The sequence below is a fragment of the Ruminiclostridium josui JCM 17888 genome, assembly GCF_000526495.1.
GTDB classification, from domain to species: domain Bacteria; phylum Bacillota; class Clostridia; order Acetivibrionales; family DSM-1351; genus Ruminiclostridium; species Ruminiclostridium josui.
Genome location: NZ_JAGE01000001.1, coordinates 3227672 through 3284052, shown reverse-complemented (window position 1 = coordinate 3284052; position 56381 = coordinate 3227672). Strand labels below are relative to the sequence as shown.

Annotated in this window: 75 protein-coding genes and 1 pseudogene (2 of these 76 running past the window's edge); 7 read left to right on the top strand and 69 right to left on the bottom strand. The window is 33.8% G+C overall.

The window, feature by feature from the left end:
* The 29 genes from K412_RS0114840 to K412_RS0114695 all read right to left on the bottom strand — a co-directional run.
* A protein-coding gene (locus tag K412_RS0114840) for a tape measure protein (protein ID WP_024833836.1) crosses the window boundary here: on the bottom strand, nt 1–1345 show its 5' portion. The gene continues 791 nt to the left of window position 1, outside the view; the window shows 1345 of its 2136 coding nt (coding positions 1–1345); its start codon is at nt 1343–1345; its stop codon lies off the left edge, out of view.
* A gap of 76 nt (nt 1346–1421) precedes the next feature.
* Nucleotides 1422–1604 (bottom strand): hypothetical protein, encoded by a 183-nt coding sequence (locus K412_RS0114835; RefSeq protein WP_024833835.1) that lies wholly within the window; start codon nt 1602–1604, stop codon nt 1422–1424.
* 203 nt (nt 1605–1807) lie between these two features.
* A complete protein-coding gene (locus K412_RS0114830; protein ID WP_024833834.1) occupies nt 1808–2176 on the bottom strand; it encodes a phage tail assembly chaperone in 369 nt (122 codons plus the stop codon).
* A gap of 1 nt (nt 2177) precedes the next feature.
* Nucleotides 2178–2603, bottom strand: coding sequence for a phage tail tube protein (locus K412_RS0114825; RefSeq protein ID WP_024833833.1), 426 nt, complete (start codon nt 2601–2603; stop codon nt 2178–2180).
* A 13-nt stretch (nt 2604–2616) separates the two neighbouring features.
* Nucleotides 2617–3690: a phage tail sheath subtilisin-like domain-containing protein gene (locus K412_RS0114820; protein ID WP_024833832.1), complete on the bottom strand. Its 1074-nt coding sequence runs from the start codon at nt 3688–3690 to the stop codon at nt 2617–2619.
* 1 nt (nt 3691) lies between these two features.
* On the bottom strand, nt 3692–4141 hold the full coding sequence (locus tag K412_RS0114815; protein WP_024833831.1) for a phage tail terminator family protein: 450 nt from the start codon (nt 4139–4141) through the stop codon (nt 3692–3694).
* A gap of 1 nt (nt 4142) precedes the next feature.
* Nucleotides 4143–4604, bottom strand: coding sequence for a hypothetical protein (locus tag K412_RS0114810; protein ID WP_024833830.1), 462 nt, complete (start codon nt 4602–4604; stop codon nt 4143–4145).
* Nucleotides 4604–5197 carry a hypothetical protein gene (locus tag K412_RS20900; RefSeq protein ID WP_024833829.1) on the bottom strand — a complete coding sequence of 198 codons (594 nt, stop codon included), beginning with the start codon at nt 5195–5197 and terminating at the stop codon, nt 4604–4606. Before K412_RS20900 ends, K412_RS0114810 begins: the two co-directional genes overlap by 1 nt.
* Nucleotides 5194–5481, bottom strand: coding sequence for a head-tail connector protein (locus K412_RS0114800; protein WP_024833828.1), 288 nt, complete (start codon nt 5479–5481; stop codon nt 5194–5196). Before K412_RS0114800 ends, K412_RS20900 begins: the two co-directional genes overlap by 4 nt.
* 67 nt (nt 5482–5548) lie before the next feature.
* Nucleotides 5549–6766, bottom strand: coding sequence for a phage major capsid protein (locus tag K412_RS0114795; protein WP_024833827.1), 1218 nt, complete (start codon nt 6764–6766; stop codon nt 5549–5551).
* 70 nt (nt 6767–6836) lie between these two features.
* Nucleotides 6837–7565: a head maturation protease, ClpP-related gene (locus K412_RS0114790; protein WP_024833826.1), complete on the bottom strand. Its 729-nt coding sequence runs from the start codon at nt 7563–7565 to the stop codon at nt 6837–6839.
* Nucleotides 7558–8820, bottom strand: a complete 1263-nt coding sequence (locus K412_RS0114785) for a phage portal protein (protein ID WP_024833825.1) — start codon at nt 8818–8820, stop codon at nt 7558–7560. Before K412_RS0114785 ends, K412_RS0114790 begins: the two co-directional genes overlap by 8 nt.
* A 193-nt stretch (nt 8821–9013) precedes the next feature.
* On the bottom strand, nt 9014–10726 hold the full coding sequence (locus K412_RS0114775) for a terminase large subunit (protein ID WP_024833823.1): 1713 nt from the start codon (nt 10724–10726) through the stop codon (nt 9014–9016).
* Complete coding sequence (locus K412_RS0114770; protein WP_024833822.1) at nt 10723–11190, bottom strand: phage terminase small subunit P27 family; 468 nt, start codon at nt 11188–11190, stop codon at nt 10723–10725. Before K412_RS0114770 ends, K412_RS0114775 begins: the two co-directional genes overlap by 4 nt.
* Nucleotides 11191–11306: 116 nt before the next feature.
* Nucleotides 11307–11519 (bottom strand): hypothetical protein, encoded by a 213-nt coding sequence (locus K412_RS22345; protein WP_157833833.1) that lies wholly within the window; start codon nt 11517–11519, stop codon nt 11307–11309.
* 215 nt (nt 11520–11734) lie between these two features.
* Nucleotides 11735–12229, bottom strand: a complete 495-nt coding sequence (locus K412_RS0114760; protein WP_014312791.1) for a hypothetical protein — start codon at nt 12227–12229, stop codon at nt 11735–11737.
* Nucleotides 12230–12460: 231 nt separating this feature from the next.
* Nucleotides 12461–13099 (bottom strand): tyrosine-type recombinase/integrase, encoded by a 639-nt coding sequence (locus tag K412_RS0114755; RefSeq protein WP_024833821.1) that lies wholly within the window; start codon nt 13097–13099, stop codon nt 12461–12463.
* Nucleotides 13100–13354: 255 nt separating this feature from the next.
* Nucleotides 13355–13783 (bottom strand): hypothetical protein, encoded by a 429-nt coding sequence (locus K412_RS0114745; RefSeq protein ID WP_024833820.1) that lies wholly within the window; start codon nt 13781–13783, stop codon nt 13355–13357.
* Between the two features lie 47 nt (nt 13784–13830).
* A complete protein-coding gene (locus K412_RS0114740) occupies nt 13831–14619 on the bottom strand; it encodes a phosphoadenosine phosphosulfate reductase family protein (RefSeq protein ID WP_024833819.1) in 789 nt (262 codons plus the stop codon).
* 83 nt (nt 14620–14702) lie between these two features.
* The gene (locus K412_RS0114735) at nt 14703–15140 is read right to left on the bottom strand and encodes a hypothetical protein (RefSeq protein ID WP_024833818.1); all 438 of its coding nucleotides are present in this window, start codon (nt 15138–15140) and stop codon (nt 14703–14705) included.
* Between the two features lie 45 nt (nt 15141–15185).
* Entirely contained in the window at nt 15186–15842 is a 657-nt protein-coding gene (locus tag K412_RS21425) for a YopX family protein (protein ID WP_024833817.1), read from the bottom strand.
* Nucleotides 15829–16269 (bottom strand): YopX family protein, encoded by a 441-nt coding sequence (locus K412_RS0114725; protein WP_024833816.1) that lies wholly within the window; start codon nt 16267–16269, stop codon nt 15829–15831. Before K412_RS0114725 ends, K412_RS21425 begins: the two co-directional genes overlap by 14 nt.
* 18 nt (nt 16270–16287) lie before the next feature.
* Nucleotides 16288–16449 carry a hypothetical protein gene (locus tag K412_RS22550; protein WP_173585614.1) on the bottom strand — a complete coding sequence of 54 codons (162 nt, stop codon included), beginning with the start codon at nt 16447–16449 and terminating at the stop codon, nt 16288–16290.
* 41 nt (nt 16450–16490) lie between these two features.
* Nucleotides 16491–16637 (bottom strand): hypothetical protein, encoded by a 147-nt coding sequence (locus K412_RS22340; protein WP_157833832.1) that lies wholly within the window; start codon nt 16635–16637, stop codon nt 16491–16493.
* A complete protein-coding gene (locus K412_RS0114710) occupies nt 16634–17506 on the bottom strand; it encodes a phosphoadenosine phosphosulfate reductase family protein (RefSeq protein ID WP_024833815.1) in 873 nt (290 codons plus the stop codon). The genes K412_RS22340 and K412_RS0114710 overlap by 4 nt, the downstream gene beginning before the upstream one ends.
* Before the next feature lie 14 nt (nt 17507–17520).
* A complete protein-coding gene (locus tag K412_RS0114705) occupies nt 17521–18135 on the bottom strand; it encodes a hypothetical protein (RefSeq protein ID WP_024833814.1) in 615 nt (204 codons plus the stop codon).
* A gap of 90 nt (nt 18136–18225) precedes the next feature.
* The gene (locus tag K412_RS23065) at nt 18226–18438 is read right to left on the bottom strand and encodes a DUF1281 family ferredoxin-like fold protein (protein WP_157833841.1); all 213 of its coding nucleotides are present in this window, start codon (nt 18436–18438) and stop codon (nt 18226–18228) included.
* On the bottom strand, nt 18439–18807 hold the full coding sequence (locus K412_RS21420) for a hypothetical protein (protein WP_024833813.1): 369 nt from the start codon (nt 18805–18807) through the stop codon (nt 18439–18441).
* Between the two features lie 51 nt (nt 18808–18858).
* Nucleotides 18859–19203, bottom strand: coding sequence for a hypothetical protein (locus tag K412_RS0114695; protein WP_024833812.1), 345 nt, complete (start codon nt 19201–19203; stop codon nt 18859–18861).
* Between the two features lie 122 nt (nt 19204–19325).
* Here K412_RS0114695 and K412_RS0114690 point away from each other — a divergent pair, with 122 nt between their 5' ends.
* Nucleotides 19326–19457 carry a zinc ribbon-containing protein gene (locus tag K412_RS0114690; RefSeq protein WP_024833811.1) on the top strand — a complete coding sequence of 44 codons (132 nt, stop codon included), beginning with the start codon at nt 19326–19328 and terminating at the stop codon, nt 19455–19457.
* Nucleotides 19458–19459: 2 nt separating this feature from the next.
* Here K412_RS0114690 and K412_RS0114685 read toward each other — a convergent pair whose 3' ends face one another.
* The 8 genes from K412_RS0114685 to K412_RS0114650 are packed head-to-tail and all read right to left on the bottom strand — an operon-like array spanning nt 19460 to nt 22957.
* Complete coding sequence (locus K412_RS0114685) at nt 19460–19771, bottom strand: hypothetical protein (protein ID WP_024833810.1); 312 nt, start codon at nt 19769–19771, stop codon at nt 19460–19462.
* Nucleotides 19772–20719, bottom strand: coding sequence for a DUF4373 domain-containing protein (locus tag K412_RS21415; RefSeq protein ID WP_024833809.1), 948 nt, complete (start codon nt 20717–20719; stop codon nt 19772–19774).
* An 8-nt stretch (nt 20720–20727) separates the two neighbouring features.
* A complete protein-coding gene (locus K412_RS0114675) occupies nt 20728–21450 on the bottom strand; it encodes a hypothetical protein (RefSeq protein ID WP_024833808.1) in 723 nt (240 codons plus the stop codon).
* Nucleotides 21437–21835: a hypothetical protein gene (locus K412_RS0114670; RefSeq protein ID WP_024833807.1), complete on the bottom strand. Its 399-nt coding sequence runs from the start codon at nt 21833–21835 to the stop codon at nt 21437–21439. The genes K412_RS0114675 and K412_RS0114670 overlap by 14 nt, the downstream gene beginning before the upstream one ends.
* Nucleotides 21822–22205 carry a zinc-ribbon domain-containing protein gene (locus K412_RS0114665; protein WP_024833806.1) on the bottom strand — a complete coding sequence of 128 codons (384 nt, stop codon included), beginning with the start codon at nt 22203–22205 and terminating at the stop codon, nt 21822–21824. Before K412_RS0114665 ends, K412_RS0114670 begins: the two co-directional genes overlap by 14 nt.
* Before the next feature lie 37 nt (nt 22206–22242).
* Nucleotides 22243–22488, bottom strand: a complete 246-nt coding sequence (locus tag K412_RS0114660) for an AbrB/MazE/SpoVT family DNA-binding domain-containing protein (protein ID WP_024833805.1) — start codon at nt 22486–22488, stop codon at nt 22243–22245.
* Between the two features lie 27 nt (nt 22489–22515).
* A complete protein-coding gene (locus K412_RS22330) occupies nt 22516–22683 on the bottom strand; it encodes a hypothetical protein (protein ID WP_157833831.1) in 168 nt (55 codons plus the stop codon).
* 55 nt (nt 22684–22738) lie between these two features.
* Nucleotides 22739–22957, bottom strand: a complete 219-nt coding sequence (locus tag K412_RS0114650) for a helix-turn-helix transcriptional regulator (protein ID WP_024833804.1) — start codon at nt 22955–22957, stop codon at nt 22739–22741.
* Nucleotides 22958–23165: 208 nt separating this feature from the next.
* Here K412_RS0114650 and K412_RS0114645 point away from each other — a divergent pair, with 208 nt between their 5' ends.
* The 4 genes from K412_RS0114645 (at nt 23166) to K412_RS21915 (ending at nt 25933) form a co-directional block, all read left to right on the top strand.
* Complete coding sequence (locus tag K412_RS0114645; RefSeq protein WP_024833803.1) at nt 23166–23732, top strand: helix-turn-helix domain-containing protein; 567 nt, start codon at nt 23166–23168, stop codon at nt 23730–23732.
* A gap of 98 nt (nt 23733–23830) precedes the next feature.
* Nucleotides 23831–24975, top strand: a protein-coding gene (locus K412_RS0114635; RefSeq protein ID WP_117385202.1) for an IS3 family transposase whose coding sequence is annotated in 2 segments (ribosomal slippage) — nt 23831–24074 and nt 24074–24975 — 1146 coding nt in all. Because the reading frame shifts where the segments join, the coding sequence is not laid out codon by codon here.
* A gap of 84 nt (nt 24976–25059) precedes the next feature.
* Nucleotides 25060–25803, top strand: a complete 744-nt coding sequence (locus K412_RS0114630) for a hypothetical protein (protein WP_024833801.1) — start codon at nt 25060–25062, stop codon at nt 25801–25803.
* Complete coding sequence (locus K412_RS21915) at nt 25796–25933, top strand: cyclic lactone autoinducer peptide (RefSeq protein WP_081741782.1); 138 nt, start codon at nt 25796–25798, stop codon at nt 25931–25933. Before K412_RS0114630 ends, K412_RS21915 begins: the two co-directional genes overlap by 8 nt.
* Nucleotides 25934–26017: 84 nt before the next feature.
* Here the strand turns inward: K412_RS21915 and K412_RS0114620 are convergent, their stop codons facing one another.
* Nucleotides 26018–26617, bottom strand: a complete 600-nt coding sequence (locus tag K412_RS0114620; RefSeq protein ID WP_024833800.1) for an accessory gene regulator ArgB-like protein — start codon at nt 26615–26617, stop codon at nt 26018–26020.
* Nucleotides 26618–26718: 101 nt separating this feature from the next.
* Between K412_RS0114620 and K412_RS0114615 the strand changes: the two genes are divergently transcribed.
* Both K412_RS0114615 and K412_RS0114610 read left to right on the top strand, forming a co-directional pair.
* On the top strand, nt 26719–28293 hold the full coding sequence (locus K412_RS0114615) for a recombinase family protein (RefSeq protein ID WP_024833799.1): 1575 nt from the start codon (nt 26719–26721) through the stop codon (nt 28291–28293).
* Between the two features lie 25 nt (nt 28294–28318).
* Nucleotides 28319–28741: pseudogene (locus K412_RS0114610) on the top strand (manganese catalase family protein); the annotation flags it as partial.
* A gap of 68 nt (nt 28742–28809) precedes the next feature.
* Here the strand turns inward: K412_RS0114610 and K412_RS0114605 are convergent.
* The 31 genes from K412_RS0114605 to K412_RS20875 form a co-directional block, all read right to left on the bottom strand.
* Entirely contained in the window at nt 28810–30429 is a 1620-nt protein-coding gene (locus K412_RS0114605) for a PEP/pyruvate-binding domain-containing protein (RefSeq protein ID WP_024833797.1), read from the bottom strand.
* Between the two features lie 21 nt (nt 30430–30450).
* Entirely contained in the window at nt 30451–30888 is a 438-nt protein-coding gene (gene fabZ, locus K412_RS0114600) for a 3-hydroxyacyl-ACP dehydratase FabZ (RefSeq protein ID WP_024833796.1), read from the bottom strand.
* A gap of 48 nt (nt 30889–30936) precedes the next feature.
* The gene (locus tag K412_RS0114595; RefSeq protein ID WP_024833795.1) at nt 30937–31587 is read right to left on the bottom strand and encodes a hypothetical protein; all 651 of its coding nucleotides are present in this window, start codon (nt 31585–31587) and stop codon (nt 30937–30939) included.
* 82 nt (nt 31588–31669) lie between these two features.
* Complete coding sequence (locus tag K412_RS0114590; protein ID WP_024833794.1) at nt 31670–32329, bottom strand: class I SAM-dependent methyltransferase; 660 nt, start codon at nt 32327–32329, stop codon at nt 31670–31672.
* A gap of 6 nt (nt 32330–32335) precedes the next feature.
* Entirely contained in the window at nt 32336–33328 is a 993-nt protein-coding gene (locus K412_RS0114585) for an electron transfer flavoprotein subunit alpha/FixB family protein (RefSeq protein WP_024833793.1), read from the bottom strand.
* Complete coding sequence (locus K412_RS0114580) at nt 33321–34082, bottom strand: electron transfer flavoprotein subunit beta/FixA family protein (protein WP_024833792.1); 762 nt, start codon at nt 34080–34082, stop codon at nt 33321–33323. Before K412_RS0114580 ends, K412_RS0114585 begins: the two co-directional genes overlap by 8 nt.
* Nucleotides 34083–34089: 7 nt before the next feature.
* Nucleotides 34090–35529 (bottom strand): AMP-binding protein, encoded by a 1440-nt coding sequence (locus tag K412_RS0114575; RefSeq protein ID WP_024833791.1) that lies wholly within the window; start codon nt 35527–35529, stop codon nt 34090–34092.
* 12 nt (nt 35530–35541) lie between these two features.
* Nucleotides 35542–36660 carry an acyl-CoA dehydrogenase family protein gene (locus tag K412_RS0114570; RefSeq protein WP_024833790.1) on the bottom strand — a complete coding sequence of 373 codons (1119 nt, stop codon included), beginning with the start codon at nt 36658–36660 and terminating at the stop codon, nt 35542–35544.
* Between the two features lie 20 nt (nt 36661–36680).
* A complete protein-coding gene (locus K412_RS0114565) occupies nt 36681–37652 on the bottom strand; it encodes a U32 family peptidase (RefSeq protein ID WP_024833789.1) in 972 nt (323 codons plus the stop codon).
* A gap of 14 nt (nt 37653–37666) precedes the next feature.
* On the bottom strand, nt 37667–38779 hold the full coding sequence (locus K412_RS0114560; RefSeq protein ID WP_024833788.1) for a hypothetical protein: 1113 nt from the start codon (nt 38777–38779) through the stop codon (nt 37667–37669).
* 37 nt (nt 38780–38816) lie between these two features.
* Nucleotides 38817–39770 carry a hypothetical protein gene (locus tag K412_RS0114555; RefSeq protein ID WP_024833787.1) on the bottom strand — a complete coding sequence of 318 codons (954 nt, stop codon included), beginning with the start codon at nt 39768–39770 and terminating at the stop codon, nt 38817–38819.
* Nucleotides 39754–40077: a PEP-utilizing enzyme gene (locus K412_RS0114550; protein ID WP_024833786.1), complete on the bottom strand. Its 324-nt coding sequence runs from the start codon at nt 40075–40077 to the stop codon at nt 39754–39756. The genes K412_RS0114555 and K412_RS0114550 overlap by 17 nt, the downstream gene beginning before the upstream one ends.
* Nucleotides 40078–40103: 26 nt before the next feature.
* Complete coding sequence (locus K412_RS0114545; protein WP_024833785.1) at nt 40104–40943, bottom strand: PHP domain-containing protein; 840 nt, start codon at nt 40941–40943, stop codon at nt 40104–40106.
* Between the two features lie 15 nt (nt 40944–40958).
* Complete coding sequence (locus K412_RS21410) at nt 40959–41741, bottom strand: class I SAM-dependent methyltransferase (protein ID WP_024833784.1); 783 nt, start codon at nt 41739–41741, stop codon at nt 40959–40961.
* A complete protein-coding gene (locus K412_RS0114535; protein ID WP_024833783.1) occupies nt 41738–42007 on the bottom strand; it encodes an acyl carrier protein in 270 nt (89 codons plus the stop codon). Before K412_RS0114535 ends, K412_RS21410 begins: the two co-directional genes overlap by 4 nt.
* Nucleotides 42000–43316 (bottom strand): coproporphyrinogen-III oxidase family protein, encoded by a 1317-nt coding sequence (locus K412_RS0114530; RefSeq protein WP_024833782.1) that lies wholly within the window; start codon nt 43314–43316, stop codon nt 42000–42002. Before K412_RS0114530 ends, K412_RS0114535 begins: the two co-directional genes overlap by 8 nt.
* Nucleotide 43317: 1 nt before the next feature.
* The gene (locus K412_RS0114525; protein ID WP_024833781.1) at nt 43318–43560 is read right to left on the bottom strand and encodes an acyl carrier protein; all 243 of its coding nucleotides are present in this window, start codon (nt 43558–43560) and stop codon (nt 43318–43320) included.
* 8 nt (nt 43561–43568) lie between these two features.
* A complete protein-coding gene (locus tag K412_RS0114520; protein ID WP_024833780.1) occupies nt 43569–44888 on the bottom strand; it encodes an aspartate aminotransferase family protein in 1320 nt (439 codons plus the stop codon).
* Nucleotides 44889–44911: 23 nt separating this feature from the next.
* A complete protein-coding gene (locus tag K412_RS0114515) occupies nt 44912–45643 on the bottom strand; it encodes an SDR family NAD(P)-dependent oxidoreductase (RefSeq protein ID WP_024833779.1) in 732 nt (243 codons plus the stop codon).
* A gap of 36 nt (nt 45644–45679) precedes the next feature.
* Nucleotides 45680–46873 (bottom strand): beta-ketoacyl synthase N-terminal-like domain-containing protein, encoded by a 1194-nt coding sequence (locus tag K412_RS0114510; protein ID WP_024833778.1) that lies wholly within the window; start codon nt 46871–46873, stop codon nt 45680–45682.
* A gap of 83 nt (nt 46874–46956) precedes the next feature.
* On the bottom strand, nt 46957–48141 hold the full coding sequence (locus K412_RS0114505; protein ID WP_024833777.1) for a U32 family peptidase: 1185 nt from the start codon (nt 48139–48141) through the stop codon (nt 46957–46959).
* Nucleotides 48142–48212: 71 nt separating this feature from the next.
* The gene (locus K412_RS0114500) at nt 48213–49118 is read right to left on the bottom strand and encodes a hypothetical protein (RefSeq protein ID WP_024833776.1); all 906 of its coding nucleotides are present in this window, start codon (nt 49116–49118) and stop codon (nt 48213–48215) included.
* A gap of 5 nt (nt 49119–49123) precedes the next feature.
* Complete coding sequence (locus K412_RS0114495) at nt 49124–49357, bottom strand: acyl carrier protein (RefSeq protein WP_051461031.1); 234 nt, start codon at nt 49355–49357, stop codon at nt 49124–49126.
* Complete coding sequence (locus K412_RS0114490) at nt 49357–50313, bottom strand: hypothetical protein (protein WP_024833774.1); 957 nt, start codon at nt 50311–50313, stop codon at nt 49357–49359. The genes K412_RS0114495 and K412_RS0114490 overlap by 1 nt, the downstream gene beginning before the upstream one ends.
* Nucleotides 50310–50561 carry an acyl carrier protein gene (locus K412_RS0114485; RefSeq protein WP_024833773.1) on the bottom strand — a complete coding sequence of 84 codons (252 nt, stop codon included), beginning with the start codon at nt 50559–50561 and terminating at the stop codon, nt 50310–50312. Before K412_RS0114485 ends, K412_RS0114490 begins: the two co-directional genes overlap by 4 nt.
* 69 nt (nt 50562–50630) lie before the next feature.
* Nucleotides 50631–51740 carry a hypothetical protein gene (locus K412_RS0114480; protein ID WP_024833772.1) on the bottom strand — a complete coding sequence of 370 codons (1110 nt, stop codon included), beginning with the start codon at nt 51738–51740 and terminating at the stop codon, nt 50631–50633.
* A 250-nt stretch (nt 51741–51990) separates the two neighbouring features.
* Nucleotides 51991–53022: a hypothetical protein gene (locus K412_RS0114475; RefSeq protein ID WP_024833771.1), complete on the bottom strand. Its 1032-nt coding sequence runs from the start codon at nt 53020–53022 to the stop codon at nt 51991–51993.
* A 37-nt stretch (nt 53023–53059) separates the two neighbouring features.
* Nucleotides 53060–53767, bottom strand: a complete 708-nt coding sequence (locus K412_RS0114470; RefSeq protein WP_024833770.1) for a flavodoxin family protein — start codon at nt 53765–53767, stop codon at nt 53060–53062.
* A 57-nt stretch (nt 53768–53824) separates the two neighbouring features.
* Complete coding sequence (locus K412_RS0114465) at nt 53825–55147, bottom strand: sensor histidine kinase (RefSeq protein WP_024833769.1); 1323 nt, start codon at nt 55145–55147, stop codon at nt 53825–53827.
* Nucleotides 55123–55881: a LytR/AlgR family response regulator transcription factor gene (locus tag K412_RS0114460; protein ID WP_081741776.1), complete on the bottom strand. Its 759-nt coding sequence runs from the start codon at nt 55879–55881 to the stop codon at nt 55123–55125. Before K412_RS0114460 ends, K412_RS0114465 begins: the two co-directional genes overlap by 25 nt.
* A 41-nt stretch (nt 55882–55922) precedes the next feature.
* Nucleotides 55923–56381, bottom strand: partial view of a type I polyketide synthase gene (locus K412_RS20875; RefSeq protein ID WP_024833767.1) — the final stretch only. 2454 nt of this gene lie beyond the right edge of the window; only the last 459 of its 2913 coding nucleotides appear in the window; its start codon lies off the right edge, out of view; the stop codon is at nt 55923–55925.

Here is a 56381-nt window from a genome sequence, read left to right as displayed (position 1 = left end):
CTCCACTGAGATAGCTTATTTGGCTTTGTATTCCTTTTTTACGTTCTTCGTTATATCCTTCCCCCATTGCGTTGTTTATCTGGTTTTGAGCATCTTCCAAGGTGCTTACGAGCCCTGAATAGGTTTGAGCCTGTTTTTTCATATTACCAGCAAAATCGTACCCCATATAATCAGCGATTGCTTGGGCTGCCTTTTCTCCTGGTATAAGTCCTTTGCTTACCATTTCCTGAACTTGTTTGTTAGTTTTACCTGATGCTTTAGCTAAATAATCCCATACCGGTATACCACGTTCTAATAGCGGATTAAGATATTCAAGGGATGTTTTCCCTGTGCTTTTCATACGACCAAGGGCGGTAGATACCCATGTCATATCATCTGTGGACATTCCAAGAGCAGACCCGGCATCACCCACCTTTGTAAGCAGTGGAATGATTTCATTTTGCTTGTATCTGTATGCCAAAAGTGTTTTACTTATTTTTGTTAGATCGTCATACTCAAATGGTGTGTCGCTTGCAAACTTAGTGATATCTTTTAGGTATGATGTAGCGTTTTTATCACCGCCAAGTAATGTAGAAAATGATATTTTGTTTTGCTCTCTTGACGATGCAATTCCTGATCCAGAAGAAAGTGAATTGTTCTGTTCTTCTATTACTGATTTAAACTGATCTTGGTAGTATTGTTTGAAAGAATCATCTTTCTTTTCAAATACTTGCGCATTGCCCTGTATTACACCTATAATTCCACCTAAAGCCGCTCCAACCGCCGTACCAATTCCCGGTGCTATTGCGGTACCAATTGCCGCTCCCATTCCGGCTGTTGACAATGCACTGTTAAATATAGTACTTGCTTCAGAACCATAAGCGCTGCTTACATATGTACTTGTTATTCCACCTATTGTATCACCAATAAGTGAGGCGGCACCAGAGGCGGCAATAGTACCTAAAACACTACCCATAGTACTTTGATTTCTTGAAGCAGAGGCCCTATTTTCATTTTTACTCACTGCATTTGTTAGACTTCGTATGTCCTTTTCAGCTTGTTTAGCATTATCGGAAACTAGGGACAGGTTTCTGCGAGCATTTTCATATTTAGCATTAGCAAGTTCAAGATTCAGCTTGTCGGCGGCCTCCCCAGTTTTAGCAAATTGCTTTTCTGCTTCACTAAGTTCTTTTTTAGCTTTGCTGACATCTACTTTTAAGGTTATTTTATTTTTGTTCAAGGCATCTAATTTTGAGTTTAATCCTGTTAAATCTTTATTAAATGCCTGATTAGCATTTTTCATTGTTGTTATTGCTTGTGTATAATTGTCTTTTGCATTTATCGCTATACTGATATCTCTTCCCAAACTTCCCTGTCACCTCCTGCTTTTGCAGATAAAAAAACCCCGCCGGATTCGGCGAGGTTTAAACCATTGTTTTATATTAAAATATCATAAATGAAGATAGTAATGCTATTATAAAGCTGATGAACATTCCAATTACACAATTTCGGACTTTAATACGTGCCACTTCTTCCGTTTCACCTGATCGGTTAATCAGAACAATTCTTATCAAAAATGAAAGTCCGACAATCATTCCAACGCAGAGTATTGTCAAATATACCATACCGTTACCTCCCTGATTGTTCTAAATACAGAATAGCAATTTCTGGTAATTTGTCAAGTTTTACTTTTTCCTATACTGCATTTCGGTTTCGAAAAATGCTCTAATTACTAATTTCTCTCCGGCAGGTAGGTTATAGTAATAACCTGGCATAATATTTTTTTCACGGAAAAGGAAATACATCAACTGTGTTTCAGGATCTTTATCTATTTTTTTTTAATCTCTTCAATTGTATCAATGCGATATCCTGAAAGTCTTTCAATGGCCCTTGAAATATCTGTGATTTCTCCCGGGAGCAACATCTTTTTTATCATTTCGGCTGGTGTTACTGTGCTGTATTTTGCAAGCAATTCAGGTGACCTTAAATTAGGTTCTACCACGCCTGCAAGCAGTATGTGTACTTCCATATCTTCCTTCTGTGCTCGTGATATGTCATTGGCTTGGTTGTACGGAAGTGCCCTTAATTTAAATATTACAGGACTTCCGCATAATCCGCTAAGTCTTTTTACCTTGTATTCCTTCTCCGGTAAATCGGAAACATTCATATTAAGTAATAAATCAAGTGTATTATCCATTTTAGACCCCCACTTTATCTAAAAATTCATAGTCAGTATAGGTGAATGGAGCTTCAACTGTTCCATTCTTTGCAACTTCCCAATCAGCCAGTGTCAGATCATCGAAAGAAACATTACGAAGTACAATACGTTCTGCGCCGTATGCATCGGGATCATCCAACTTTGATATAACCGTAAATCTTATATCTTTACCTTTTTTAATATTGTCACCTATTGCAATAGCCATTCTGCTGTTAGCTTTATATAATTTTAGTGAACCGGTACATGAAATTGAGGTTATTTTCTTATCTGTAGCCATTTGCCTACAAATTGGAACATCCTCTTTATTAAACGATGCCTTTGCCTGTAAACCATAGCATTCAGATACATATTCGCCATTCATCCAAACCTCACCCCAAGTTCCAGACATTACTCTGTTAGCTTGCATTTAACATACCTCCCTATATTGTTATACTGAGCTCAATATCCTCAATAGCATCAAGAATTGAAATTTGCGATGTAAGGAATACCTGATCTCCTGTGGCTACTGTTCTTATTTCCTGCTCTGTCATATCCGCCGTATCGGTACCTTTGCTTTGTAGATATTGTTCTTGTGCAATTGTATCTATATCTACGGTACTAGTACCCATTTCAAGTATTCCGTCATTTTCAAGGCCTTTGAAATAGCCTTTAATTGCTGATATAAGCAAACATTTGTTATCATAATTATTTGAGTATTTTCCAATATAGCTGTCTTCGGCGGTTTTACTGATGTCACTTCTTATCATGTCAACCGCTTCAACAATCTTTATTTTCTTGAAAACCTCTCCTTTGGTTTCAGTGGTAGTCTGCAACGAATTAACTCCACGACCTACCTTTACCTTTTCACCGTCTGAGAATATGACAAATTTACCTGCATCTATGGCGGTGTCAATGTCCTCCTTTGACAGCTTATCAACCATACTGACTTCGGGTAAAGGAGCATAAGTGCAAGAGATTGTCATTGGTGTTCCGGCAATTAATCCTGCTATACGAGAGCAATACTCAGCAGTTGTATGTACAATACCGTCAACTTTAATACCTGTAGTAGTAAAATTGATTATCCCTTCACTGTCAGCCGCCATATTTGGTAAAACAGCTTTAGGGGTATACCCTTCTGCCCTTTGTGCTTTTATCCAAGTAGATATCTCAGTTGCTTCTGTGGTATCACAGTCAGGCGGGCCAACAAGATAATCAAACTGGACATTTTCAAAGTATTGCAGAGCTTCTGACAAATTCTCATCTGTGGTAGCCAGAACATATACAATTACTTTCTTTGGAGTGTTCACGTAACCAACAAAGGCCCTTTCAACGTATTTTTGGTTGTTTGCTCCGATTGTTCCAAGTTGCGAAGCTATCTGAGTTGATTTTGTTAGCGTATATGCTCCCGTGCCGTTAGCATCTTTCAAAATTATTGCTACGATACCATTTTTGGAGCGTTCAAGGGCTGTAGCAGCCGCAGTGCTAAAATTGATATTTATATTTGGTAATCCCATTTTAAACCTCCTCCAGATTTGTGTTAACTGATGCTACTAGTGGAGTGGTGTCCACTGCATCAGTACGGTTGTCAAAATATGTACATTGCAAATCAACAAATGCCATATTTTCTTCAAAACCACCGGTGCTGCTTTGCATTTTTATTGCTCTGTCATTAACGGTTATGTGTCTTTCAGTAAATGCTTGCATTATCTTTTCCTGTATCTCTGCAAGTTCATCAGTATCAGACCTATAATATTCATCTTTCTCCACGAAGCAGGTAATTGTCAGGTAAACTGTTTTTTCTACTATAGATTTATTCATATCTCTTCTACTAGTCCTGACATATTGGATTAAAAATGATGGCCTTTTAAAATCCTTCGGGCACCTTTGGAGATACACTTTATATTCAGGTGCAATTTCAACCAGTACAGTATTTACACCAGTCATTATTTCAATTGCAGTTACCATTTTAACCCTCCAGTTTTTGCCTAAACTCTTCTACGAATTTTTCTGCTTCTGATATAGCTTTTGCCTCTGCTGATGTTTGTGCTGATTGATAAAAATGATATCCATCAACATAAGGCTTTTTTATGCGTGGTCTATATGTTTTTGAATTTCCACCCGGTTCACGTATTCTATGCCCGTTTTCAAGATAATTTGTTATTGCTCCCGGGCTGTTTTTACCTGTTGCTCCTTTTTCTGCTCTGACAGCAGCATATCCCCCACCAGAACCGACATGAGATTCTTGCCAATCTTTTATTTTCCCTGAACTGTCTTTCAATCCAGAAGCGTTTATTTGCTTGTCAACTTCTTCTTTTGTGGTCTTTGCTATTCTTTGGTGGAGCTCTCTGCGCTTATCCGGAAGTTTACCGAGTAAATCTTCAAGGTCTGAATCAAATTTGCTAATGCCGTCAATCTGAATACTCTGCACTAGACATTCCTCCTTGAAATAATTTCATATTCATTTTTAAATTCATCCAGAGTATGTGCAAGTAGAACCTCATAATCTTTTTCATCTATTGCTACAAGTTCGCCCTCTTCCAATTTAATTAATTTTGGAGTTACAAGAACAAGGCGTGTTTCAATGGTTGTCATTGGTTGTTCCTGAATATTCCCAAGGAATTTTTCTGTTAAGATACCCGGAAATGTGATTAATGTAGGTTCGCTATATACTGGCCTGTTTAAATTGTTATATATAGGTGGGTCGGGTTCTCTTTTTATATGACATTCTTTTATGGTTACAATAGCTGCAAGTACCTCATAATACAATCTGCTTTCCTCGTTTATTGCAGTTAAAAAACAGTGATTACCCTTCCAAATAAAAGCATTATGCAAACTTAAACTTTGTTTTCGCACTACGAATTTTACCGTTCTTGCTCCCATACCAATACTTGAAAAGATATTTTTTGTATTCAAAATTTCAGCTTTTGCCCATGTTACCTTTTGAGATTGCCATATGAAATTATTTCCATCAGGAACAAGTGTTGCCACTGATATTTTTTCTTTAAGTTCTCCAGGATTCATATTATTGTCTCCTCTTCATAACAATACTGTAACTGAAAGATTATATTTGATAGGCTATATTGCAGCTTATCTGCTTTCCCAATTGGCTCTCTATTTTCATGCCAGTGAACAACAAGGAGCTTAATTGCGAGTTTCGCTAGTTCATTCCCTTCCGGTAACTTGCATCCAGCATTTTTTAAATATTCTTCAGCTGCAGATATTAAAGATTCAATATCCTGGTCTTCCGATGTATCATCTACGTCTGCTTTTAAATACTTTTTGGCTTCCTCTAATGTCAGTATCATTTTTTCACCAGCCTTTTATAAAGGGCATAAGAATAATCCATCCTTATGCCCTTTAAAATTTACTGTCCTACGATAATTTAGCATACAATACCTTTATTGCATTTTTATTGACAAGCTTACCATCAAACCTAAAAATACCTTTTACCTCTGTAGTATCTTTCCTCCAAGCATCCCCACCAATATTACTTGATTCAACGCTCATTGCCTTTCTGTCAAACATGGTATACAGTTCTTTAAGGCTGCCTATAACAAATGGAGTCCTTGTTACGGCACTTTCACCCTCGCCAGTTGTCACATTAGCAATAAATTTCTTTGGCACTTTTACAATTTCTCTGCCTAAGAAAGTAAATCCAGATTTTGCAGTAACATCAGGTTGTAAATACGGCTTGCCATTTTCATCTTCCAAACCATCAAGATAGTTATACCCGTCTGCATTTGTATATATTGCAAGGTTCACATTACTTACACTTTCCAGATCAACATTAAATATTGTCTTGAATTTTTTTATATCTGGTGGAGAATCAATTGTTTCCGTTCTGCTTTCCAACTCTCCACCTGTTTTAGCCTCAGTTAATATTCCCTGTGCTGACTTTGTCCCTGTACCGTTAAAAACTTGATAAGCGTATGTATTAAGTTCATTTTCTCCCATCCACTTTATTATGAATGCCAGAATGTTTTCAGCCGAATCTTCAAGCAATTCATTTGTAAGTGGTATGTACCCGGCATATTTGCGCACATTATATTCCAGGTCAGTAAATGTAGGTTCATATAAAGCTTGTATTTCCGCACCTTCGTCAAGGCTTGCAAATCCAGAAGCCTCTGGAACATTATCAGCAATTGGTCTTGAACCTTTCATGGTTCCGACAGGCTCAACATTTAAATATGGTCTTATATCAAAATTCCTTGTTGCATCTTGAAACTCCTTAATCATGGTAGAGATATCAGGTGTAATTACTACTCCACCCTTTGTTTTATCACCTTCAACCATAACAGCCTTTATTTCATTAAAGGTTACTTTTTCTTCATCGGTTAATTCTTTTCCGGCTATTGCTTTTGCTAAAATAAGCCCCCTGTTTGCTGTCTCATTATTCAGCTTTTTACTGGTTATTGTCTTAGCCTCAATTTCCGCTTGTTCATCAGCCTCTTCCATTTCTGCTAATTCAATTTTTGCTTTTAATGCCTTGATTTCCTCTACTTTTGCCATAATCTCACCTGCTACTGTCAATCCCTTTGCGCTTGCTTTTAGTGTTTCAAGTTCTTGTTTTAATTCTGCTGATTTTAACATTCTTAATTACCTCTCTTTTTTAAAATTATGGTTGCAATATAAAAAGAACAGCCTACTTAAGCTGTTCTTTTTATTGTAATTCTAGTAATAGTAACGCTTTTGCCAACTCCAATTCATTATTGGCTTTCAATTCTTTTGGATCTTCTTGTTCTCCCTCGGGAGGTTCTTCATTCTTCACAATTAAAGCTTTCGGTACATTTTTATATGCTTTAAAATCCATTCCTTTAACGCAAGCTGCTATATTTACTTCATCTAAAAGGTTATCACACAAACCATAATCATAACATTCCTGAGCTGTTAACCATGTTGTAGCATCCATAAGTTTGATAAGTGTTTCTTCATCCAGTTTGTCTCCTGCTTTTGAAAGATATGCCTGCCTTATTGATGTGTTTACTTTATCTAATGTATTAGCCATTTTCCGTAAATCATCGCTGTTACCTTCGACATATGTCCATGCGTTATGTATCATAAGCATTGAATTTTTAGGCATATTTACGGTTTTACCACTCATAGCTATAACGCTTGCAATGCTTGCTGCTACACCATCAATATATACATTTACATCAGCCTTAAACCGCTTAAGCATGTTATATATAGCACTACCTTCAAAAACATCACCACCTGGACTATTTATATATACATTAAGTGATTTTATATTACCAAGTGCATCTAATTCCTGTTTAAAACTCTGTGCAGAGTGTGCATAGCATCCTCCACCCCAGCTTGCAATTTGTATATATAAATATAAATCTGCTGTATCATCAGTTTGATTCTTAAATTCCCAATATTTTTTACTCAACTTTTACACCTCCTTTCCATTGGCTCCCAATTTGGGAAATTTTAATGTAATTACCATTACCTATCAGCTCATTTGCTGAAGGCTCATTGCTATAAGGTAATCCCATTTCCTCCCTTGCTTCATTTGCTGTATATATAAAATTATTTATACCTTTTTGTAGGACCCCTATTTGTTTAACTGGATCTAGTTTGAATAGCTCTTTAATATCATGCTCTAGTACATTATTGTCAATTTTTTGTTTACTGGTTAGAAGTCTTCTTGTGTTTTCTTCTTTGTATCCTTTCAGTGTTGGCATGAAGCTATTAACGTAAAAATCCAGTTGCTGTGTTTCACTATTGCTGTAACTGGATTTATCGTAATTATTAAGTATATTTGGTTTTATTCCAAATGCCCCGGCTATTTGTAAAGCACTTAGTTTATTTAAATCTACAAACTCTGCATCACTCAATTTCATATCGAGTGTCTGTGCTGTAATTCCAAGTGGTAATGGTATAAATTTTCCGCTACCAACAGAGGAACTATAGCTTTCTATTTTTTTTGCTAATGTCTCTTCTTTTTTACGGTCTAGATCACCGGTATAATTCAAAATTACTTTTCCACCAAACATATTATTTTTATAGAGCTTGCCTAAATAACTCTGACCATACTGTGCAGTTTCTATCTGTATCTTTAATATATCCTTAACTGCCAATCCTACTATTCCATCCCAACTTACAGAGCTTTTAAAATGTAAAATTTCTTCTGCCCTAAATTTATATTGTTTGCCCCTACCTCTTTGGTCTTGCCAAACATACCATATTGCACTTTGTTTACCAAAAAAACCTGCATCGTCCATCCAAATAGTTACCTGATTACTTGGAAGAATCCATAATGCTTTAATCTGACCTGCATTTCTGCCAATCGTATAACATTCTTGATACACATACGCATTTCCATAATGATTACGATTAAGTTCTACGGTTTGCCAGAAGGTTGATGCTGTCATGTATGGATTTGGCTCAGTATTAAGTATGTAATCCAGGTAACTTCCCCTAACTTTTTCTTTTCCTTTTACTGCATCTTCCTTATATTGACGTATAGGTAACTTACCAATACATTCGGATAGATGTTTAAGACACGTAAAATATGTTATTTCTCCTAATTTGCCCGGTCTTATATTTTGTCCATCTATGCCAAGAAGCCTTAATAACTCACTATCCTGCAATGTAATTGATGTAGCATTTTGAATATTCAACCTATCCTTTAAAAATCCCATTTATCCACCTCGCTTTCCCGGAAATTTCAATAAGAATACAGCAATACCACATAGCATTAAACCAAACAAATACAAAAACGCTGTAAAACTGATTCTTAGAGTGGCAAATAAAATAAAAAACAAGCCTGCTAACAAAAGTATTTCTTCTTTGCTCTGGCTTATCACTTTTGTAATAATATTTAATTTTTTAATCTTAATCACCACCATATAAATTATTCAGATAATCCTCTTCAACGTATTTGCTTGTGTTAACTTGAACATTGCTCCCTACAAATTCTGTGTGAGAGAAAATAAGAACAACAACCATGTCTATTCTTTGCTTGTTTTTATCCTCTTTTATAAGCATTTCGTCATCTGCTTTTCCCTTTGATGTACTTGCTTTGTTCATGTTCCAATCAAGCAATTCATTTTTAACATGTCTTGTTTTGCCATCATAAACAGCCTTTCTATATTCTTTAGTAGCCGGAGAAAGGTTCGTATAGGTTTGTTTCAGTAATACCACATCATAGTCTGCTGATAGTCTTTCCATCATCTCTTTGGCATTCGTTGGGTCGGTAACGATTACTTCTATTTCACATTCATATACAATTTCTATATTCCTTATATGTTCTTCAACCAGCGTGTAATTTACCGTCATTCCCTTATGTATGTCACAATAACCAGCTTTAGCATATGCTCTATAATCAATTTTTTCCCTTCTGCTTGCAAGGCTGTCCTCAGGTAAAAAGCCGTGAGACTTAGAATAAAAAATCTCTTCATCTTCAAATTCAATTCCAACAGCTGTTAAATCTGTAGTTACAGATAAATCAACGCTTACTTTAACCTTTTTACCTTTTATCCTCCCTTTAAATTCCTCTTCGGTAATCTCCCACTTCTTCCAATGTTCCATATCAAGATATTTATTAATTTCATTGCTTTCAAGAAATATGTTACAGTTTTTAGTTAAATATTCTTCCTGCTCACTTATTTTAACCTTAGCTATTTCCCTGTCGGCTCTGATTTCTTCGTAATTCTCTTCAACCCTTAATGGGTTAGCCTTGTATAGTCCTTCTTCAGTCCATGCTTCTTCTTTACTACAATAATACAGTAAGCAAAAAAGCCTGGGGTTTGTAACAATCCCTTTCAATACAGCCCTATCATATTCCAATTCTTCTAGCATAATAGAGTCACTCTCGGCATAGGCCGTAGTTGTCTGTATTTGGATAGGATTAAGAACACTTAACTGGCCTTTTCTCATTGCTTGTATATTACTATTTGTTGTAAATGCTCCAACTTCATCTGCTACAAAACAGGCAGGTCTAATAGAGTTGTTTTTATTTGCCTTGCTTGTTCTCGGAATATAATAGCTGTTGGTAATTCTACACTTTATAACTCCTATTTCGCTTTCAGATACAATAAAGTGTTTCTGGATTGAAGGGCTTGCCTTTATCAGTTGAGCCATGGCCTTACGTGTTTCTTTTGCCAAGTCTCTATCAATGCATATGCTGTAAAATTCACTGAAATTTTGTTCAGTAAGCATTAGCAGCAGAATAACGATGGCTGCAATAAAGCTTTTTGCATTTTTCCTTGGTATGAACAATATTACATCCCTGTAGCGAAACTTCTTTTTATTTTTTTTATATCTCCATCCGAAAATTGCGGAAATAAATAAGGCTTGGAATCCCTCTAAACCTTCTAATACCTGTTGTCCTGCAACAAAACCTGTTGCATAATTAAACAGTTTTAACAGATTATTAATTTTTTTTAGTTTCTTTTCATCAAAGTAAAACTCAAAAGACTCATTATACTGGTTTTGATAGTAGTCTTGTACAAATATACAGCATTGCTTTTTTACTTCCCAAGTGGTGATCTCCCTACCTTCAATTACATCTTCACAATATTTTAATGCTTTATTTAAAAGAATCATTCCTCATCATCTTCCCTTAGGGCTTTTAATACCGGGTCTTCTTCTTTCTCTTTATTTTCTCTGGCTAAATTCCCAAGCTTTGCTCTTGATTGAGGGGATAACGACAATTCATTACAGCATCGATATAGGTCTTTAGTGTATTTATCCTTTGCGCTCATCAAATCTTTATTGACTATGCTCCCAATGTTTTTATTTATAATGGTTTCAATTGTCTGCAGACGGTCAACTGCAATAGCACAAGTGGAGAGTATGTAAACGTCTAAATTAGTTAATATCCCTGTTCTCTTAAGTTCATCGATGATAAAAGAATATATATTTTTTTGCTGCTCAGACAAATAATCCGGAGGAATACCAATTTTATCATCCAAGCCTTTTATGCTTTCTTCTGCTTCTTTCCTTGCTTCAATTTCTTCTTTTGTACTATGTCTGCTTTGACTGTCTACCACCTTGCATGGTCTGCTCACATTTTCACCTTCTTTTTTCTCAAAGTTCAAACTTTCATTTTGGGAATTTTATTCGACTGAGAGAGCCACTCGGGTGTTGCAACTATGACTAAAAACTTTTTCCTATCCCCCGGGGTCTATACATATTTTTTTTGATACTCTGTTAGCAAAGCTCTCAGTTTGCTTTTTACTTCCTCGGTGTAGTTGATGTGGTCTATGCTGTTGTGGCAGGCATGGCAAAGAGGTATCAACTCTTTCACATCCAAGCGTTTACTGAAATCAATTCTAATTGGTGTGATGTGGTGAACTAAATCACAAGCAGTTATTTCATCATTATCAAGTAAACACATCAAGCATAACCCATTGTATTTGTTTTTAATGTATTGGCTTAACTTATCCCACTCGGGACTATTATAAAACTCTGTATACTTTATATTGTCCTGATTGTACCTTACTTCTTTATCATACCGTTTATATCTATCTTTCCTACATTCACACTTACTGCCTTGTATTATTTTCTTGCCACATGAACACTTGGTATATATCGCAATCCTTTTCACCTTCTTTACAAGCTTATAGCTTTTGAATTGACTTCCTTTTCTTTAAGCTTAGTAAGCTTTTTATTGTTTTCAACTCCATGAGGATCTTCTTTCCACTGTGATTTCTCTCTGTTGTTAAGCCAGTACTTTTGTGCTGCCAAATCAGGGCCTTTATACTTCTTAACTTCACTTATAACAACCGACTCTTTTTCAAGAATAGTAGTTCCATCTTCAGCTAACTCTTGGCACTTAACCTTTGTAGCTACTTCTTCCCAGTAAGTATAACCAACAGCAGTCTTGAATACTGCCTGTTCTACTCTTTGATTCTTTTTATCTTTTCCTTCGGATATAACTGCCTTTAAATCATCATTTGTGGCTTTATATTTTTTATATGTTGAGTATCCAACTCCTAACTTATCAGCTATTTCTTTATCGGTTTTATTGTCCTCAACCATTGATTCGATAAGCTTTAAACTACTATCAATTATTTCTTGAACTGACTTAATTGTTCTCACCTCCACATGTAGACTTGGCTCTATACATGAGTCTCTATGTTATTTTTTAAGCATTTTTTATGCAATGTCTTTGTAACGCTTAAATATCAACACTTTGAACCACTTTTTTGAGTGCTTTGTAAATCCGCAATAACATATAGGATTACGGATTTTATTTTTTATTGCATATATTGTAGTTATTTTTTTATAGCACTGGAAATAAGTATGTATTAACTAATTGCGGATTTTTAATTAAAACTATAATTTTCTTCCAGCTATTTTTGCTGCTGACTCTTTGACATCATCATCCAACCCAAGATATCTTTTTGTTACCTCAACACTCAAATGTCCGAGTGCAATTCTTACGTATTCAAGGTTGTTTGTATCTTCAAAAAGTCTTCTTGCATATGTTTTTCTTAAACTGTGTCCGGTAATGTTTTTAAGATTTATTTCATTGTCATCTGCAACTTTTTTTAATATATCTGAGTATGCTTTTTCACTAATATGTTTGCTGCCCGATCCTTTTTGTGAAGGAAAAGCATATTCGGACTTCTTTTTATTTTTTATGTATTTTTTAAGAATGTTTCCCAACTGTGGAACAATATCATGTTTCCTTTTCTCAGGCATTTTCTTTGAAGATTTAGGATTTTTCCTTATGTGAGTTTTCCAAGCGTTATACTGCTTTTTTTCCTGGATCTCAAAACAACCTTGTTGTAGTGCTGTCTGAATATCTGATATAGTCAAGTCTATAATGTCTTGAATCCTATATCCTGTTGCAATATCTAGTAAGAAAATGGTAATGTTTCTTTCTGCCCATTCTCCACTAATCTCTTCAAGGCGATATTTGAAGCGTTCATAATGACTTTCCGGTATTGGTTTAGCAGGCTTTTTATTCATATAACTTTCACCTGCCTGTCTGAATTTTGTACTTTGCACATTTAGGAAAGATACAAAACCATTTGCCTTCTCTGAATGTGCCCCAAACACATGTTGCACCTATAAATTTATATTTAGCCATGAAGAGCACACCCCCTTTGAATAAAATAAAACAACACCAGGTATCCGTCCTGATGTTGTTTGCCCTTTGAAATATTTATATAGTTTTTGATGATACAATTATAAAACATTAATAACGGGTATTGACGGGCAACTTTATTTGTTTTTATTTTCCCAAGCTCTACATTTCCTCCTTACGGTACTTTCATCGTAATTCATGTATAAGCCTATCTCTTTCCATTCTTGCCCATCAATGAATCTGTATCTATATATTGTCCTTATCTCGCTATCACTGATAGTATTTATGTAATCAAGTGCCTTGCTAATCTTGCAATTTAGCTCATAGTACTTGTCGCTTATCTTTTTGCCTATTTCGTTTCGCTTTTGTATGCACTTTTCAGACATCTGCTCCCGACCAACCAGATTGAAAGACCTCGCTGAATAAGGATACTCCGACATGCTACCCCGAACCTTGTCCGATACAACAGTTTCATCGTCACCATAATTGAGTTCCTGAAGCTTTTGGTTAAGCTGCTTTACTTCCTTTTTTAGTTTTAAAATTTCGTTTAGTTCTGCTTTTTTCATAGGCACCTCCCCCTTTTGTTTCGCTCAGATTATATTCAAATTGCGGCCTAACCGTCATAACATCCACATGGAATCAAATCTTCATCATCAAGTAAGCTGCATATATCCAACTGTGCTTCAACAGATTCAATATAGTCCTTCCATGAGTAGTTTCGTCCAAGACCTTTTACTGTTAATAGATTTTTTTTTGCATTATCCTCAATTGCTATAGCTCTATCAAATAAATCTGGATATGTTTTTTTAAGTACTTTTATTTCAGGTTTTTTCATAGATGGGCAACAGAAACAACTAGACTTTCCGGGAAGTGGTATGTTATACTGCTTTATTTTATTTATACAATCATCCCTATACCATTCCCAGTCAATCAACAGGTAATTGTAACAATATTTCTTATCAAGCATATCTGCTGCCCATGCATGATCTCTTCTCTGTTCTTCCCCGGCATCATAACCAATAAATTTGTTTACTTTTTTGCCGGAGCTCCAAACATCAATACATGGCTGATAACTATTGCAATATTTATCTTGTACACCCTTTTTGTGTTTAAGAGAACATTTTTTAAACCCATAGGCCAGAGAAGGAAGTGTGCATGATCTTAAACATTCATCCTCTAAAGTAAATCTTTTCCCGTTCTTGTCTGTATACCCTACAACAGTTATTTCAGGCATTTTGTGTTCTTTTAGCCACTTACTCATTATTTCAACATGCTCATATGTATGTGGCATTTCACAGCCAGTATCAGCAAATAATATAAGGTCAACAGGCATTTTCTTTTCCCACATACCTATAAGCATTGCTGTGCTGTTTGTACCTCCGCCAAAGCTTACTACGTTCATTAAATCCCCTTCTTTCTGGTGCGTAATAGACTTACAATGTCTGCTCCCGGATCAACGGCATCATATATTCAAATAGCGTCCTTTCATGCTAGTTTATATGGCAAGTATCCGTCCTCTGATGTGAACCATTTGCCATATTTAAAACCGATAATATTAAGATTTATGCCGGAAGCTTCAATGTTCCTATTAAACGTATCTTCACTAATTCCACATTGCATAAATACCTGTTTTGTTTCATCGTCAGCAGTAACTAATACATGGTTACAAAACCCTTCGTCACAATCAATATCAATTACCTTTGGCAGCAAGGAATTAATTAAATCAAGCTTTTCATGGATTAATCTTTCAGTTAAAGCAAACCCTTTACACTCCGTTTCACCTTCAGGTTTAAATTTCTTGGAATAACCTTTTTTACACTCAACTCCATAAGATATACTTGAGATATAAGCATGGCCGCCGAAACTCTCCTGTTCTCCGTCACAAGTTCCTATACAATACCTACAGTCGTTACATTTTGCCATCTGTATTTACCTTCCTTTCGTGCGTAATAGACTTATTTGCTGAACTTACCATCCTTCAAACTCCGGTAATGTATCTAACTCTTTTTGGCTTATCATAGTACAACCCCACCCAAATCCAAAAGCTTCAATTTCTTGATCTAATTTAAGATTTTTAATACTTTCTAGAATTTCATCGTATGATTGCTTTTTAAATGCTTCATCTTCATCTTTTTCCGTTTCAAAGTCCTCCTGTGCAACCTGCAGATCACATGCTACACTTTCGATGTCCACTTCATAGAGTTTCCCGCCTCCGTCTGTTTGGTACCAGACTTTTATCATGTCATTATTAAGTAGTTCAGGGTTATCATATATATTCCCTAAGACTTCAAGTTCGGCAATATCGTCACCCAATAAAGTTCCATCTTTCCCATCGAGGCTTTCTATTACATAAGCAGCATCAATAAACTTTACAACTCCTTTAAACCCATCGTAATCATCACCTACTAAACCAGATGTCCTTTCGACAATATCGCCCGTATATATTGCAGTGCCGTTTATATCTTTTTCGCCTGTGCATTCTCCAAGAGTATTAATTTCAATATCGCACATGTATTCGCATCCGTCTGAATCATAAAAATGTATGTACGGTGGCAAACTTCCTTTACGGCTAACTAAATCACCAAAAACCCAAGCACCAAGACTTTTACCTCTATAATTTCTCATTATCTTCACTCTCCTTTATCAGTTCGGGTATCAGTTCGGGGTTGTCGTGTATGTTGCCGATAATTTCATGCTCTATATCAGCCCAAAGTCCATGTAATCTGTCTAAAACTTTGTTTTCGCCAACAAATTGACTTTGTACGTATTTAACTAAAAGCGGACTAAAACTCTTTATTTTTCCATCCTCGTCAGTAAAAGACTGTGTGAGAATATCCCCCTCATAAATCTCCTGCCCTTCCGGATATTGTTCTGTTCTTTTTTTGTCGTGCAACCCGGTGAACTCTCCGACTGTTTCGGGGATAACTTCAAATTCCAACAACCCATCATGTATATAATGCTTATACTTTGCTCCTATCCACCTTTTTAAATAACAACCGTAAACCCACTCGCCATTGTCAGTCCTTTTACCTCTAGCTTTAATCTCCCTCAACGTCCTCACTCCTTTGCTCTATAAATCTCCTTCTGCCTCAAAGTATGTAAACCTACTGCTTTTCTTACTTGGCTGTCCTAATGCTACTACCCATTTTTTAGGCAACGTTGTCAGCTCTTTGTTCCCGATTTTAAACCGTGTATATGTCTTACCGTTTTTATCAATTAGATTTAATTCCATGATTTCACCCTTTCTTCGTCGGATTACCTCTATATTCCGTACTAATCTCTTTTGCAAAAATGCTTGCAGCAGCCTTTTTTATCAACATACTTCCTTGATTTCTCACACTTTATAAACTGCACTGATTCGCCGTAGTCCATGCTAAATATACAGTTCTCACAACACTTTATTTCGCCTGATGTGTTCATTCTTCACCTTCTCCCATGTCCTCAATTTCCATCTGACCGTTACATTGTTTTTGCTTAACTGTGCCGTATAGCCACCATTCCATCCATGCATTAGCACTTGTAAAACAAGGGTCGGCTTTTCTTTTTATGCAACGTTCCAAATATCCGGTAAGCCATTTCGTAATAGCTCGCCTGTAATTATCCCTGTATTTAGGCCATCTTTCAAATTCCCTTAGCATCTGCTCAGTTCCAGCTAATGGGCAACCGATACAACCAAGTCTTTTCCATCCTTCGTCATATAAGCAACAATGCTTTATACTTCGGCTGTTAAGGTATTCCCAGACGTCATTCTCATTCCAATCAACTATAGGGTTTATAACTCGTTTGCCTTTCTTCTGGCAGTTTTCAAACAGTTTTCTATCCTCGTCATTATCATTAAATAGAATCTTATCTGCTTTGTTTTTGCCTATTACTTCAGTTACTCCCCTGTTGTTTTTTCTGCTTGTGCTTTCTGCCCATCTTACTCCGGTTACAACGATTCTCCCCTCACCACCGCCCTCTTTTAATACTTGACAACAAAATCTTTTTTGTCGAGTTGGGAGGCCTCTCTTTTTTATTAAATTCCACATTGTTGTCTCTGGTTTATCTGTAATTACATCTGGATAATACTCTTTAATAAAATAAATAAGTTCAGGTGGGTCTACTGTAGTCAGATGATAATGAGCATCAAACTTTACCCCGGCTTCTTTGGCTAAATGATATATGCACTGACTGTCTTTCCCTCCGCTAAAGGCTAAGTAGTAACCCTCTGGCGGTTCAAAAGCTTGTAATCGATCTATTGCTATTTTTACTTTATCTCTAACCCCAAACAGGGTTTGTTCTACTAACATTTCTCACCGCCTCCCTATCCCCACTGTTGGGCCATTGCTCTTGCGATACCTGGAAATGTTTTTGCTCTTGCCTTTGCCCTTTCTTTTGCAGGAAGTTTTAATGTTTGCATATGCCAATTCCCATCCGTCCTGCCATCTTTGTAAGTATAAAGAATAGGTTCTACTATGTTTGTTGGCACTAAATTAGGTAACCCTTTCAACCACAGACATGTTGATTTTCTTTCTGGTTCTCCAAATTGATAGGGTTGAATTATTTGATTTGGCTTTCTGTATTGAGTTGACATTACACCTATAGGATTTTCTATGGCAATCTTTTCACAATCTGAATTAGCAAATAACATAAAGAATTCAATTGCTTTTTTTCTGTCCTCATGCCGTTTTATTGCCTTTTCGCCATACTTCTCAATATTAAACCAACTGTTTCCCGTTACAGTTAAATATGTACAAGGAGGAAAAGCAAGTATCATATCCCAATGTTGCTTTAGTAGTGGAATAACATCTTGTTGTAAGTGCCATTCTGGGTGTCCTCCGCTACATGGTTCAATATCACAGCTATACGCTTCATGTCCTAACTTTCTTAACTCAATTGTTACTGCCTGGCTTTCTTCACATGCTACTAATATTTTCATTTCTGACCTCCACGTCTGGAGGTGTGCGCACACTTATTTAACTAGTATTACTCCGATTTTATTTGTTACGTAATATTTTGCTTTTGCGAGCTATTGCTCATCTATGTATTCATAGTTTTCATTCATTCCATGTTCGGCAAGGCTCTCATTGGTTATTTCAAAATAAAGCTTTTTTGCTTCAACGCTACCACCTTTGGGGATGATATTTTCCAGAATCTCGCCATCTTGAAAAATAGTAATCCCAATGTTATGGCCTAAATCTTCATCAGCCCAAGCAATCTCAAACTTTACGTCCGGAAATATCTATGAAAGTTTTTTAACGAGTTCATGTGGGCAATTCCACGCCGTTTGAAAGAATATAACATTGTCACTATTTCGTTTGTCTGGTTGCCCATATGCATTCCATTTTGTTCCCCAGTTTTTTCTTGCCCATCCCAAAGATGTGTTGTCTTCTCCATATTTTTCTTCGTCGGCTCGGCTAATTCCGAAAACTTTAGGGTTTGAACCATAAACCCATCTAGGCATTGGAGTGATTTTATTTAAATCAATTGTACCTGGACCATAAACTTCCTCGTTGTTTTCGCTTTTTTCTATCTGAATAAAATTTTTTATTTCAGAAACCCTGTTGATTTCTGCTATTATAGTTAATCTGTTTGTTACATGATTTGGCATTTATTAACCTCTTTCTGCCTACTTTTAGGCCTTTAATTTTGCTATCACAATCTATGGCTTCACTGTTTCCTTCTTGTCCAAGTCATAACCTAAAAGAAACTCAATTACCTCAATTTCATCAGGTTCGAAGCCAAAACCATCATTACCACAATCCATTTCTTCTTGCATATCTTCAAAACTTTCGTAATCATGTTCTTTTTCATGATCCCATACCCATTTAAGAAAGTCTTTGCACTTTTCTTCTCCATCTATTCCAACCAAGTTCCAACATCCCTCCATTACACTTGAACACAGAGTAAGAGTTTTACCAATCAAATAGTTTTGCCAGAATTTTTTTGTATCAGTTGATTCGGTAGGTTTGAATTTTCCTTTTACTATTTTAAAAATATCATCCATTGATTTATCCTCCTATTGATATTAATCTTTTATTAATTACTCGCATTTTATTGTTATAAATTTCCATATAGTGTAAAATAATGTTTGTATCTACATATTTTTACACAAAGGAGGTAACACACATGCCATCTACTGGAGAAAAGCCCGGTAAGGGTTCATACCAATGTAAAAAATGTGGCCAGATTGTTGTATTAGATGATAACACTGACACATTACCACCATGCCCTAAGTGCAGTGGAACTGAGTATAAGTAAGGTTAACTCCTTATAAACTCTTCAATTGCTTCATCTGAATAACCAAAGACTTTGCCAAGTACCCAGTGGTCATAAACTGTCTTTGGTTTTTCAGGTAGGCAGTTTATAACTTCAAACATAAAATCTTTCTTGTATATCCATAATGAACTCCATTCCTTTGATAAGTGTTGTTCTATCATTTTTAACTTATGAAAATTAATAATCCTATCTTTAGCCTCTTTGACAAATTCTTTTTTTACTGGTAATACTGCTGCAGGTTTCCCTCTTAGAACCATGTAACAATTTGAATCAATTTCTCCATGCAAATACGACATCTATTTTGCTCCTTTCGTATTGTTGAAAAAGTTATCAAAGTAACTGTCTTCATAATCCCTTTGCTCAAAATTACCCCTGTTGGATGCCTGTGAAATATTAGATTGATATTTTCCTTTTGACTTTGATTGAAGATACAAAGTATCATATTTTTCTCTTAGCTTTGATGGACTTAAAATACATGAACACCAAAAATTGTCTTGTTGTGAATAAGTAATCATTGCTCTGATTTCATCAGCGGTGTGCTTGTCAAGTCTCATCATTTTATCAATCTCAGTTGCCCAACTTTGTAGTTTATTGGAATCAGGTACCCTTGCCTTATTATTATTCCTTAAAATATAGGACCTTAATTCTAAGGCTAATTTATATTGGATATCATCGACCGAGAATTCGGACGATATATGTTTTTTATTTGATTTACTTTCCTTTACTTTACTTTGTGGATTATTGGGCGGTTTTATTAAATTAATCGGGGGATTAACCGATTTAATTGGAGGATTAATTGAATTTAAAGTAAGCCTTTTAAGAGTACCAGGCGGGCAGACTTTTTCATCCGATAAATCAACCAGCAAGTAATCTTTTATTATAGATATATTTTTGCGTTCAGAAATTGCATTTAAATACCTTTTCTGAATGCCTGCAGAAGTTAGTACATTAAACATATCAAAAACCCTATCATCAAAAATAGAACGTCTGACACACCCTTGCAAAACTTCTTGTATAAAATCAGGGCTACAACCACAACCGACACTATCAGACATCAATAAGTAATCATCTTTATCCCACTTATAGAAGTATCCGTTGCTTTTATAAACTAATGTTAATAGGTATATAAGAACTAATATTCCTTTTGCCCCGAATTCAGCTTTAATAAGCTTAACTTTTTTATCATCCAAAAAATCCACGTCCAAAGGAAAGTAATCAAGTCCTTCTTTGAACGGTCTTGCCATTCAATCTGTCACCTCCTAAACCTTGTAACCTCTGCTAAGTCAAATAATGTAAGTTGTACCGGTTCATTATGTGTAATATCTTTTTTTACATGTCTAACATCTGAAAAATCTTTTGTAATTGAATTAACCCGACTCTTTGAATGCACATACATCCCCAATAGCTCAACTCTACTTTCAAATCCTTTAGACAGCAGAGACTTATTTATTTTTTCAGCATACCAATTTTGAATCAAGTAACCATTAAAACTAAGAATATGAAATTCTCTGTCCCCAATTTTAAAAACTACTCTACTGTTACATGGTCCATCAAGATCAACTTGATCACCTGGTAAATCCTTTAGCAATTCTAGGCTTGTCCTATAGGGGATGTTATTTAAATCAAATTCATTCTTAATCAAATCAGCGCTATCTGAGTCAAGCTTATAGGACCATGTATTACTTGAGCGAATAAGTACTGCAAACGGCATCTTATAACAGGTAATATATACTTCTGGTATATGTTCTTTTTTAACATTAACCACTGGCTTTTGAAATGGAACAAATCCATCCGGAAGTTTACCGTTTTTCAAAGGCTCAAAAATGTTCTGATTCTTTCCATAAAAGCAAATACCTGACTCTAACTTTTTCCTGTATGTACAACCCGTGAATAATGGATGATCAGCATAAACACAGGCCCATTCATCAGAACATTTCATAAAAGATGAACAGCAGTCAAAACTACCCTGTGGCACTTATCACACCTCGCATTTCATACCAGTACTTTTTATGTCTTTCGTAAATTTCTCTATCTGCTTCGGTTTCAACAAGGAATGTCTCTTCTAGCACCTGAGGCATTAGTTCGTAATACTCCGGTATGGAGTCCTTATCATAAGGTCTTAGTGATTTAATAGAGAATGTCTCTATAGATTCCTTACGATAAGGCCATCTTTCATAATTATTGAATTTGTACATAATAGTTCGTTGGCTTGGATACCTTGAACAGGCTAGTATTTTAACTTCTGCAATGTTACACATACCAGAATTAACTTTTACCAGTTCACCTATGTAGTGTCCGTATGATTCGGTACATATCTCAACAACTTTCCCAATTGATCCCGAGGCTTCATGCTTTAACATGGCTTGCATCTTGACTTATATTATTAAATCCTGTAATATGTAAATGAAAATTTTTATGTTTGCACTCTTTAATGGGTGCTTTTTTTATACTTATATCCGATATTTCTCTTAGGAGCCCTACTACTGTTAAATACAGTACTGGTATTAAAATCTCTCCACCATATGCTCTGTAACCTCTTTGCATATATGCCAATTCTGAATGCATTGGTACAACTAAAAAGCTAATCACAAAACCGCATAGGAACAATGTTACCTTTTTCATTTTTTTTGATTTACTTGTGCAGTGAGGACAAGTATATCCCTGTTTGCCAATCTTCTTATGTACACTTACATTCCATGGATGGCCACATTTTTTGCATAATGCTTTCATTTGTATACTTCCTTTCCTGTAAATTTTGTATATCCACCTAGTTCTCCCCTTTTAACTCTTTTAAGCAGCAGGAGCAAATATTTTTACCCTTATATGACTGAACATCTTTTGCATTTTTACAGAAGATACATTCGGGTTCGTATTTCTTAAGAATTATTGATTGTCCATCCACAAAGACTTCTATTGGGTCTTTTAAATCAATACCCATTGTTCTACGTATCTCAACTGGTAGAACAACTCTTCCCAGGTTGTCCACCTTTCTTACAATGCCTGTTGATTTCATGATTTATCAATCACTACCTTTCTTGTTTTATTTGACTATTTGTGACTTTGCTATTCTCCCGCAAATAGAATTCACTTCATCTTTTATCCGCTGATTCTCAGTTTGAGATTTATTTATGTATTCATCATTGCAAATTAGAATATGTGTTTTCCCGAGATAAAAATCTTCTACTATGCTGTTAGATATTCCCTCCATAAAACCACCTCAGTTTAGTTTATTCACTCTTACTGTGAGTTGTTATTAAATACTTTTATTTTGTGAGAAAAATATCTTCTAGCGAGCATTTATAAATCTTACACATTTTTTGAGCGGTATTAATAGATGGTCTTTTGGAAGCGCCTTTTCTTTCAATTTGTGATAAAAAAACTTCAGTACAGCCAATTTCTTTTGATACTGTTTTCCTATCTAACATTTTATCCTCTCTTAATTTTCCTAAATGATTTAGTTTGTCTACATTTACTTTTCTCATAATATTTCACCTCCTTCACTAATATAATATAACTTATGGTTAATATTTGGCAAAGTTTGTAATTAACCAATATTTAATTTTATCAGCGTTCATTCAATATTAGTTAATGTATTTGGTTGAATAATAACAATTGCTTAATTTCTCTTGACAATTATTAACTAAAAGTTTATTATCGATAGTAGATAAGAATAGCCTGGAGGTCTTTTAAATGTTTTCCAAACGATTACAATTTTTTATGGACAAATACAATTACAGTCAAGCAAAACTCGCCGAATTATTAGGAGTATCACCTCCAGCAATAAATAAAATGTTAAAAGATGGTAGTACTCCTGGAATAGAAAACCTTAAAAAGCTACGAAAGATATTTGATACTACTATCGACTTTCTATTAGGTGTAGACCTTGAAGATGCATTAGAAATGCTAAATACTTCAAATAATGAAATATCAATTGTATTAACAAATTTAAGAATTAGCAAAAAGCTTACTCAAAAGGAGTTTGCCAAGTTTAATGATATTACATTACAAGAGGTTATTGATATTGAAAATGGAATATCCCCATCAATAGATACTTTGCAAAAGATTTGTTATTATTCAAATATTAGTTTATATGAAATAATCGGCAAACAGCAATTGCATGTTGTTGAAGACATAGAGTATCAAAACATTGTCAAATTTGCCATTGACATGGAAAATAAAGACTATATAAAAATAGCAATGCAAATAAAAGAATCTGGATTGTCACCAGAAGAAATTGTAATTGCTAGAAAACTTTAATTATTTTATTTCTTGTTAATATTACGGAGGTGAAGTTCCCCCGATTTGATGGACACACAGAATGGCTGGTATAATAAAACCAGTTGGAGGTGTCCATCATGAAACGCTATGATAAAAATTTTAAAGAACAAGCAGTCCGTCTTGTGCTGGAGCAAGGCCGTAGTGTACCAAGTGTAGCTAGGGATATCGGCATCCATGATAATACTATGTATAAGTGGTTAAATGAGTACAAAAAGCATAAAGAGAATGCATTCCCTGGCAGCGGTAATCTTAGGCCTGAAGATGAAGAACTCAGGAGTCTTAGAAAACGCGTTGCAGACCTTGAAATGGAGAATGAAATCCTAAAAAAAGTAACGGCCATCTTCGCGAAAGACCGGAAGTAAAATATTCTATCATTCATAAATACCGCTTCATATTTCCTGTTGAGAAGATGTGCCAAATACTTGATGTATCAAGAAGCGGTTATTATGCCTGGACTACAAGACCGAAAAGCCATCGTAAGCAATTAAACTGTGAGCTACTTGAAAGAATTAAGGAAATCCATAAGGTATCTCGTGAAACTTACGGAAGTCCCAGAGTAACAAAAGCCTTAAACAATGGTGGAATAAAATGCGGCAAAAACCGTGTAGCTAAGCTAATGAGAGAAAACAATATTGCAGCTAAAACCAAAAGGAAATTCAAGGCTACTACAAACTCCAAGCACAGCTATCCTGTAGCTCCAAATATACTAAATCAGGACTTTACGGCAACAAAACCTAACCAGATATGGGTTGCTGACATCACTTACATACCTACAGACGAAGGCTGGCTCTACCTGGCTGCTATTGTTGATCTATTTCAGCGAAAGGTTGTCGGCTGGGCCATGGACAGCACTATGACAAAGCAACTTTGCATAGATGCCTTAAAGCAGGCCATAGGCCGCAGTAAACCAGCTAGAGGCCTGATTCATCATTCTGATCGTGGTGTCCAGTATGCAAGTAATGAATACAAGAATGTACTCAAAAACAATGGCATTACACAAAGTATGAGCCGAAGAGGTAATTGCTATGATAATGCATGTATGGAATCATTTTTTGGTACACTTAAAACGGAGCTTATTTACTTAACAAGGTTCAAGACTAGGGCCGAGGCTCAGTTAGCTATCTTTGAATATATTGAAGCCTTCTATAATCGTATACGTCTGCATTCAAAGCTTGGCTATAGATCGCCTGTTGACTTTGAAAAGTTAAGTAAGACAGCTTAATTAAATTTTATGTGATACAAAGAAAATCGGAGAAATCCCGCCATTCTTTGTGTCTAATTTTTCGGGGTAAGGTCAGAGGTACATATGCAAAATTTCAGTGTGTTAAATATTTTTATTTTGTCAATGCCACAATTCTTTTTTTGTTTCATGTTTTCACTTATTATTCTTGGTAAAGGTAGCGAAGTTCCTTTCAAATGTGATTCAAGCAAACTATACATTAGCTTATTAAAAATGTTAGCATCTGCTTTTATAGTTTCAGTAGTAGGAGCTATAGTTGGCTATTTCATTCCTAACATGAATATAGTATCACTTGCGGATATGATTATTTATTGCTTGTTGCTTAAATACTTTTATAAATCATCATGGAAAGAATCAGTTATTGGAGTCGCGGCCTTTTCCCTTCTAATTATCAGTTTTGAAGCTTTGTACGTCCCATTTTGTATACGCTATTTTTACAATGGAATTGAAGCGAATTTGATTAATTCACCTGAGTTAAAAAGATTTTTATGTTTTTTACCTGAGAGATTGGTGCAAATAATAGCAATAGTATCTTTTTGGAATTTCAACTTTGCAATACAGAAATTTAAGCAGTACAAAATTGAGACGTATGGTTTCATTGCTATCATTTTTATGTTATTTTTTCTTGAAGTAAGTATTACTAAAGTGTATATAACATATTTTGAGTTGTTTAGCGTTGTTAATAAAATTACTCTTGGCATATGTTCTTGCGGTAGTGGATTGTTAAATTTTGTGATATTATATAACTACATAAAGATTATTACATACGTATCAAAGTTTCATTTGGAAAGGAGTATCAAGAATGAATAAAAAGTCCAAATTACTTTCAATTATTGATTCAAATGTGACAGCAATTGCAGAAAAGAAAGCTGAAAATTTTAGTTTTCTTTGGGGACATCAACCTAGAGTCCCTAAGTCTCTAAAAACAATTAAAAAATAGCAAAAAAAGAACAGCTCTACGGAGAAAGCTGTCATTAAATAAAATTTCTTGTCGATTTAATAATATCAAATTATTTGAAAACAGTCAATGTAGTTTGACTGTCTTTTTTATTGGTATTAATGTTAAAACTTCAAGCAAAATCCCAACACATATTGAAACAGAAATTATATATTGATTAAAAATAAAAAAGAATATACACGCTATAAAGTATAAAAAAGCAAAAGAAGAAAAAGATTTTTCTTTATACTTTATTATCTCATCTTCGTCTGTTATTTGGTTGTTTTGAGTACTACTAGGAGCGTACTTGAGTAAACAAATGTACCCAAATATAAATATAAATCCTAACAATATCATCGTTATAAAATTAGAATCCACTTGTAAATAGCTTATCAAAGTCCCCGGTATAACACAAATACAAGTGGTAAATAAAATGCATCCATTTTCAGTTTTCATATGAAAACCACCTGCATTTTTTCTTAAATAGGCAAAAGAAAATGATATTAAAATAGATGGTATAAAAGATCTTAGTATTAATGAACAAATGATAATTATAAGCAATTTTAATAAGTCTCCATATATGGCCTGAAATCCAAAATATAATATCATTCTTTTATTATGATTTTGATTTAAAAATGAGGTAATAAAGTTTGCACTTTGATAAGATACTTTTTCAATCAATCTCACATTTTACCTCCCATTACATTATTTATTAACCTTGACTTACATTTGCTTTTTATTTATTATATCACTAAAAAGTGATAAACTATAGGATTGGTGATAGCAATATGAAATACTGCATATATTTACGAAAATCAAGATCCGATATAGAAGCTGAACTAAAAGGAGAAGGTGAAACATTAGAACGTCATAAAAAAACGTTACTTGAATTGGCCAAAAAAAATAATTTATGTATTACTGAGGTGTATTCGGAAATAGTTTCAGGAGAGACTATAGCTGCCCGTCCTGTAATGCAGAAACTACTACAGGAAGTAGAGCAAGGTGCTTGGGATGGAGTACTTGTTATGGAGGTTGAAAGGCTCGCACGCGGTGATACTATAGATCAAGGCATTGTATCCCAAGCGTTTAAATATAGTAATACAAAAATAATAACACCGTTAAAAGTTTACGATCCTCTTAACGAATTTGACGAAGAATATTTCGAATTCGGACTATTTATGAGTAGAAGAGAATACAAGGTTACAAATAGAAGATTACAGCGAGGACGCATCACGTCTGTTAAAGAAGGTAAATACGTTGGTAACAAGGCTCCTTATGGTTATATACGTAAAAAATTATATAAAGATAAAGGGTATACATTGGAAATTAATCCTGATGAAGCTGAAATTGTTAAGATTATTTTTAGGTTATTTATCTATGGAGAAAATGATAAAAAATTAGGCATATCACTTATTGCAAAGAAACTAAATGAGTTAAAAATTCCCCCTCAGCAAAAGGACGTTTGGACATATTCTACAATAAAAAATATCCTCACTAATCCAGTTTATATAGGAAAAATAAGATGGAATTCTAGACCTCAAGTTAAGAAAGTTGTAGATGGTAAAATTGTCAAAGAACGTCCAAGAGCTAAAATAGAAGACTGGATACTGTCAGACGGACTTCATGATCCAATTATCCAAGAAGAAGACTATTATAAGGCCCAGAGTATGTTTAATACTAATTCTCCAAAATGCCCTAAGAAATATCCTGTAAAAAATCCTTTATCAGGTTTAATAATCTGCGGTTTTTGTGGAAGGAATATGGTTAGGAGGCCCCATCCAAATGGTCCCGACACATTAATGTGCCCAATTCCAGCTTGTGGTAATGTAAGTTCGATTTTAAGTTTAGTAGAGACTAAATTAATACAATCACTGGAATTATGGTTTGCAAATTACAAATTTGAAACAAGTAAATCTATAAACGATATATCAAACTCTTATGGTCAAGATATATATAGACTTAAGAAGGATGCCCTAAAAAAAATTGAAATAGAAATTGTAAGTACCGAAAAACAAATAAATAGCATCCATGATTTTTTAGAAAAAGGAATCTATGATCTTGATACTTTTTTAAATAGATCTAATGTATTAAGTGAAAAACTAAATGAGCTAACCACACAAAAAAGCAAAATAATAAAAGATATTAGTACTATGAATCAACAAAGCGAAAGTACTTTAATTATAATACCCAAAATAAGAAAAGTAATAGATATGTACAAAGCCACCGAAGATCCAGAACTAAAAAATCAATTACTAAAGCAATTAGTCAGCAAAGCTACTTATACAAAGAAAAAACCCACAAGATGGCATGGAGATCCAACAGATTTTGAGTTAGTTCTATACCCCAAATTGCCTAAAGACTAATTATAATTATCATTGATAACATTGTGGTGCAGAAGAACTGGCTCATATGGAAATCATATCAGCAATTGTATATCAATTGACCAGAGGCTTAAGTATTGAAGAAATTAAAAAGAGTGGCTTTGATACTTATTATGTTGACCATACAACAGCAATATACCCTATTGCTGCTTCAGGTATGCCTTTTACAGCAACATACTTCCAATCAAAAGGAGATCCAATTACAGATTTAACGGAAGACCTTGCAGCAGAACAAAAAGCAAGAACAACTTATGATAATATACTTAGACTGGCAGATGATCCTGATGTTAAAGAACCTATAAAATTCCTCCGTGCTAGAGAAATAGTTCACTTCCAGAGGTTTGGTGAAACATTGAGGACTGTACAGGAAAAGTTAAACTCTAAAAATTATTATGCCTTTAATCCTGAATTTGATAAGCCTACAAAATAATAGGATGCCATAATAGAGCAAAATAAAATCCAGCACCTATTGACGCTGGATTTTATTTTGCAAAGCTATCACTCTTGCACTGTTTTGAAAACCATTTGGAGCTCATTCATCCATTTTATCAAAGTTTGTAAATCTTCATTCAACTCTGGTGTAATTAGCGGTAATTTTTCCCCATAAACATTTCCCGTTGCTCCATCAATTGATATCCAATCACCTTTGTTGTGCTTAACTCCTTCAATATCAATAAAATACCCTTTCTCTTTATTAACCTCAGAATCTATAATATTAGATATTAAACATTTAGTTGGTACATGTCCGTAAATTGCTTCAAAAGAACACTGATTGGCATTATTGGGGAATATCAAACCATTTGTATCTTTTATGCCGTCTAATTCTGATTTCGAGCAACCGCCTAATATAAGAATTACGTCATTGTGTTCATTTTTTAAAGTTTCTAAAACATCATTAATTTTAAAATAAATTCTTCCTACTACTGCCCCTTTAAAATCTGTTTCACTTCTAGCAATAACTTTAGATTTCATTATTGCTTTTGGGGCAAACTTAGGGTATAAAAGAGTTCCCAGTTGTTCTTTATTCACCTTACCTATAACTTCTTCTTTGGTAAGTAAATTTTCCCTTACAAAATCAACTAATATTTTAATACTGGCAGAAATAGTCCTTTTTGCATTTCTAGTTTGCAACAAAAATAGTTTACCATTTTCAATAGTAAACTCTATATCCTGTACATCTTTAAAAAATTTTTCTAGAATATCCGCATATTCTACTAGTTGATTGAATATTAGTGGGTTTATATCTTTTATTTCTCTAGGAGTTCGAATACCCGAAACAATATCCTCTCCTTGTGCATTCATTAAGAACTCTCCATATATATTTTTTTCACCTGTAAAAGGGTTTCTGCTAAAAATAATACCTGTACCGGAGGTATCGCCCATATTGCCGTACACCATCTCTTGTATTGTAACCGCAGTATATAAATCATTAGATATTTTATTTAAGTTCCTATAATTAACTGCTCTTGAATTTTGCCATGATTTAAAAACAGCTATTATTGAGTTTAGTAATTGTGTACTAGGGTCTTGAGGAAATTCAGTCCCCGTTTCTGTTTTAACTAATTCTTTAAATTTCAATATAACTTCTATAAAATCATCATCCTCTAAATTCCAAGCATCACAAGTACTATTTTTATTTTTTTTGCTATTAAGAATATCTTCAAATTTAATAGCTTCTATTCCATTAACAACCTCTCCATACATCTGAATTAATCTTCTATAGCTATCATAGGCAAACTTTTTATTTTCTGTTGTCAAAATTAAGCTATTAACAATTTCATCATTTAGACCAATATTTAATATACTATCCATCATTCCCGGCATTGATACGCTAGCTCCGGAACGTACAGACAGCAAAAGAGGGTTTTTAGCTTTTCCAAACTCTTTCCCCGTATTTACTTCGAGAATTCTTATTGTTCTATCGATTTCATCCTTTATCTCTTCGATAACAGATTTTCCCTCGCTATAATATCTCTTACATAACTCTGTTGTTAAAATAAATCCTTTAGGCACAGGTAATCCCAAGTTGGTCATCTGTGCCAGGTTAGCTCCTTTACTGCCAAGAAAACTATTCATTGATGAGTTTCCTTCATCAAAAAGATAAATATATTTCTCCATAACTTTGCTATTCCTTATCATTTAAAATGTTACCTTTGCAAAAGTTAGTTTCCCCTTTGCAACCAACCTGTCGTCTACCTTGGCTTCTCCTTGTACAATAAAATAGTTATCTATCGCTTTAATCATGTTTAACTCCATTACCAAAGTATAACCGGGTTTTACAGACTCAAAAAATCTCATTTGATCTATAGCACCTAATACCACAAATTCGTCTTTATTAGTATCATCGTTATCGTTACAGCTAATCATTATAGAAGCAGCTTGAGCAAGTGCCTCAGTAATTAAAACACCTGGCATAATATAATGTTGTGGAAAATGTCCCACTAAAAAAATATCATTCCCAGAAATATTTTTGATGGCTTTTATTCTCTGCCCAGGTGTTATATCTAAAACCCGATCAACCATAATAATGGGAAATCTTTGCTTGAGAACCTTTTTTATTTCTTCAAATTCCATCATAATTTTAATCCTTTATCTTTTATAATATATACACTTCTTGTATTTGTGCTATTTTTCTAAGCACTGTTTTGTCCATGGACAAAACATAAGGCATTTTAAGCATCTTTCACAATCGTAAACATTTATTATATCTTCTCTGGATAAGGTTATGTCCCAGTTTTTACCAGTTAAGCAATTACAAAACCCCTGACATATAGTGCAGTCACCACAAAGATTATAATGTATTTGAATTTTCTCAGAACTAATGTCAATTGGTGCGTTAGTTAACACTGAACACGTACTCAAAGCACAACCATAATCTTTAGTTACTAAAAGTGCATTCTTTCCTATCCATCCAATTCCACTTAAAACCGCGATTGTCTTATGAGGTAATATTGAAGTCAAAGTATCTTCTGTATAAGAACCATTAGCAATATTGCTTTCTTCCGACTGGGAACATGCAGAGTAGCCTCTTTTCTCAATAAACTCAGCAAGCAAATCTGCAATTTTATCTGTTTCTTTTTCAAGTTCATTAAATTCTTCTTTGCTTTTACATTGAAAATTATTAAATCTCTTAATATAATCTTTTGACATTGGTTTTGCAAACCATATGGCCCATTTATAGCCTTTCGACTTAACTCTGTCAAACCCTTCCATACAGACAAATCTGACTATTTTTACGTCGTGGTGTAATAAAAATTCCTGAATGTCAGCCTTCATGTATAACCTACTCCCTTAATTTATAGGTTGCATATCTTACATGTACATTAGCCCTCATAATCATAGAAGCAGTATACATTAATTATTTTAAACAATGATAACATGCAACGGCACCAACCATTTCTAAATTAACTTTTGAGTAATTTTTAACCAACATATCATAAAACTCTTCCTTTGAATGAAATGGTGGTGTAAACAGACATTTAGGGACAAAATAACCATCAACGAACTTATCAGTAATTTTTCTTACATTTCTTACATAGGAACATCCTATTAAGAGACCACCTGGTTTAAGCACTCTCAAAATTTCATAAAATGCCTTTTCTTTATCAGGAAATACATGAAACCCGTTCATGGAAACAACAATATCAAAGGAATTATCCTCAAATTTCAAGTCCCCTACGTCACCTTGTATAAAGTCGACATTATTTATAGAAGCTTCTTTGAATACTCTTTCTGCTTTATCTAACATATTTTGTGAATAGTCTACGCAAGTTATTTTAGCCTTTTTAAGGCGCGAATACTTCTCCCTAGTAAATAAACCGCTTCCTGCAGGAACATCCAATAAAGTTCCATCAAAATCATCAGATAAATCTTTCAGTAAGTCTGGGGCATGTGAAAAGTCTTTGAATCCCCATGCAATCCTGCATAAAATTTTTGCTTTTAGTGAACTTGTAGAAAGAAATTCATCATAATCATCAGGATCATCATATGGTTTAAGCTCTACAACATTTTGATTCATATAGAATTACCTCCATTCATTTATTAAATAATCAAGCATCTCCACTGCATCTGCTAAAATAATTGAATAACATAATTGATGAAGTGGTGCATTTTTATCAGTGTTAATAGAAATAATCTTTGCTGCATTTCTCATTCCTTCCATATGTTGTAATGAGCCTGATATACCAAAAGCTAAATATAAATTAGGTGATACACATGATCCGGACATACCAATAAGGTCCGACTGTTCGGCCCATCCCATTTCCACTACAGGTCTGGATGCTCCAAATCCAACGTTATGTCTTTTAGCTAACCTTTTAAGCTTATTGACATTTTCTTTTGAGCCCAAGCCCATACCTGCAGCAAATATAACATCATATTTTTCCAATTTGGGAGTTACAGGAATGTTAAAAGCAGTAGAATTATTAAAATATATGTTCTTATGCGGTATTTCCAACGGTAATTCAATTGTTTCAATATCCAAAGTTTTTGTAATACTCTCAGATATTGAGATTCGTTGATAAGATGACTTCAATGCAGTTGACATTTTGACCGCACTTTTAGAAATAATATGTGCATATGTATTCCCTTCAAATGTAGGTCTTATTTGTACTATTTCATTATCTGTGTTGACATAATATTTAGAACATTCTGCAGTTAATCCCGATTCCAGTGCCGTAGCTAACTGTGCTGCTACTATTCGATTGTGTCGTGAGCTACTGAACATCAGGTATTGGGGATTATATTTATTAATTAAAATCTTCATTGCCTCCACATAGGCAACATAATTATTAATACCATTAAAAACGTTATTTGTTACACAGTAAATTTTTGACACGTTTAAACATTGCAAATGCTGTATAGGAATATCCTCATCACACCGTTTTGCTCCAAGTGCTATTACTTCGAGAGTGAATCTGTTATCCTTCATAACGTCCTGCAATTTATATAGCAAAGATAAAGATTTATCACGTTCATTAACGTCAGAAAAATTGCAGTACGCCCATACTTTACTCATTAACAAAATCACCTCCCCTTGTACTGATTATTTGTTTTAAAAATGATTTAGCTTGATTGATATCTTCTTGAATAATGTCACTAGATACCTGAGCCTGAACCTTTTCTGCTTTAATAATCTTAGTTGGGGACCCTGATGCTCCTACCCTATTCAAATCCATATTTAAGTCATCGTTAGACCAACAAATAACCTTCTTCTCTTTTGCTTTCATTATATTTTGTAATGACGGAAATGGTAGTTCCCATTCACTATTTACATCAGCCACTACAACTCCATCGTAATTCTTAAGAGTGTATTGATCGGTTATAAATTCATATTTTTCGTCAATTAATGCAACACTTTGAAGACAGTTACAGTACTGTGCCCCTATTCTGTAAGCAAGTCCAGCAGATATTTGACCTGTATTACTGTCAATGGTTTTATCTCCGCACAGTATCAAATTTATTTTCGTCGACTCCATTATTTTCTTTATTGCTGTTGATAGTACAAAAGTAGTAGCCAGCGTATCAGATTCTGCAAATGACTTGTCACTAACCAGGTATACAGAATCTACACCATAGCTGTATAAATCCTGCAATGAGTCTCTAGCTTTTAAAGGGCTCATGCTTAGAACTATTAATTTTGAATCTTTATTTCGCATTTTTAAAGTCAATCCCATTCCCAAAGCATTGCGGTCACTGGGGCTAAATGGAAGTCGTGATTCCATATAGGTAGGTATTGAACTTATATATTTCATACAAACGATAATGTTCATTCTTATATCACTTCCTCACAATTTTTCCTCGTGAATTTCTTTCAAGCTTATCACGCAGTATATATTCATCGGGAAGCATATACCCGGGCAAGCATTTCTTTAAATAGTCTGCAAGATTACCTACACATAAGTCTGACGCAGCTTCTATAGTAACTATAATTTTATCTCGTTTATTACTTCTATCTACTTTTGCATAACAATCAGTTATATTAGGGTATCCTCGGATATTATTTTCAATGTCCCCTAGTTCAACCCTAAATCCGTTAACCTTTGTCATATAGTCTTTACGCCCATGGAATACAATCAGACCATCATCATCAATATGTACAATATCTCCAGTATGATAGTACTGGTCCATTGATGCTGTCTTTTCAACACCTACATATCCCAGCATAAGTGAATCGCTTTTTACGCATAACTCACCCAATTCGCCAATATTTGCTTCTTTGCCATCATCATTAATAACTTTGATATTTGCATATGGGCAGCAATGCCCGATTGGAATCTGCCTGTCCTGCCGACTCCATGTATGGTTGTCTACCTCATAGTATGTAATGACATTTGTTTCTGTTGGTCCATATAAGTTGTACAAACTAACATGAGGAAGCCTTTCTTTTATTTTCTTTGCATTATCTATAGACAATGATTCACCAGCATATATAATATTTCTTAAATTACTAAATTCACATTTAGCAATATTTTCATCAGAAAACATATTAACAATAATATACGGTACAGAATACCAGACTGTTATTTTCTTTGAAATAATATACTTTATAAGTGAAGACGGAAAACAAGATATTGATTTTGGCAGCAAAGACAATCTAGCACCTGCGTAAGCAGAAACAAAAATATCAAAAATAGAAAGATCAAAGTGAAAAGGTGCATGGGAAGACAATACATCAGATTCTGTGACTTCAAAGTATTGTGCAGCCCATAAAATAAAAGCTATTGCACTACTCTGTGTATGCATTATTCCTTTTGGCCTGCCCGTTGAACCGGATGTGTAGAGTATATACGCCATAGACTCAGGAGAAGCCTTAGCCCTTTGTGGAATTTCTTTAGTAGATATATTATCTCTGTCAAACAAAACTGGCTTTTTGCATAATTTAGTAGATAATTCATAATTCTTCTTATCAGATATAATACAATCAATACTTCCATCCTTCACGATATATTCGAGTCGTTCAGGAGGAAGGCTCTCATCTAAGGGAACATATGCTTTACCTACTGATAAAATTCCATATATAGATATCAAAAAATCAATAGATTTGTCCATTAATATTCCGATAACTTGACAATCATTATCTACAAGAGAATTAATATGTGCACCAAACGACAGACTAATATTGTATAAGTCCTCATAACATATTTCTTCGTCTTTACTCTCAATAGCAATCCTCTTGGGATAATTTTTTGTACTGTTTTCCAAAAAAGAGAAAAGCATCTTTTCATCACCTCATATCATGCTGGAAATAATATTTCTCTGGATATCAGAAGTACCTGAATAAAATAAACTACCAAGACTATCTCTTAATTGCTGCTCGTTTTGGTATTCTGTCATATATCCTAATGTGCCCATATTTCTCATTGAGTCAAGGGAATTGGCAACCAAGCTCTCACTGATAAATAACTTAGCAACAGACGACATATAATAGGTATTTTTTTTATTTTTAAGTTGATCGGCAATTTCCTTCAGAAGCAATTTACTTGCTTCAAACTTTACAGCCATATCAGCAATTCGATTTGATATTGACTGATTCTCAATTATTGCACGACCACTTTGCCTTCGCTGTTTACAAAAGTCTATATTCCTTTTTAGCTGCGCTTCCATAATACCGACTTGGAAAGCTAACAATAATGGACGTTCCATTGACATTGTGTAATTGAATATCCCCATTCCTTGTCCCTCTTTGCCAAGCAGATATTTTTTTTCTACAAAACAATTGTTCATATATATGGATGCCATGGGTGACATTTGCATACCCATTTTATGGATAAGTCCTCCAACACAAAATCCAGTGAGATTTTTATCCACCAAAAAACAGCTAATGGAGCGAAATCCCTTACTACCCTTTTCCCTAGCATAGACAATATATGTATCTGCATAAGGAGCATTTGTTACATAGTTCTTGGAACCATTGAGAATATACCCATCATCGGTTTTCTCATAGGTTGTACTTAAATTAAATACATCAGAACCAGCAAGATTTTCCGAAATAGCATGTCCACCTATTTTACTGCCATCGCAAAAGCTTTTTAATACGGTATCTTTTATTTGCTGGGATGCAAAACACTGAATTGGATCGATGAAAGCCCAAAGATGAACATTAACAGAAAACATTATGCTCATGGTTTCCAAGCCAACCCCAATGCCGTACATTAAGTCCATAATGTTAGTAATTTTTTCTGAATCTCTATATACTTCTGTAGCAAACTGAAATATACCAAAGTCTCTGCAACGCTGCCACAATTCATAGAATTGGTTTTCATGTTCAGTTTGATTAACCGATTTATATAATTCACGTCCAAACTCTATGCCGATTTCTTTATAATTCATTTCATAATAGTTCTTCATTTGGTTCTCCTTTATCTTGTTTACATTACATTTGAAAATACGGAGGCTTTTTCAAATATTGACTTACATTTAGTGCATTCACCACAGTTGAATTTACATCTGGTCTTACTTTCAAAAAGTTCGTTAAGCTCTTGGTTTCTCACATTTATATATTGGGAAAGATTTTCGTCTTGTAAGAAAACAAAATTTCCATTATAACTCTGAGAACTATAAGCTTTAACTCTATCTGTGAGACATGCAATTGACACTAGCCTTCCTACTATTTTAAAATTATCTGTAATTTGCTTATAATGAATTAAGTCCTCTGGTCTTATGGCATTGTTTGTTAAACAAAAATAAGGGTTTTCCAAAAATTTACGTTTACAGTTTATATGATAATCACGTTCAGTGTTTGAATGAGCATAATGAGAATGATGGAATCTGCGCCAAGGACAATCCCCCAAACAATGTTCATTTACCATTAAACGTATTTTGGCACTCTTTAAAGTATTCTTTATTTCGTAAAGCTTTTCTAAGCGATAATTAACATTCATAGACGGAATAATAATGTCTGCTCCCATTTCCTCATAATATCTTGCCATTCTCGCTTCTGCAATTTCACAAATAGTAGATACTACTGTTTCCATATGAGTTTTTCTTTTTACTAATGAAATCAAGAATGGATGACTGGCAACAATACGATCCACCCCTACCTCTTCAAGATTTAGCAAATAGTTCTCTATCTGTGACCACCAATTGGTATCGCTTTTATCATGCAACCCACATGGAGCATTTAAAGCAATTTCATAACGTAACCCATTCTGATGTGCCAATGATATGCATTCGGATAACTCAGTCAAGCTATCAGCATATTGCGGGCGCCCTCCTGCTATGACATTCCGCAAACCGCCGGAATATACACTTTCAATATTAGCGCCAGTGCTAATCAATTCCCTTAAGTCATCGACTTTACCATTAAATCCTATTGATAGATTTGGTTTAAAATTATCCATATTTAAAGTTCTCCTTAAGATTTTATTATTTCTGATATTTGACCAGCATGTGTGAACAAGCACCAATGAGATGCAAAGTTAAGCATAATATGCTTACAATTGTCTACTGCTTTATCAATAATCTCATTATTTGACAACTTTGATATTACATCATTGGATGCTATAATATTTGTCATTGGAAATTTAATAAAATTAAGAGAGTCTAATAAGTCATACTGAGATAACTCCTTCATGGAATTAAGATAAGCAGTAAAATAATCTTTATCTGTAAACTTAGCTGATATTATGGGCCAGACATCTAATGGAATTCCAAATGGGTTTTTAGCCTGCTTGGAAAAAAAGTACATAAATACTTTCCCTGCACTAGCCATACTTTCAGCATCCATTAAAGAAGTTAAAGCAAGTGTACTCTTCTCAAAGTCGGAAAATTCCCCAACTCCATTAGAATTGTAATTACCCGTCACTGCATACAGTTTACTAAACCAACCCGGATATTTTTGATTGAATTGAGCAAAAACCTTAAAACCTGAGCACCATGTCAAAGCTATTACATGTTTATTAATACATTCTGATTCCAAAATTGCATTAATTTTACTCGGCGTATCATAAAACAAACCATAGTTTCCAGTAAATAGAATTACATTGAAGATATTAAAGAGGTTTCCGTACAGTCTTTCCCATATTGTCATATCTACGTTATATGCATTAAAGGCTACAATAAATGGAAAATCTTTGTTTTGTATACTTACCAGATACTCTATTTCATCATAAGATTTTTTAATCGCATTAGGAAAACCGTTTACCGTTTCTTTTATTTTAATCGAAGACTCATTTTGCAGATTCACATTAATATAAGGTAACTTTATATCCTTCATCTTATAATGCTGCATAAAATTGAGGTTTAGATCAGAATTATTATCTATATCTGTACAAGAGTATGGAATATTCAGAGCTTCAAAAATCTCTTTTGGACATAAACAATATGTATCATCAGTGTAAAATGATTTTAGAGTAATACTATTGTTTAGTATGCTTTCTGGTAAGGAGATAATATCTTTGTTGTATCTATTTCTATAAAAGTCAATTAGACTTTCCAAAAAAAACTCAAAATAGTAATTTACATTCATGGTTATTCCTCGACCTTCAACATTTTATTAAAGATTATTAAAATAGCAGATTAAGTATCCTGTGGTCTATTTTAATTAAATCCTTAGAATCTGATATCATAACCGAGTCATGGTTACTTAACTGGTATGGATTGGTAGCTGGTGATATAAGTGATAATTTATACCATAAGGTATTTATATATGCTTGAATATATTCCGTATCATTCAATTGCTTACATCTCGTATACAACTTATAAATTTTAGAGATTAATAATGCTTCCAACTCTTTTAAATCTTCTATGGACGTCAATTTTTGATCTATAAAAACAGAACCTATACTAAAATTATCTTTTAGATTTTGTCCAATTTGGTAAACGTGATTGTATAAATCAAGTTTAATATCAACAGAAGAATTATAAAATAATTCAATAAGTACACTATTGAATGGTAATAAAAAGTCAGCATCAATTAACTTTTCCGGTCTTAGGTTGCGGTAATGCCATACTATAAGTTTTGATGAATCCAGCTTATATGGGCCATGTATTTCCTGTGATATTTCATAGGATCTAAAATATATGAGTTCAGCATAAGATTTTAATAGTGCAATTATCCTATGAACAATATCTGAAGAGGTTTCCTTGGCTGTTTGATAACTGGAAGCTACAATCTCGGATTCATAAATGATATTTCCACCTGATAAATTTAAAATATCACTTTTTTTTAGTTTTGATAATAAAACCAATACATTGCTTACTAATGCCCTGTTTTCATCTTTTGTTCTGTATTTCATTGCCTTCACAAGAATGTCAAATGACCGTAGTATACCGGTAGGTCCTATATTTATCTGACTTTGTCCGGTACATGCTTCATTAATTGCCATTTTGAAGTCGGAGTAGTACCTATCTAATACTTCCTTTCCAAAAATTATATTGCGATAAGGCCATGATACCAACTCCCCATGTTGCCATACTTCTTTTAAAGCTGCTTTAAAGTCTTTAACATTCATATACATTACCAGCTCCTGCGTCCAGATAAACAGTTTGTCCATTATTAATCATTGTTTCACGACCCACCTGAGTAATACATGGTACCCCAATTTCCATAGCCAAAAGGCATGAATGTGCCAGAACTCCGCCTTCTTTAATAATCACGCCTCCAGCTTTCATAATGAGAAGACAATATATTGGATCACTGTTATCTAATATAAGTATTGTATTTTTATCAGTGTTGTTAATAGCTGAATCAATATCAGTAACAACAAGAGCAGTGCCAACTACTGTACCTTGCGTTACCGACTTGCCCTGACATATTAGTTTCATATCAGCCACCTGCCATTTCCATTAAACTATGTACGTAAAATCATTCCCGTATTAAAAATCAACTGATGGAATAATTGGTACTTTTCCAGGATTTTTTCTGCCCTTGTACATTTACCAAAACTAGTCCCAGAATGACAATCTGTACCAAGAGAAAGTTTAAGACCATACTTTTGCACATATTCCCAAAACTCATCGGGAAAAGTCTCAAAATAATACTGATCCCCTGTCATATGCTTCTGTCTGTTTATAGCTTTTTCGCCCTTATAAATATCTAAATCACTCATATTCTTTTTAAGTGCTAACAATTTTTTAAGTGTTGATGCATCAACTTTTTTTTGTCCTAAAGGTTCTCCTTCACATAATTCCAAGAAAATATTTCTTTCACTCATTTCCTTCACAATATTCTCTATATTATCTGAAAAGTTACGAGCAAAGTTGTTATGAGCCAGACCTACTGGAACTGTCAAGTATTCACGTATTTTAAACAGCTCCAATATAGATTTGCCGTCTACTGTTCCCCAGTCTTCTTTTTCCGTGTCAACATATTCAAAAAGGATATAGTCCAACATATTAAAGTCTTCTAAATCTCCATGTGAGATGTCAAAACCATATTTCCCTGAAAAATCAACTTCCAGACCTATATAAACATTTATACCCATATTGGCTGCTGCCTGCTTTAGAGTTGTGCACTTAGCTATATACTGATGAATATCATCAACAAAAAAATCCTTTGAGTATCGCTTTGTTTTCCAATGATCTGCAAGACCTATAGCAGTCACATCTCGACTTTTACATAAATTTATTAAATTATTAATTTCAATTCTTCCATCTGATTCAGTCGTATGGACATGCATATCTATTCTCATTTTTCTGGCCTCCAATTAATCTATCTTTTCAGCAACAATATCTGCCCCAATGATAATTCCGTTTTTAACTAAAAAGTAATAACTGGAACTATGATCGGAGATGCTTGATAATAATTGAGAAGATGCTTTTTCTATCTCTGTTTCGATAATACGAAAGCCGTGACGAGTCAGTAAATTACAATACTCTTCATATGAATAATCAGCCATTTCAGTTTTGGTTGCTTTTAATTTTTTGCTGCAAAGCGTTCCTTGAAAAGCAATCTTACCTTTACTCTTTAAAACACGATTACATTCAGACAAAAAATCCTCTTCCAAGCCACCGTAGACCGCATGCTGGCGAATAATTACATCAAAGTAATTATCTTGAAAAGTCATTTTATAAGCATTACCCTGAGTAAACTTCAGATTTTTATAGATTTCATCTTTCGAGCGAAATATAGCGTCTATGACTCGTATTGGGTCATTGTCAATGCCAGTAATCATTGTTTCTGTATATTTTTCAGCCAGTATACGTGCTGCTCCACCGTGTCCACTACCTGCATCCAGCACTGACATATCCTTAGTTATTCCTGCCATTTCGGCAAGTCTTAAGGTTGCCTCTGCACCACCCGGATGCATCTCATGGTTTGACGACCTAGAAGCTGCCTCATCCCGACTAAATATCTTTTCATAATTTCTGATATCATAAGACTCACAGAAATCTATAAAGTCCTGCTTATCAATAATATTCTTACTAAACAGATAGTCTAAAAAACATAAAAATATGTAAGAATGCCTTTCTTGATTTGAATTTATCATACCAACACACCTGGTCTCATTAATTCTTCTGCCAGCCCACTGATAGTATCAAGGCTTTCAATTGAAAGATCATCAAAGTCAATTGTTTTCTCAAGGTGTTTTTCAATTTGGATTATATACTCCAACAACTGAATAGATTCAATTTTTAAATCATTAATCAATGAAGTATTTTCATTAATTCCTCCACTTTCCGCATTTAGTTGTTCAAAAAAGCTACAGGCCGATAAGGCTTTAAATAAACTTTGCTTTATCATTTCACTATCCATTTTTTATCCCTCCAAAATCAAAGTTTTTGTACTTTAACATAAGATTCTCCATATCTTTAATTTTCTCCGGCATAAAGAAGGTTCTAATTAAGTCGTCGATAAAGAATATTAAATCATAACGTACCTTTATTAAGGACGGTGTAACATCCACAAAACCACGGCTCTCCAATTCCTTAAATTGCGTAAAATATTCATAGGGCTCTACTTTATATTTCTCTGTAAATTTCTCACGATCTATTTTTCCGCACTTCATTCCAAGAATAATACCACGTAATATAATTTCATCATTAGGCATTCTATAAGCACTTGTAGGTTCAAAATTATTGCTCATATAGGAATTCATATCGTAGGTCTTTTGATATACACATCCGTTTAGAATTCCATTTGAAGCTATTCCCAATGCAATAAGGTCTTCTCCTGAATTCCTATACTGTCTGTATTTTGATACATATTGAGGTCCTTTTGAAAAGCTATATGTACTGGACATAAGCTCATAACCATTCCTCATGAGAACATCGTAGAAATGTCTAATAAAAGATAGCTCCTGTTCTTCTGTCATAGTTTCGATACCATTTTCACGGCAATACTGTGTTAACTTGCTATTTTCATATAGCTGCATTTTGTATACAGTGACATTTGTAGGGCTAAACTTAAGCAGTTGATTAATGGTATAGTTCCATGATTCCTCGGTCTCCATCAGCATACCGGACATAATGTCAATATTGTAATTATCAAACTCAGCTTGATTTAACCTGTTAATAAGTTCAATGCCATCTTTAACAGAACAATTTCTTCCATTAGCTCGCAGCACAGTATCATCAAAACTTTGCATTCCAATACTTACACGATTTGCTCCAGCACTTTTTAATACTTTAAGTTTTTCTAATGTTGCTTCATTACCGGGGCGAACTTCAACGTTAATCTCTATGTCACTAGATAAATTAAAATGTTCGCGAATACTGCTAAATAGCTTCAAAAAGGATTCTTCGGAAATGTAAGTTGGTGTTCCACCACCTATATAGATAGAATCAATCACTTTATCCTTAATTGCTTCTTTTGAGCCTATATATTCCATTTCTTCACATAGCTTGTCGACATAAGCATTTACTTTACTCATACCAGCAGTTAATGATGTAAAGTAGCAAAAGTCACATTTCTTAGGACAAAATGGAATGTGTATGTATAAACTAGCTTTGTTACTCCCTCTCATTATCGGCTCAAAAACATGTTTAACATCCTTCTTATTATAAAGCATAATAGGAGGATAAATACTTATAGGAATATCCCTGCGCAAATTATATTTATTCATATTATCCAACCCTCTGATTAATATAAGTAACCAGCAAATCAACATTTTCGAAGTTTTCTATCTCCAATTCTGCCGGATCTATATTAATGTTCAAATTTTTTTCAATGAGCAAAATTAATTGCGTTGTCTTAAGTGAATCTAGGATTCCGATGTCAAATAGTGAATCCTCGTTACTGTATTCAATACCTCTAAAGTTAACCTGGTCAATGAGTTTTCTAATATCACTTGCATTAACCGTTGACATATGATCACCTACACTTTCATATTTTTAAGTTTATTGACAGAGTGTTCAAAGATTGCATCCAATCTACTACAGAATAAATCAATGTCGTCTTTACATATTGCTATATTTGAATAAAAAGTGGTCGTGTTTGATAAAAGTACTCCATGATCAAACATGGCCCTGCTTAAAACAGTTTCTAACATATCAGGCGGTATGTGTAAATTTGGCTCCCACTTTCTGCAAGAAAATGAACTGCATGTAGGGTGTCCGTGGATATCAATACTAAAGCCGTAATTTGAAGCTGTCTCTTTAAATTTTGCAAGGAGTTCTGAAAAGTGTTCTTCCATGTGCTTGTATACCTCTCCATTATTACGGGACAGTATATCAATTGTTTTATTTGCAGCTACCAATCCTAATGTATATCCATTGAATGTACCTCCGTGAGTAACCTTATTGGTTCCATATAAGTCCATGATCTCCCGTTTGCCACCAATAACAGATAAAGGCATAGCCCCTCCAGAAATAGCTTTTCCCAAAACAGTAAGATCAGGTTTGATTCCAAATAAGCGTTGTGCACCTCCTAAAGATACTCTAAAACCGGTAATTACTTCATCAAAGATTAAAACAATATTGTTTTGTGTACACAAGCTTCTTAAGGTATCTAAATATACTGGTGAGGGAGTCATACTTTTAGTATTTACGCAAATGGGCTCAGTAATAATTGCAGCCACCTGGTCTTTATGGGTTTCAACAAATGCCTTTAAAATATCAATATTATTCCAGGGGAGAATATAAGATTGACTTTCCATAATGCCTGTAGCACGGCCATATGTTCCTCGTGGGTCTCCATTATATTCAATAGGATAATAATCAACATCATTTACTGGCTTTCCACCCATAATATTATCTGCATTTCCATGGTAGTGAGAAATAAAACGTATAAATTTGGATTTCCCTGTATATGCCCTCGCCAACCTTAATGCATTTTGAACCGCTTCTGTACCACTCAGTGAAAAACGGACTTTATCTATGGAGTTAAAATTTTCACAGATTTTTTTACATAAATCATATTCTATGTATGATAAGTTTGTAGCAACTATCATATCAAGAGCACTTTTTATTGCCTCTATATATTCGGTATTTTTATGGCCCAAAATGTTAGCCCCGAACTTACAAAAAAAGTCAAGGTATTCATTAGAGTCTAAATCCCAAACACGTGTACCCTTACCATCTTTAAAATGTACTTTTGTAGCATCCCAACTTCTCCTGAAATTGTAATGTACGCCACCGGCAAGATATTCTGATGTTTTATTATTGTATTCTGCTGATAGTTTTGTTACATTAGTCACAACTTCACCCCTTTCACATGCATCTATACCATACCACCATCCATGGTTATAACAGTGTTTTGGCAAAAATGATTCCCGTTTGCCAAGAACAAGACCATCTGAGCAACCTCTTCCGGGGTTCCAAATCTGTTTAAGGATATCTTTTTCTTTAGAGAATCACATTGTTTATCTCCAAAGTCTGCAATCATATCTGTATCAATATAGCCAGGAGCTAGCACGTTAACCCTTATTCCAAACTTGGCAAGTTCCAAACCTAAAGACTTTGAAAATGCAATTATTCCACCCTTGGATGCAGCATAATTTGCACCTCCAATGGTTCCGTTAATTCCATGAGTGGATGAAATATTGACAATAAATCCTTTTCTTTCTTTAAGCATTAGAACTGCAAATTCTCGGCACATGTAAAATGTTCCAGTTAAATTAACATTAATAACATTATGCCAATCTTCATCCGACATACTGATAATCAAGTTATTACTTATTATTCCTGCATTATTAACCAGTCCTACCAGCTCATATTTTTTTTGAACAAACCATTCTTTAAAAGTTCTTACTTCCTCCGAGTTTGAAACGTCAAGTTTATAACATTCACACCCAACATTGTTTTTTTGTGCAATATCCACTAATTCATTATGGTGTTTATTGCTGTGTAAATAGGTATAAACTACTGAGTAAGAATTTTTTAATAACAGTTTGACAATTTCATAGCCTATTCCCCTTGAGCCACCTGTTACTATTACTGTATTTGTAAACATTCCAGAGTCCTTCTTTCTTAAAGTAAATACTGTCTCCTAATTATAATTTCTTAGCACAACTACAGAATTATTGCCTCCAAACCCAAAGGAATGATTTACAAATATACCAATATTATCATCCTTGATTGCCTCTGTGATAACTTTAACATCACACACTTCATCTTGAGGAATTGATTTAGAAGACGGTGGAAGGATACCATTTTTGTATATCATGCATATAGCCACAGTTGCAACCGCTCCCGCAGCTCCCATCATATGTCCCACTGTTCCTTTGATAGAGCAAATTCCTTTGAGATTTTTTTTATCGGGATAAACTTCCTTTATAATAGCGGACTCTGTTTCATCATTAGTGGGAGTACCTGTTCCATGAGGCATAATATATTCAACATCTTTGTATGTGATGCCGGAATACTTGAATGCTTTTTCTACCGCCATTATTATTCCATTCTTTTCCGGGTGAGTTAGGTGATATGCATCATTACTGCTTCCAATGCCTAAGACCTCACAATAAGCACTTTTCTTTCTTTTCACCATATCAGATTCTCTTTCAAGTATAACTATGCCAGCCCCTTCAGTTACCGTAATACCGTCCCTAAAACTTGAGAATGGCTTGCATGTGGATTGGCTTAACGACTTTAAACTGTTAAATCCGGCATAATTTCTTAATGAAAAAGAGTCTGCACCGCCTACAACTATAATATCAACCAGTTTGTTTTTTAGCATTGTAAAAGCTAAATCCATTGCCATATTTGACGAAGCACATGCATTATGTACACATAAATTTAATGCATTCAGCTTAAAGTAATCTGAAACACCCTTGGAAATGTTGTAGCTGGAATATCCGTACTTTACAAATCTTCCTGTTTTTATATAGTTGTCAAAAACATCGGATTCTGCATCATTATTTCCAATAATAACCGCAACTCTTTTATTCAATAAGTTTGATTCATTTAGCCCTGCATCCTTTAGCGCACTATCCACAGCATAAATAGCGTATTTTGCAGTATTTGGCATACTTTCTGACCCATTAATTAATTTATCTATACTATTTTTCTGCTCTTGCGTAAGTCGAGCTGTCCTTTTATCATCGCCGTGGCCAGGGAATGCAGTTGTTTCAATAGTATGAGAATATTTCTCATTTATCAAATTGTTGTAGAAATCCTGAGTGCTAATACCGATTGGAGATACCACTCCGATTCCAGATATCAGTATCCTCTCTATTTCAATCATCCCTCTCGCTTTTATTAACACCTGTATATTTAATTTACTTACTCTATTAAACTCTAACGGTATTTGTATTAAAGCATTGAATATTATACTTTGGCTTTATCTCCAAGAAATACCCTACTGGAAACCAAGTCTTCCATTACTTGACTATAAAACTCGAAATCTTCATTGCGGTCCTCCGGCTTAGTTCTTACCGCTTTATCAGCCCATGATTTGCAATAATGACACTCATCGCAAATACCAGAACATTTACGATCCACGAATTGTTTGAGAAAGCCGTCCAAAGACCTGTTATCAATATGGGGCCTATGGGGCCTAAAGGTTGCAAGCTTGTTAAATGAAGGTGATTTGAGATCTTTAGCCCCCCTCATTACAGGTTCAAAATCCGGAGTTTGAACATCTTCCTCCACACCTATGATAGAATAATCCAGAATATCTGATAAGTTTCCATCATATGTTCTTGATGCATAAGCTTTGGCAGCTCTTGTAATCCAATGTGTCTTCATTCTCCTTCCGCTAACCTTAAATGAATCAAAACCCAGATCTTCATAATACTTAACATCCTCAGGACGAATATACCTTGCAGAAATCATCAGACTAGGATCATTCATGCGATCTATTAGGCAGCGAATTGAACAGTAATCTATATAAAATCCACCTGTTTCATGGTTTGTTTGAGAAGCATGGCCGCATGTATTGTAGTGATATACTCTATAAGGGCAATCATAAAGGCAAGCATCGTTCAATAAAAGAGTTAATTTGCAATTAACTGCTTTTTTAATTTTCTCTAGCATACGAAAATCTCGGTTTATCATATTATCAATAACAATTTCATCAACGCCAAGTCTTTCAAAATGCTTTGCCTTTCTAGCTGTGCCAACGTGGGCAGCAATTGCTGATTTAACAGCAATTTGTGGGTGACGCTTTTTAATAATTTCGATTATATATGGTATCGAAACTGTAAACCCATCTACTCCTATACTTACAAGCCAATCAATATTTTCAATTAATTCACTGTGTCCTTTGACAGAATACTCACGATTATTCATGCAAGGAGCATTAAGAACATAGCTGAACTTGAAACCTTTTTCATGGACTTTTTTAATATATGCAGGCATGTCCTCTTTTGTTGTCTTACCTAACACCATTGATGGTCTTCCGGTTCCAACCGGTGTTGCACTATTACAGCCATATACTTCAGTTACTGCCGATATTTCCGATAGGTTATCTATAAGTTCTGAATCCCAGTTTATTCCCACTGATAATTTCATAATATAATCTCCTCCCAATTTACATCTACTCATTTTACATTTCTGTAGATAGACACAACTGCGGTTTTTTATTACGTTTCCCTTCCTATGACAAGGCTTGCTATTATTCCGTTGTCTGAAGACAATGTTTGTACTTCTTGTGAAGCCGTTGTATTTTCCAGATGATTTAAGCCCTGTAGCATTTCAAAAAAAGCAATTGACGGCCCAATATACGTATTGGGTGGTTCAAAGGGTAACTCTTCCAACTTTTTGCTTAAATGTTTATAATAACCATATACTAAATTGGGTGTCACTGAAACTTGAAATGAATCTTCAGGCACTATAACAACATCTTTTATATAAAAATTACTTAACTCATTTTTGTATTTGCTGAGCATAACACCATTAATTGTCGAAAGAAAATGATTAAATTTCATATATGAGGTATTTATATCTTCTATTGCAAACTCATTGTAATCATCACCGACAATAACGATGCAAGCATCTAGCTTATCATCCTCAATATAACTTTTGGCAATCAATAAGGCATAATAGAAACTTAAAACTCCACTATTAAGCGTTATATTAAGACCTTTTGCCTGTAATGCTATTGATGCCGTAACCGTTGCGCTACTTATTGTGGAGTTTGGAAATATCTGTGCCGAGATAGGCTCAGAAGAAGATTTAGCCAGGGTGGCAAGATTACACATGTCGATTATATTGCCAAACTCCGTTGCCATTATGATTCCTAAACGACTTTCCGGTATGTCTAAATTACAAAGCTTTTTAGCTATGTATGAAGTTACCTTTGTAAAATTACTCTTTTTCCCTGCACCACGTTTTTCAATATACTCAAATAAATCAAGGGGTTCATCCAAAGCGCATATTTGGCTGTTGGTTGCTGGTTCATTTTGTGCACTAAAAAACCCACATCTAAATGCCTCTGCTGAAGCGAAAGCACTGCTATAGTGTTCCCAGCCATTTATGTAAACCAACAATACTATCACTCCCTATTTTTAATAACTAAGTTTATGACATCTTGAACTGTCTTAATTTGGGTCATTTCTTTTGGTGAAATAACACTGTTGGCCTTAGCTTCAATTTGAGTCACAAAGTCCAAAAACATAAGAGAATCCATTGACAAATCATCAACTAGCAAAGAGTCTTTCTTTATTTCACTTACATCTAAATCGCCTACTTTGGCAATTAGTTCGATTACTAATTTTTCAATATCCATTACTTGTAACCTCCTAAGCATACTTTGTTTAATTTTTCTGATATTTGTATTTCAATTCTGACAATATCTTTAAGTTTTGTGGCCGAGTTCACACGAGGCTTTTGCATTCCTGTTACAAAAAACTTCATTAGTAGTACAAGAAGCATATTCCATTCTTGATTTACCTGTGCAAATAATTCGGATATTTCTTTATAATCTTCTTCACCAGTTTCCTTTGCCAACTGTTCACATACATTGCTTAATGCATTTCTATTTAATACAATGTTTTGAATTTTCGTAAACAATGGTATTGTCTTTACATCAGTATGACCTTCAAATTCTCTATCCCTATCTATATTTAAAATGCAATCAGAAAGTTGAAGCATTTCTTTAAACATTTTGGATTGGTCCAGCATTTTTGTATTTGCCTGCATGGTATCTTTAACAATATTAATAATTTTTGTTGTATCGGTGTTATTTTTATGGTACTCATGATCAATAATATGCATGAATCCTTTATCAAAGAGTTCTTCTGATAATTTGTCTGTTTCATCAAGAAAGAAAGAGTCAACACAAGTATAGTTTCCATTATCATAGTCTATAACAATGAAAAAATGATCATAGTGATATTTTTTAAAGTTGTAACTCCATGGGCAAAAATAGCTGTCATAATGAACCAAAACAGGCTTATTCTTCTCAAGAGATTTTATAATTTCTTGTTTGAAGTTGATTGTGTCTGAAACAGCAAGTGATAACCCGGTTACTTGAAAGATAAAATCATAACATTGTACGTATAGCTCATCCTCAAATAAACAGTCTTCCAATCTCTTACTCGCGTCATAATCAAACCTAAAATCCCAAAGGCAGGCATTATGTAAGCTTGTCCCATTTTTATAGTACTCTAACAAAGTTGAGAGAGTAAAAAAAAAGCAATTGCTGGTACTCTGTCCTTTTATGGGCTGTAAATAGATACTCATTTTTCTCCTCCAGTAATATCAAGGATTAGCTGTGTCATGGCTGCAAGGGAATTTAAATTAGCCGGTACCAAGTATTTGTCTTCAATCTCAATATCATATTCATCCTCTAATGAAACAATAACCTTTACAAATTGAAGAGAATCCAAGACACTGTTCAACTGGACATTCTCCAAATCATTCAGATCCTTTTTATCTGAATGTTCCTTAATAATCTCTTTTATCCTGTTACTAACATCCGTCGACACCATAATTATTAACTTCCTCTCTATAAATTTGTGGGGTTTATTAAAATTGTCTAAATAGAAATGGACTTATTTTTAGCTTTTATATATATCAGAAAAAAGCTCCAAGAACTCTTGTAATATTTCAATTTCACGATTTTTAATACTCTTTAATCTTTGCATGATTAATTCCTGAGCGGATAATTTTTGGCGCATTCTGTTTTTTACCACTTTATTGCGTAGTTCCTCAGCATCAAGTGCCATTTCATTCATTTTTTCTGCTAATGAATTAAGGCTGCTTTGTTTATCTTTAAATAATTGGGCACAATACTCAAACCGTTCACCCAACCCTTTCTTATGATCATATATAAGATGAAAAGGACGAAGATTATCATATATTTCACCTTTATCATGAAAAAACTTAATACTTTCCTCAAGAGCATCATATATATCAGTACCCCAATACTTTTCTGAGTACTTATCAACCACCTCAAATTTTTTATAGCTTCGTGCAGATTCTTCTGGATGTATTTGATCATATATCTGATCGCAGAATCTCTTGATATTAAATTCATGATTATAGTTAATGTACTTTATAATATTAATACTTTTTGCAAAAATACTGACTGTAAGAGGATCCATATTATTTTTTATTACGTCCATACCAGATTTAAAGGCATCCTCAACTTCTTTAAATGTACAAATAATTTCTTCATATTTCTTTTCATTTGCGAAATCACTCATGTAAAACACTTGCTCATTTTTATCATAACCATAGATTAATGGTGTATGAAGGAAGTGATTTGGTACATTAAATTTCTTTATAGCGAATAAGTCAATTGGTAGCTCCACATAGCAGTCGTCATCAATAAAATTAATAATCGACTCCAGCACTGGACTGAATATTTTCTCAGCGTAATCCTTTATGGGAATACTATAAATATTAAAATAAGGACAATAATAGTTTCTTGCTTGAATCTCTGGATTACCATGATCAAATAAATTCGGAATAGTATAAAAATTCATAAAAACTTGACCACTAAAGGCTTTAATGACATTTGCCTGAAGTACTATGTAATTTTCCATACGCCACGGCTTTGTTTCATTATCGAAACTCTCCAGTAAGGAAAGGGTATGTGCGACTCCTGCAAAGGTCTGTAAAGAAGGGTTTACTCTTTGTAATATTTTTCTTGTCTGTTCGCTCATTATGTACAGCCTCCTGAGTATTTATTATAGTTCCTTTTAGGAAATCTATATGTCTGAATGACTAACCTTGATTATGTTAATAAAAAGAACCTTTATAAATATTTAATTATTTTACTTATTTCCAGGAAAAGCCTCACAGATAATACTTTGTTTACCAAATATTCAAAAATTTAGCTTAAATTTATTTTATATTACAAAAATACTGTTTGCAAGTGCAAAAATGGACTCGATTTTTGCATTATTGGATATATTAAGTATACTTTTTTAATATTTCATTTACTTGTTTCCAAAAAATTTGTTCACCATTATCGGCATCTGTAAAATATTCTTCAAGAATTCCTATTTTTTTTGTCTGAACAGAGCATTTCAAACAACAACTAGATAATACTAACCAATTGTTTATTAGATTATCTAAACTTTGTAGCAGCGTTTCTTCTTCAGATTTTGCGAGATTTAATTCCGGTATTATAGAGTATAAGAGTTTCCTATTAGGCAATACCCATAAAGATTTAATTATTCTATTAATTCTTTGAAGCAACCATACTTTTCTTTCCTCATTGCCTTCTTCTAAAGCTTTCATGCAGTATTTATAGAACTCCATTACTGGTGATATTTTTTCATTGTTATAATCTTGAAGAATTTCAGTGCTGCTGCAATACAAGTTGTTACGAAATAGGGTATCGTCAATTGGTGTTGGAATAGATGTTTTTTGGGTTAATGTAATTAATTTATTTGTTACGTTAACGATTTCAGGTTTTTCGATTTCAGTAAGTAATGCTTTTTCTAAATATTCAAGTTCAAAATCAGCAATACAATTTACAACAGGAGCACTAACTATAAGGCTATCTATTATGCGTATTAATTTTGAATTTATTTTCCTTTCCAAAGCAATAGCATGTAAATAGCCTTCTTCCTGCGAATAATAGAAGTCTGAATATTTTAAGTACTTAGAATTTAACCATACTATTATATGCTGAGATTCAAGTAGCTCTAAAATCTGATTCTTTGTATTTAACTGATTAATATCAGTAAAACTTAGTGACACCCCATATTTTTCACAAAAAGTATCAACCGTTTTAGTAAGTTCTGTTAATAATTTTGGATCTCCAAACTCATCTATTTTGGCAAAGAATCTAAATCCATTTCCTAATAAATATATAATATGTTCTTTAATCTCATTTCCAGTCAATCTCATAATTTGACATAAGCTGCCAGTGTAACAATTTGCCGCAGCACCTGGATATATTTCTCTAAAATATGAATATTCAGTAGTTGTTGACATAATTAACCTCTTCTTTCTATTTATTGATTTTGTATATTTAATTTATAAAATTCAACAATTTAAAATAATTCTCTTTAGAAATAAAATCTTCCGCCAGTGCAATTTCCGTTTGCGGTAGTAACTTTGAGTATTTCACAATTTCTCCTCCAGCCTGATATAAAAGCTTAGTATACTCTTCTATCTTTGGACGAAGCCTTTTAATATCACTACTTAAAAGTATCCCTTGAGATTTGTATATTTCTGCAATTACCTTCATGCCAAAGTTTCTTGCAGTTCTTTTCATTAATTGAGCAATAACTTCAAAATTTCTCCTTTCCGGATAGCCACTATTCGCCATTACAACAATATTCGGCATTACGCAATGTTCAAAAAGTTTAGAACGTACTCGTCTGCACTGCCCCATTTCATCTAGTTCTAATCGATGATTACCCAGACAAAAAGTTCGGTCAAAAAAAACCTTTAACATACCTGATATATTATCAATCATTAGCGGAGTTGCAATTACAACTATATCTGAATTGATATATTTATATAACAGCTTATTCATATCATCCTCAATAACACATTGCCCACCCAACTCTACACACTTACGACATCCTTGGCAATGATTTATGTTCATTTGGGATAAGTATATATTTTCTACTTCAGCTCCCGAATCATGTGCGCCATTTAGAAAGTTTTTAACCATTACTTCTGTATTGCCTTTAGGACCTCTGGGACTTCCGTTAAACGCAGTTATTTTCATTAAATGTTCCTCTCCTTCCATTAAACTAATTACAAAACTACATATTATTAATCAATTTTAAACATGAGTACACTTGAGTCGTATAAATATTTCAAAATAATCATCTCCATTTGTAATATTTAATGATCCGTTATATCGAGCAACACATTTTTTCATATTTAATATGCCTTGCCCATGACCGGTCAATATTGCACTATGTTTTGTTGACATTATACGCCTATGGTTTTGAACTATGGTATTGCATTTAGAGTTTCTCATAGCAATTATTAGTTCATCATGTAACAAGCAAATCTTTAGTTTAATCCATTTATCCGAACCCGAAGGCATACAGTTACAGGCTTCAACTGCATTATTAAATAAATTATTCAATAATACCCCTGTATCAAATGGACGTAAAAATCCCAAATCGAAATGTTGAATATCTATGTTAAGATGGATTCCATGAGCCTTGCATCTATCACGGTTATAGTTAAAAATAGAATTTATGACTTTATTATTGAAGTTTTCAGTAATTGCAAGTTCCTGCTCATCATTAAACCCACTTATAAGCTCATTCAAATAGGCATTTATATCAGGGTCAATATTTGATCCAAGCAGTCCTTTAATGGTTATTAGTGAATTTTTATACTCATGATAACGGCTCATAAGGATTTCCTGGTTTTGAACTTGAGCATTATAATAATCGATATTAACTTGTTTTCTATACAAATCATCAATTAATTCATTTTGTTTTAAAAAATAATCATAAATGCTGAATATTACAATACACGAAGCCAAACCTAATAGTCCTGTTACAATAACAAATCTTAGATTAATATTAGTAGCAAAAAGTAAGGAACTTAGTGAAATCACTCCCAACACATTAATCGTTAATATGGCTGGAAAAAATAAAAGAAAATTTATGTTGCAATGAGAATATAAATTTCGATTGCGCACATAAAAGCACATAACTATTTGCATAGCTAAAAACCAAATAAATCTTCCCACTACATTTACATATAAACAATACAAATTGATATTAGATGTAAAATCATATCTTTCTTTTAAAACTTGATAAATTAGCATTTCAACAATAAACTCGGATATTATGCTGGTGCCCATTAAAATTGCAACACGATATAACAGTTTTTTAATTTCTATCTCAAATAAAAAGAATAAAACTACGCTAATCATAATAAAGATACTTATTTTTCTTAAAATGTATGGCTGCAAAAAATAATTTAGAGCTCCTAAAAATATAGAAAACAGAATTATAACAGCAGCATTTACATTGAATTGATATTTTTTTTGAGAAATGCATGAAAAAAATCTGAAAAATATATAAAGGTCAAAGAGATATAGTATAACTTGTATCACTATATTAAATACTGCATTTCCCATGTCTGGACCTCCAAATATTTTTGATAAGCCTTAGTAAAATCGTTTTTAAATAATCTGGATATTTTTATTACCTCACCGTCTGACATTTTTATAGAATTTGATGTACACGAAGATACATTATGAAAATTAATAAGAAAACTTCTTTGTACAAAACAAAACATGTTTGGTGGTAACTGGTTAACTATTTCTTCCCATGTAGATTTAGTTTTTAAAATACTGCCATCATTAAAGTGGATTATACGATTCTTCTGATAATTTTCAATAAATGCAACATCAAGGATCCTAATTAATTGCCTTTCTCCATTAAATACTACTTCAATTACATATCGTTGCGTTTGTAAGGACTTAATTGCAATTAAAAGAGCTTCATTAAATTGGTTTTGCGAATAAGGTTTTTCTAAATAACGTAATATTCCGGCATTTATAGCCTCCCTATGCTTATTATTAAATGATGAAACAATTATAAAAACTGCTTTTGAACCTTTTGCACGAAGCTGTTTTCCAATTTCAATTCCATCGTTATCTTCTTCTAATCCAATATCCAGAAATAGTATGTCAAATTCCAAGTTGGATTTAAATAATTCCTTTGATGACTTGAAAACTAATATCTTAAACGTTTCGGTATAATATTGTTGAAAGCAATTTACACATTCAATAAAAATCTGTTGATGATTTGTATCATCTTCCAATAATGCAAGTGTCAACACAATACATCTCTCATTTCTTTGCTGCATTTTTAATTTCGTAGTTCATAATAAATTAATAATATATGTTGTTAAGTTATATATGAAAATGATCTTATCAGCACCTCAGCTAAGTGTGTAATACTGGTACCTTGGTCAAGTATTCCAATATTAATACTTAGATTGAGTTCATTTTCAATTCTATTTTTAATTACTATTGCCATTATTGAATCAACTCCCATATCCCAAAGGGATTCTGTAATGTCCATATCAGAAGGAGCAATATTTAGCAATCCAGATAACATTACTTTTATATAGGCGTGTAATATATCTATGCCTTCTTGCAATGTCACAGAGTTTAGTTTTTCTACAAGTTCAGTATTAATATCTTTTTTGATATTATCAGTGGATGAAGCAATAGTAGATGATTTATTGGTATAAACTTTTCTTTTATCTTCATATATATTTTCACTAGTATAATCTACAGGACGGGTTGGTATAATAGCCTCACTCCAATAACTTTTTCTTTGGAAGGGATAAGTCGGAAGTGG

What these genes read in the sequence shown, in the direction of transcription:
- K412_RS0114835 (WP_024833835.1), bottom strand. Translation starts at nt 1,604, where the DNA reads ATGGTATATTTGACAATACTCTGCGTTGGAATGATTGTCGGACTTTCA.
- K412_RS0114830 (WP_024833834.1), bottom strand. Translation starts at nt 2,176, where the DNA reads ATGGATAATACACTTGATTTATTACTTAATATGAATGTTTCCGATTTA.
- K412_RS0114825 (WP_024833833.1), bottom strand. Translation starts at nt 2,603, where the DNA reads ATGCAAGCTAACAGAGTAATGTCTGGAACTTGGGGTGAGGTTTGGATG.
- K412_RS0114820 (WP_024833832.1), bottom strand. Translation starts at nt 3,690, where the DNA reads ATGGGATTACCAAATATAAATATCAATTTTAGCACTGCGGCTGCTACA.
- K412_RS0114815 (WP_024833831.1), bottom strand. Translation starts at nt 4,141, where the DNA reads ATGGTAACTGCAATTGAAATAATGACTGGTGTAAATACTGTACTGGTT.
- K412_RS20900 (WP_024833829.1), bottom strand. Translation starts at nt 5,197, where the DNA reads ATGAATCCTGGAGAACTTAAAGAAAAAATATCAGTGGCAACACTTGTT.
- K412_RS0114800 (WP_024833828.1), bottom strand. Translation starts at nt 5,481, where the DNA reads ATGATACTGACATTAGAGGAAGCCAAAAAGTATTTAAAAGCAGACGTA.
- K412_RS0114795 (WP_024833827.1), bottom strand. Translation starts at nt 6,766, where the DNA reads ATGTTAAAATCAGCAGAATTAAAACAAGAACTTGAAACACTAAAAGCA.
- K412_RS0114785 (WP_024833825.1), bottom strand. Translation starts at nt 8,820, where the DNA reads ATGGGATTTTTAAAGGATAGGTTGAATATTCAAAATGCTACATCAATT.
- K412_RS0114775 (WP_024833823.1), bottom strand. Translation starts at nt 10,726, where the DNA reads ATGATTCTTTTAAATAAAGCATTAAAATATTGTGAAGATGTAATTGAA.
- K412_RS22345 (WP_157833833.1), bottom strand. Translation starts at nt 11,519, where the DNA reads ATGTGTTTACTTGATAATGATGAAATAACTGCTTGTGATTTAGTTCAC.
- K412_RS0114755 (WP_024833821.1), bottom strand. Translation starts at nt 13,099, where the DNA reads ATGAATAAAAAGCCTGCTAAACCAATACCGGAAAGTCATTATGAACGC.
- K412_RS0114745 (WP_024833820.1), bottom strand. Translation starts at nt 13,783, where the DNA reads ATGAAAAAAGCAGAACTAAACGAAATTTTAAAACTAAAAAAGGAAGTA.
- K412_RS0114740 (WP_024833819.1), bottom strand. Translation starts at nt 14,619, where the DNA reads ATGAACGTAGTAAGCTTTGGCGGAGGTACAAACAGCACAGCAATGCTT.
- K412_RS0114735 (WP_024833818.1), bottom strand. Translation starts at nt 15,140, where the DNA reads ATGGCAAAATGTAACGACTGTAGGTATTGTATAGGAACTTGTGACGGA.
- K412_RS21425 (WP_024833817.1), bottom strand. Translation starts at nt 15,842, where the DNA reads ATGAGAAATTATAGAGGTAAAAGTCTTGGTGCTTGGGTTTTTGGTGAT.
- K412_RS22550 (WP_173585614.1), bottom strand. Translation starts at nt 16,449, where the DNA reads ATGGAATTAAATCTAATTGATAAAAACGGTAAGACATATACACGGTTT.
- K412_RS22340 (WP_157833832.1), bottom strand. Translation starts at nt 16,637, where the DNA reads ATGAACACATCAGGCGAAATAAAGTGTTGTGAGAACTGTATATTTAGC.
- K412_RS0114710 (WP_024833815.1), bottom strand. Translation starts at nt 17,506, where the DNA reads ATGTTAGTAGAACAAACCCTGTTTGGGGTTAGAGATAAAGTAAAAATA.
- K412_RS0114705 (WP_024833814.1), bottom strand. Translation starts at nt 18,135, where the DNA reads ATGAAAATATTAGTAGCATGTGAAGAAAGCCAGGCAGTAACAATTGAG.
- K412_RS21420 (WP_024833813.1), bottom strand. Translation starts at nt 18,807, where the DNA reads ATGCCAAATCATGTAACAAACAGATTAACTATAATAGCAGAAATCAAC.
- K412_RS0114695 (WP_024833812.1), bottom strand. Translation starts at nt 19,203, where the DNA reads ATGGATGATATTTTTAAAATAGTAAAAGGAAAATTCAAACCTACCGAA.
- K412_RS0114690 (WP_024833811.1), top strand. Translation starts at nt 19,326, where the DNA reads ATGCCATCTACTGGAGAAAAGCCCGGTAAGGGTTCATACCAATGTAAA.
- K412_RS0114685 (WP_024833810.1), bottom strand. Translation starts at nt 19,771, where the DNA reads ATGTCGTATTTGCATGGAGAAATTGATTCAAATTGTTACATGGTTCTA.
- K412_RS21415 (WP_024833809.1), bottom strand. Translation starts at nt 20,719, where the DNA reads ATGGCAAGACCGTTCAAAGAAGGACTTGATTACTTTCCTTTGGACGTG.
- K412_RS0114670 (WP_024833807.1), bottom strand. Translation starts at nt 21,835, where the DNA reads ATGTTAAAGCATGAAGCCTCGGGATCAATTGGGAAAGTTGTTGAGATA.
- K412_RS0114665 (WP_024833806.1), bottom strand. Translation starts at nt 22,205, where the DNA reads ATGAAAGCATTATGCAAAAAATGTGGCCATCCATGGAATGTAAGTGTA.
- K412_RS0114660 (WP_024833805.1), bottom strand. Translation starts at nt 22,488, where the DNA reads ATGAAATCAACAGGCATTGTAAGAAAGGTGGACAACCTGGGAAGAGTT.
- K412_RS22330 (WP_157833831.1), bottom strand. Translation starts at nt 22,683, where the DNA reads ATGGAGGGAATATCTAACAGCATAGTAGAAGATTTTTATCTCGGGAAA.
- K412_RS0114650 (WP_024833804.1), bottom strand. Translation starts at nt 22,957, where the DNA reads ATGAGAAAAGTAAATGTAGACAAACTAAATCATTTAGGAAAATTAAGA.
- K412_RS0114645 (WP_024833803.1), top strand. Translation starts at nt 23,166, where the DNA reads ATGTTTTCCAAACGATTACAATTTTTTATGGACAAATACAATTACAGT.
- K412_RS0114630 (WP_024833801.1), top strand. Translation starts at nt 25,060, where the DNA reads ATGCAAAATTTCAGTGTGTTAAATATTTTTATTTTGTCAATGCCACAA.
- K412_RS21915 (WP_081741782.1), top strand. Translation starts at nt 25,796, where the DNA reads ATGAATAAAAAGTCCAAATTACTTTCAATTATTGATTCAAATGTGACA.
- K412_RS0114615 (WP_024833799.1), top strand. Translation starts at nt 26,719, where the DNA reads ATGAAATACTGCATATATTTACGAAAATCAAGATCCGATATAGAAGCT.
- K412_RS0114605 (WP_024833797.1), bottom strand. Translation starts at nt 30,429, where the DNA reads ATGGAGAAATATATTTATCTTTTTGATGAAGGAAACTCATCAATGAAT.
- fabZ (WP_024833796.1), bottom strand. Translation starts at nt 30,888, where the DNA reads ATGATGGAATTTGAAGAAATAAAAAAGGTTCTCAAGCAAAGATTTCCC.
- K412_RS0114595 (WP_024833795.1), bottom strand. Translation starts at nt 31,587, where the DNA reads ATGAAGGCTGACATTCAGGAATTTTTATTACACCACGACGTAAAAATA.
- K412_RS0114590 (WP_024833794.1), bottom strand. Translation starts at nt 32,329, where the DNA reads ATGAATCAAAATGTTGTAGAGCTTAAACCATATGATGATCCTGATGAT.
- K412_RS0114585 (WP_024833793.1), bottom strand. Translation starts at nt 33,328, where the DNA reads ATGAGTAAAGTATGGGCGTACTGCAATTTTTCTGACGTTAATGAACGT.
- K412_RS0114580 (WP_024833792.1), bottom strand. Translation starts at nt 34,082, where the DNA reads ATGAACATTATCGTTTGTATGAAATATATAAGTTCAATACCTACCTAT.
- K412_RS0114575 (WP_024833791.1), bottom strand. Translation starts at nt 35,529, where the DNA reads ATGCTTTTCTCTTTTTTGGAAAACAGTACAAAAAATTATCCCAAGAGG.
- K412_RS0114570 (WP_024833790.1), bottom strand. Translation starts at nt 36,660, where the DNA reads ATGAAGAACTATTATGAAATGAATTATAAAGAAATCGGCATAGAGTTT.
- K412_RS0114565 (WP_024833789.1), bottom strand. Translation starts at nt 37,652, where the DNA reads ATGGATAATTTTAAACCAAATCTATCAATAGGATTTAATGGTAAAGTC.
- K412_RS0114560 (WP_024833788.1), bottom strand. Translation starts at nt 38,779, where the DNA reads ATGAATGTAAATTACTATTTTGAGTTTTTTTTGGAAAGTCTAATTGAC.
- K412_RS0114555 (WP_024833787.1), bottom strand. Translation starts at nt 39,770, where the DNA reads ATGTATATGAATGTTAAAGACTTTAAAGCAGCTTTAAAAGAAGTATGG.
- K412_RS0114550 (WP_024833786.1), bottom strand. Translation starts at nt 40,077, where the DNA reads ATGAAACTAATATGTCAGGGCAAGTCGGTAACGCAAGGTACAGTAGTT.
- K412_RS0114545 (WP_024833785.1), bottom strand. Translation starts at nt 40,943, where the DNA reads ATGAGAATAGATATGCATGTCCATACGACTGAATCAGATGGAAGAATT.
- K412_RS21410 (WP_024833784.1), bottom strand. Translation starts at nt 41,741, where the DNA reads ATGATAAATTCAAATCAAGAAAGGCATTCTTACATATTTTTATGTTTT.
- K412_RS0114535 (WP_024833783.1), bottom strand. Translation starts at nt 42,007, where the DNA reads ATGGATAGTGAAATGATAAAGCAAAGTTTATTTAAAGCCTTATCGGCC.
- K412_RS0114530 (WP_024833782.1), bottom strand. Translation starts at nt 43,316, where the DNA reads ATGAATAAATATAATTTGCGCAGGGATATTCCTATAAGTATTTATCCT.
- K412_RS0114525 (WP_024833781.1), bottom strand. Translation starts at nt 43,560, where the DNA reads ATGTCAACGGTTAATGCAAGTGATATTAGAAAACTCATTGACCAGGTT.
- K412_RS0114515 (WP_024833779.1), bottom strand. Translation starts at nt 45,643, where the DNA reads ATGTTTACAAATACAGTAATAGTAACAGGTGGCTCAAGGGGAATAGGC.
- K412_RS0114510 (WP_024833778.1), bottom strand. Translation starts at nt 46,873, where the DNA reads ATGATTGAAATAGAGAGGATACTGATATCTGGAATCGGAGTGGTATCT.
- K412_RS0114505 (WP_024833777.1), bottom strand. Translation starts at nt 48,141, where the DNA reads ATGAAATTATCAGTGGGAATAAACTGGGATTCAGAACTTATAGATAAC.
- K412_RS0114495 (WP_051461031.1), bottom strand. Translation starts at nt 49,357, where the DNA reads ATGGATATTGAAAAATTAGTAATCGAACTAATTGCCAAAGTAGGCGAT.
- K412_RS0114490 (WP_024833774.1), bottom strand. Translation starts at nt 50,313, where the DNA reads ATGAGTATCTATTTACAGCCCATAAAAGGACAGAGTACCAGCAATTGC.
- K412_RS0114485 (WP_024833773.1), bottom strand. Translation starts at nt 50,561, where the DNA reads ATGGTGTCGACGGATGTTAGTAACAGGATAAAAGAGATTATTAAGGAA.
- K412_RS0114480 (WP_024833772.1), bottom strand. Translation starts at nt 51,740, where the DNA reads ATGAGCGAACAGACAAGAAAAATATTACAAAGAGTAAACCCTTCTTTA.
- K412_RS0114475 (WP_024833771.1), bottom strand. Translation starts at nt 53,022, where the DNA reads ATGTCAACAACTACTGAATATTCATATTTTAGAGAAATATATCCAGGT.
- K412_RS0114470 (WP_024833770.1), bottom strand. Translation starts at nt 53,767, where the DNA reads ATGAAAATAACTGCGTTTAACGGAAGTCCCAGAGGTCCTAAAGGCAAT.
- K412_RS0114465 (WP_024833769.1), bottom strand. Translation starts at nt 55,147, where the DNA reads ATGGGAAATGCAGTATTTAATATAGTGATACAAGTTATACTATATCTC.
- K412_RS0114460 (WP_081741776.1), bottom strand. Translation starts at nt 55,881, where the DNA reads ATGCAGCAAAGAAATGAGAGATGTATTGTGTTGACACTTGCATTATTG.